Origin of the sequence: Streptomyces sp. NPDC052016 (assembly GCF_044548445.1) — a bacterium.
GTDB lineage: Bacteria > Actinomycetota > Actinomycetes > Streptomycetales > Streptomycetaceae > Streptomyces.
In genome coordinates this window covers 57672-115342 of the sequence record NZ_JBIUBX010000002.1, presented here as the reverse complement: position 1 = coordinate 115342, position 57671 = coordinate 57672, and the positions used below count along the sequence as shown (strand labels likewise).

The 57671-nt window shown below is 71.2% G+C and carries 46 protein-coding genes, 2 tRNA genes and 1 pseudogene (1 of these 49 only partly in view); 10 read left to right on the top strand and 39 right to left on the bottom strand.

Annotated features, from left to right (window positions below; translation table 11 throughout):
* Window positions 1–650: the 5' portion of a heat-inducible transcriptional repressor HrcA gene (gene hrcA, locus ACIHAR_RS03625; RefSeq protein WP_365454211.1), read on the bottom strand. Its footprint begins 367 nt before the window's first position; the window shows 650 of its 1017 coding nt (coding positions 1–650); it begins with the start codon at window positions 648–650; its stop codon lies off the left edge, out of view.
* Window positions 651–814: 164 nt separating this feature from the next.
* Between hrcA and ACIHAR_RS03620 the strand changes: the two genes are divergently transcribed.
* Both ACIHAR_RS03620 and ACIHAR_RS03615 read left to right on the top strand, forming a co-directional pair.
* Window positions 815–1549 carry an MBL fold metallo-hydrolase gene (locus ACIHAR_RS03620; protein WP_400016578.1) on the top strand — a complete coding sequence of 245 codons (735 nt, stop codon included), beginning with the start codon at window positions 815–817 and terminating at the stop codon, window positions 1547–1549.
* Window positions 1550–1580: 31 nt separating this feature from the next.
* The gene (locus ACIHAR_RS03615; protein ID WP_400016575.1) at window positions 1581–2390 is read left to right on the top strand and encodes a DUF3097 domain-containing protein; all 810 of its coding nucleotides are present in this window, start codon (window positions 1581–1583) and stop codon (window positions 2388–2390) included.
* Here the strand turns inward: ACIHAR_RS03615 and ACIHAR_RS03610 are convergent.
* From ACIHAR_RS03610 to ACIHAR_RS03600, 3 genes are all read right to left on the bottom strand, one after another.
* Window positions 2374–2946, bottom strand: coding sequence for a Uma2 family endonuclease (locus ACIHAR_RS03610; RefSeq protein ID WP_400016573.1), 573 nt, complete (start codon window positions 2944–2946; stop codon window positions 2374–2376). The two genes, ACIHAR_RS03615 and ACIHAR_RS03610, sit on opposite strands and share 17 nt — an antisense overlap.
* Before the next feature lie 100 nt (window positions 2947–3046).
* A complete protein-coding gene (gene hemW / locus ACIHAR_RS03605; RefSeq protein ID WP_400016569.1) occupies window positions 3047–4279 on the bottom strand; it encodes a radical SAM family heme chaperone HemW in 1233 nt (410 codons plus the stop codon).
* Between the two features lie 154 nt (window positions 4280–4433).
* Window positions 4434–6371: a SpoIIE family protein phosphatase gene (locus tag ACIHAR_RS03600; RefSeq protein ID WP_400016566.1), complete on the bottom strand. Its 1938-nt coding sequence runs from the start codon at window positions 6369–6371 to the stop codon at window positions 4434–4436.
* Window positions 6372–6559: 188 nt separating this feature from the next.
* On the opposite strand from ACIHAR_RS03600, the gene ACIHAR_RS03595 reads away from it, so the two are divergent.
* Entirely contained in the window at window positions 6560–6796 is a 237-nt protein-coding gene (locus ACIHAR_RS03595; protein ID WP_400016564.1) for a hypothetical protein, read from the top strand.
* A gap of 431 nt (window positions 6797–7227) precedes the next feature.
* Here the strand turns inward: ACIHAR_RS03595 and ACIHAR_RS03590 are convergent, their stop codons facing one another.
* Both ACIHAR_RS03590 and lepA read right to left on the bottom strand, forming a co-directional pair.
* Complete coding sequence (locus tag ACIHAR_RS03590) at window positions 7228–9111, bottom strand: AMP-dependent synthetase/ligase (RefSeq protein WP_400016562.1); 1884 nt, start codon at window positions 9109–9111, stop codon at window positions 7228–7230.
* Window positions 9112–9312: 201 nt separating this feature from the next.
* The gene (gene lepA, locus ACIHAR_RS03585) at window positions 9313–11181 is read right to left on the bottom strand and encodes a translation elongation factor 4 (RefSeq protein ID WP_388750282.1); all 1869 of its coding nucleotides are present in this window, start codon (window positions 11179–11181) and stop codon (window positions 9313–9315) included.
* A 221-nt stretch (window positions 11182–11402) separates the two neighbouring features.
* On the opposite strand from lepA, the gene rpsT reads away from it, so the two are divergent.
* Complete coding sequence (gene rpsT, locus ACIHAR_RS03580; protein ID WP_360340939.1) at window positions 11403–11669, top strand: 30S ribosomal protein S20; 267 nt, start codon at window positions 11403–11405, stop codon at window positions 11667–11669.
* A gap of 403 nt (window positions 11670–12072) precedes the next feature.
* Here the strand turns inward: rpsT and ACIHAR_RS03575 are convergent, their stop codons facing one another.
* The 9 genes from ACIHAR_RS03575 to leuS form a co-directional block, all read right to left on the bottom strand.
* Window positions 12073–12471, bottom strand: coding sequence for a nuclear transport factor 2 family protein (locus ACIHAR_RS03575; RefSeq protein ID WP_400016556.1), 399 nt, complete (start codon window positions 12469–12471; stop codon window positions 12073–12075).
* Window positions 12472–12549: 78 nt separating this feature from the next.
* Complete coding sequence (gene holA / locus ACIHAR_RS03570) at window positions 12550–13536, bottom strand: DNA polymerase III subunit delta (RefSeq protein ID WP_365454184.1); 987 nt, start codon at window positions 13534–13536, stop codon at window positions 12550–12552.
* A 167-nt stretch (window positions 13537–13703) separates the two neighbouring features.
* Window positions 13704–13949, bottom strand: a complete 246-nt coding sequence (locus ACIHAR_RS03565) for a hypothetical protein (RefSeq protein ID WP_400016554.1) — start codon at window positions 13947–13949, stop codon at window positions 13704–13706.
* Between the two features lie 131 nt (window positions 13950–14080).
* On the bottom strand, window positions 14081–14971 hold the full coding sequence (locus ACIHAR_RS03560; RefSeq protein WP_400016552.1) for an arylamine N-acetyltransferase: 891 nt from the start codon (window positions 14969–14971) through the stop codon (window positions 14081–14083).
* 4 nt (window positions 14972–14975) lie between these two features.
* The gene (locus tag ACIHAR_RS03555) at window positions 14976–17669 is read right to left on the bottom strand and encodes a ComEC/Rec2 family competence protein (protein WP_400016550.1); all 2694 of its coding nucleotides are present in this window, start codon (window positions 17667–17669) and stop codon (window positions 14976–14978) included.
* The gene (locus tag ACIHAR_RS03550) at window positions 17666–18595 is read right to left on the bottom strand and encodes a helix-hairpin-helix domain-containing protein (RefSeq protein ID WP_400016949.1); all 930 of its coding nucleotides are present in this window, start codon (window positions 18593–18595) and stop codon (window positions 17666–17668) included. The genes ACIHAR_RS03555 and ACIHAR_RS03550 overlap by 4 nt, the downstream gene beginning before the upstream one ends.
* 617 nt (window positions 18596–19212) lie before the next feature.
* Window positions 19213–20058: a DegV family protein gene (locus tag ACIHAR_RS03545; protein WP_365454172.1), complete on the bottom strand. Its 846-nt coding sequence runs from the start codon at window positions 20056–20058 to the stop codon at window positions 19213–19215.
* A gap of 83 nt (window positions 20059–20141) precedes the next feature.
* Window positions 20142–20885 carry a hypothetical protein gene (locus tag ACIHAR_RS03540; protein WP_400016548.1) on the bottom strand — a complete coding sequence of 248 codons (744 nt, stop codon included), beginning with the start codon at window positions 20883–20885 and terminating at the stop codon, window positions 20142–20144.
* A gap of 143 nt (window positions 20886–21028) precedes the next feature.
* Entirely contained in the window at window positions 21029–23902 is a 2874-nt protein-coding gene (leuS, locus tag ACIHAR_RS03535; protein WP_365454166.1) for a leucine--tRNA ligase, read from the bottom strand.
* A 437-nt stretch (window positions 23903–24339) separates the two neighbouring features.
* Here leuS and ACIHAR_RS03530 point away from each other — a divergent pair, with 437 nt between their 5' ends.
* Window positions 24340–25647: a cytochrome b/b6 domain-containing protein gene (locus tag ACIHAR_RS03530; protein WP_400016543.1), complete on the top strand. Its 1308-nt coding sequence runs from the start codon at window positions 24340–24342 to the stop codon at window positions 25645–25647.
* On the top strand, window positions 25644–27254 hold the full coding sequence (locus ACIHAR_RS03525) for an NADH-ubiquinone oxidoreductase-F iron-sulfur binding region domain-containing protein (RefSeq protein WP_400016541.1): 1611 nt from the start codon (window positions 25644–25646) through the stop codon (window positions 27252–27254). Before ACIHAR_RS03530 ends, ACIHAR_RS03525 begins: the two co-directional genes overlap by 4 nt.
* Window positions 27255–27399: 145 nt before the next feature.
* Here the strand turns inward: ACIHAR_RS03525 and ACIHAR_RS03520 are convergent.
* From ACIHAR_RS03520 to ACIHAR_RS03475, 10 genes and pseudogenes are all read right to left on the bottom strand, one after another.
* Window positions 27400–27472, bottom strand: a tRNA-Ala gene (locus tag ACIHAR_RS03520).
* 109 nt (window positions 27473–27581) lie between these two features.
* Window positions 27582–27815 (bottom strand): hypothetical protein, encoded by a 234-nt coding sequence (locus ACIHAR_RS03515; RefSeq protein WP_003976229.1) that lies wholly within the window; start codon window positions 27813–27815, stop codon window positions 27582–27584.
* Window positions 27816–28061: 246 nt separating this feature from the next.
* Window positions 28062–28595 (bottom strand): annotated as a pseudogene (locus ACIHAR_RS03510) (MFS transporter); the annotation flags it as partial.
* Window positions 28596–28732: 137 nt separating this feature from the next.
* Window positions 28733–28805, bottom strand: a tRNA-Ala gene (locus ACIHAR_RS03505).
* A 129-nt stretch (window positions 28806–28934) separates the two neighbouring features.
* Window positions 28935–29609: a histidine phosphatase family protein gene (locus tag ACIHAR_RS03500; RefSeq protein ID WP_365454156.1), complete on the bottom strand. Its 675-nt coding sequence runs from the start codon at window positions 29607–29609 to the stop codon at window positions 28935–28937.
* The gene (rsfS, locus tag ACIHAR_RS03495; protein ID WP_384655804.1) at window positions 29606–30049 is read right to left on the bottom strand and encodes a ribosome silencing factor; all 444 of its coding nucleotides are present in this window, start codon (window positions 30047–30049) and stop codon (window positions 29606–29608) included. Before rsfS ends, ACIHAR_RS03500 begins: the two co-directional genes overlap by 4 nt.
* A 109-nt stretch (window positions 30050–30158) precedes the next feature.
* Window positions 30159–31874: an LCP family protein gene (locus tag ACIHAR_RS03490; protein ID WP_400016534.1), complete on the bottom strand. Its 1716-nt coding sequence runs from the start codon at window positions 31872–31874 to the stop codon at window positions 30159–30161.
* Window positions 31875–31890: 16 nt separating this feature from the next.
* Window positions 31891–32517, bottom strand: coding sequence for a nicotinate-nucleotide adenylyltransferase (gene nadD, locus ACIHAR_RS03485; RefSeq protein WP_365454147.1), 627 nt, complete (start codon window positions 32515–32517; stop codon window positions 31891–31893).
* 79 nt (window positions 32518–32596) lie between these two features.
* Window positions 32597–32761 carry a hypothetical protein gene (locus tag ACIHAR_RS03480; RefSeq protein ID WP_365454144.1) on the bottom strand — a complete coding sequence of 55 codons (165 nt, stop codon included), beginning with the start codon at window positions 32759–32761 and terminating at the stop codon, window positions 32597–32599.
* Window positions 32762–32934: 173 nt separating this feature from the next.
* The gene (locus ACIHAR_RS03475; protein WP_384655812.1) at window positions 32935–33096 is read right to left on the bottom strand and encodes a hypothetical protein; all 162 of its coding nucleotides are present in this window, start codon (window positions 33094–33096) and stop codon (window positions 32935–32937) included.
* Window positions 33097–33236: 140 nt separating this feature from the next.
* On the opposite strand from ACIHAR_RS03475, the gene ACIHAR_RS03470 reads away from it, so the two are divergent.
* A complete protein-coding gene (locus ACIHAR_RS03470) occupies window positions 33237–34331 on the top strand; it encodes a M48 family metallopeptidase (protein WP_400016531.1) in 1095 nt (364 codons plus the stop codon).
* 187 nt (window positions 34332–34518) lie between these two features.
* On the opposite strand, the gene ACIHAR_RS03465 is transcribed toward ACIHAR_RS03470, so the two are convergent.
* The 5 genes from ACIHAR_RS03465 to proB all read right to left on the bottom strand — a co-directional run bounded on the left by ACIHAR_RS03465 (window position 34519) and on the right by proB (window position 39723).
* Window positions 34519–35589: a hypothetical protein gene (locus ACIHAR_RS03465; protein ID WP_365454135.1), complete on the bottom strand. Its 1071-nt coding sequence runs from the start codon at window positions 35587–35589 to the stop codon at window positions 34519–34521.
* Window positions 35590–35699: 110 nt separating this feature from the next.
* On the bottom strand, window positions 35700–36311 hold the full coding sequence (locus ACIHAR_RS03460; RefSeq protein ID WP_365454132.1) for a hypothetical protein: 612 nt from the start codon (window positions 36309–36311) through the stop codon (window positions 35700–35702).
* Window positions 36312–36532: 221 nt separating this feature from the next.
* A complete protein-coding gene (locus ACIHAR_RS03455; RefSeq protein ID WP_365454129.1) occupies window positions 36533–37819 on the bottom strand; it encodes a glutamate-5-semialdehyde dehydrogenase in 1287 nt (428 codons plus the stop codon).
* An 85-nt stretch (window positions 37820–37904) separates the two neighbouring features.
* Entirely contained in the window at window positions 37905–38450 is a 546-nt protein-coding gene (locus ACIHAR_RS03450) for a hypothetical protein (protein WP_365454126.1), read from the bottom strand.
* A gap of 145 nt (window positions 38451–38595) precedes the next feature.
* A complete protein-coding gene (proB, locus tag ACIHAR_RS03445) occupies window positions 38596–39723 on the bottom strand; it encodes a glutamate 5-kinase (protein WP_400016526.1) in 1128 nt (375 codons plus the stop codon).
* A 215-nt stretch (window positions 39724–39938) separates the two neighbouring features.
* On the opposite strand from proB, the gene ACIHAR_RS03440 reads away from it, so the two are divergent.
* Entirely contained in the window at window positions 39939–41336 is a 1398-nt protein-coding gene (locus ACIHAR_RS03440; RefSeq protein WP_365454120.1) for a polysaccharide pyruvyl transferase family protein, read from the top strand.
* Between the two features lie 156 nt (window positions 41337–41492).
* Here the strand turns inward: ACIHAR_RS03440 and ACIHAR_RS03435 are convergent, their stop codons facing one another.
* The 7 genes from ACIHAR_RS03435 to rplU all read right to left on the bottom strand — a co-directional run bounded on the left by ACIHAR_RS03435 (window position 41493) and on the right by rplU (window position 50472).
* Window positions 41493–42713, bottom strand: a complete 1221-nt coding sequence (locus ACIHAR_RS03435) for a glycosyltransferase family 2 protein (RefSeq protein ID WP_400016522.1) — start codon at window positions 42711–42713, stop codon at window positions 41493–41495.
* Window positions 42714–42922: 209 nt separating this feature from the next.
* The gene (locus ACIHAR_RS03430; RefSeq protein WP_400016947.1) at window positions 42923–44959 is read right to left on the bottom strand and encodes a hypothetical protein; all 2037 of its coding nucleotides are present in this window, start codon (window positions 44957–44959) and stop codon (window positions 42923–42925) included.
* A gap of 190 nt (window positions 44960–45149) precedes the next feature.
* Complete coding sequence (locus ACIHAR_RS03425) at window positions 45150–46649, bottom strand: bifunctional cytidylyltransferase/SDR family oxidoreductase (protein WP_365454114.1); 1500 nt, start codon at window positions 46647–46649, stop codon at window positions 45150–45152.
* Window positions 46650–46874: 225 nt separating this feature from the next.
* Complete coding sequence (locus ACIHAR_RS03420) at window positions 46875–48131, bottom strand: hypothetical protein (RefSeq protein ID WP_400016520.1); 1257 nt, start codon at window positions 48129–48131, stop codon at window positions 46875–46877.
* A 164-nt stretch (window positions 48132–48295) separates the two neighbouring features.
* The gene (obgE, locus tag ACIHAR_RS03415; protein ID WP_400016519.1) at window positions 48296–49741 is read right to left on the bottom strand and encodes a GTPase ObgE; all 1446 of its coding nucleotides are present in this window, start codon (window positions 49739–49741) and stop codon (window positions 48296–48298) included.
* A gap of 141 nt (window positions 49742–49882) precedes the next feature.
* Window positions 49883–50137, bottom strand: a complete 255-nt coding sequence (gene rpmA / locus ACIHAR_RS03410) for a 50S ribosomal protein L27 (RefSeq protein ID WP_189937709.1) — start codon at window positions 50135–50137, stop codon at window positions 49883–49885.
* 14 nt (window positions 50138–50151) lie between these two features.
* Window positions 50152–50472: a 50S ribosomal protein L21 gene (rplU, locus tag ACIHAR_RS03405; RefSeq protein WP_004931419.1), complete on the bottom strand. Its 321-nt coding sequence runs from the start codon at window positions 50470–50472 to the stop codon at window positions 50152–50154.
* Between the two features lie 669 nt (window positions 50473–51141).
* Between rplU and ACIHAR_RS03400 the strand changes: the two genes are divergently transcribed.
* Both ACIHAR_RS03400 and ACIHAR_RS03395 read left to right on the top strand, forming a co-directional pair.
* Window positions 51142–52902, top strand: coding sequence for a D-glucuronyl C5-epimerase family protein (locus ACIHAR_RS03400; protein WP_400016516.1), 1761 nt, complete (start codon window positions 51142–51144; stop codon window positions 52900–52902).
* 171 nt (window positions 52903–53073) lie between these two features.
* Entirely contained in the window at window positions 53074–53676 is a 603-nt protein-coding gene (locus ACIHAR_RS03395; RefSeq protein ID WP_365454101.1) for an acyltransferase, read from the top strand.
* Window positions 53677–53746: 70 nt separating this feature from the next.
* Here the strand turns inward: ACIHAR_RS03395 and ACIHAR_RS03390 are convergent, their stop codons facing one another.
* Window positions 53747–55891: a glycosyltransferase gene (locus ACIHAR_RS03390; protein ID WP_400016513.1), complete on the bottom strand. Its 2145-nt coding sequence runs from the start codon at window positions 55889–55891 to the stop codon at window positions 53747–53749.
* Between the two features lie 132 nt (window positions 55892–56023).
* Window positions 56024–57613, bottom strand: a complete 1590-nt coding sequence (locus ACIHAR_RS03385) for a glycosyltransferase family 4 protein (RefSeq protein ID WP_365455127.1) — start codon at window positions 57611–57613, stop codon at window positions 56024–56026.
* Window positions 57614–57671 lie beyond the last annotated feature (58 nt).

The window sequence follows — 57671 nt, the reverse complement described above, 5'->3', positions numbered from 1 at the left end:
GTGGAGAGCACCGTCGAGACCGTGCCGCGGTCCTCCGCCTCGAAGGCGTCCGGCAGATCCTCCACCAGGCGCGGCACGTCCGTGAACCGGCGGCCGGCGACCCGGCTGTTCAGCCGCGCCCGCAGGTCCGCCAGCGAGGTCTCGCCGAACGGCGCCGGGCAGTCCACCATCCGCTGCTCGACCCGGCCGGTGTCCGTGATCAGCACGAGCATCAGCCGGGCGGGGGCGAGGGACAGCAGCTCCACGTGCCGCACGGTGGACCGGGTCAGGGACGGGTACTGCACGACGGCGACCTGCCGCGTGAGCTGCGCGAGCAGCCGTACCGTCCGCGCCACGACGTCGTCGAGGTCGACGGCGCCGTCGAGGAAGTTCTGGATGGCCCGCCGCTCGGGGGCCGTCATCGGCTTGACGCCGGCCAGCTTGTCGACGAACAGGCGGTAGCCCTTGTCGGTGGGGATGCGCCCGGCACTGGTGTGCGGCTGGGCGATGTACCCCTCGTCCTCCAGGGCCGCCATGTCGTTGCGGACCGTCGCCGGGGAGACGCCGAGGTTGTGCCGTTCGGTGAGCGCCTTGGAGCCCACCGGCTCCTCGGTGCCCACGTAGTCCTGGACGATGGCGCGCAGCACCTGGAGCCGTCGTTCACTCAGCATTCGCGCACACCTCCAGAAAGTCGTCCCCTTGGCGCCTTGCCTGGCACTCTTCACTTCCGAGTGCCAGCGTTCCCCGGCCCAGTGTACGGCGGTGGGGTACACCGGGGGCAAGGTCGGTCCGGTGCCGCCCTGCCGGGAACGGCTGCCCCCGATAGCGTCGCGGTATGACGGTGACTTGGGAAGAGCTGGGGTGGGAGCGGATCGCCACCGGGGTCGGCCGGTGCCGCCTGCCGCGCTGGGACTGCACGGCGGGGCTGGTCGTCGGGGCGGGCGCGGCCCTGGTGATCGACGCCGGATCGAGCCTCGCGGAGGGGGCGCGGCTGCGGATGCGGGCGGAGGAACTCGCCGGTCACCGTGTGACCCATCTCGCGCTCACCCACCCCCACTTCGATCACGTCCTCGGTGCGGCGGCGTTCGCGGGCGCGGAGGTGTTCGCGGCGGTGGGCGCGGAGTCGCTGCTCGCCCGCAGGAGCCGCGGAGCCGAGGAACTGCGTGCGGACGCGGTGCGCCACGGCCTGGACGAGGCGGCGGCCACGGAGGCCGTGGACACGCTGGTGCGCCCCCGCCATCCGGTCTCCGGCGAGTGGACCCTCGACCTGGGCGGCGGCCGGCAGGTCCTGGTGGCGAACGTGGGACCCGGCCACACCGCCCACGACCTGGCGGTCCTGGTGCCGGGCTCGCCGGAGGTGGTGTTCTGCGGCGACCTGGTGGAGGAGTCGGGCGAACCGCAGGCCGGCCCCGACGCCGTGCCGACCCACTGGCCGGACGCCCTGGACCGGCTCCTCGGCCTCGGCGGTGAGGACGCGCTGTACGTGCCCGGTCACGGGGCGGTGGTGGACGCGGCGTTCGTCCGGGCGCAGCGCGACGCGCTGGCGGTGCGTTTCGGCGTGTCGCCGTGATCGGGTGCGGGCTTCTCCTATCGTCATCCGAATGCGCCAGTACTCCGCCGATCTGACCCCTCCCTGGAAGAAGCCGCAGCCCGTCCCGGAGGTACCGGCGGAGCCCGGCCTGGTGGTGGAGGAGTCCGGCACCGGCTTCTGCGGCGCGGTGATCCGCTGCGAGGCGGGCACGGTCACCCTGGAGGACCGCTTCGGCAAGCACCGGGTGTTCCCGCTGGAGCCGCGGGGCTTCCTGCTGGAGGGCCGGGCGGTGACGCTGGTCCGGCCGTCGCCGGGTGGTCCGGTACGGCCCAGCCGTACCGCCTCCGGTTCGGTCGCCGTTCCCGGCGCCCGCGCCCGCGTGGCCCGCGCCGGCCGCATCTACGTGGAGGGCCGCCACGACGCCGAGCTGGTGGAGAAGGTCTGGGGCGACGACCTGCGCGTCGAGGGCGTGGTCGTGGAGTACCTGGAGGGCGTGGACGACCTCCCGTCGATCGTGGCGGACTTCGCCCCGGGCCCGGACGCGAGGCTCGGCGTCCTGGTGGACCACCTCGTGCCCGGCACGAAGGAGTGGCGTATCGCGCAGTCGGTGACGAGCGAGCACGCGCTGGTGGTGGGCCACCCGTACATCGACATCTGGGAGGCGGTGAAGCCGTCGTCCCTGGGCATCGAGGCGTGGCCGCGCGTGCCGAAGGGGCAGGACTGGAAGACGGGGGTGTGCCGGGCGCTGGGGTGGCCGTCGGACAACACCGGGGCGGTGTGGCAGGCGATCCTGGCGCGGGTGGGGTCCTACAAGGACCTGGAGCCGGCGCTGCTGGGGAGGGTGGAGGAGTTGATCGACTTCGTCACGGCACAGCCGTAAGCGGTGGCAGCGTGCCGAACCTGCTCGTGTCCCATTCGATCCCCACCCATGGCAGCGGCACCGGGTCCCCGAACTTCCGAGTGCGCTTCGACTGGTAGTCCGCCGTCAGACCGCTCCCGGCGGGTTCCGACAGCACCAGGCACTTGCCCTCGAAGGGGTCGATGATCAGGTAAACCGGTACGCCGCCGGCGGCGTAGATCGACCGTTTCTCCACGTAGTCGCGGTGGGCGCTGGTCCTGGAAACGACCTCCACCAGCATCGTCACGGCGGGGGCGGGTACGAGCCGCCCCGGGCTGTCGTCGGCACCGATCTCCAGAACGACGAGATCCGGCTGGGGCTCGCTGTCCTCACCGGGGAAAGCCACGTCCTGCGTCTGCAGCCGCTCCCACCGGTCGGAGGGGATCTGATCCTGAACGGCCTGCACGATGCGGTTGTGGACCTTGTCAGGGCCCGCCATCATCACGATTTCCCCCCGGATGAGTTCAGCCTTGAAGCCCTCGGGAACCTCGAGGTTCTCGAATGCCTCATGCACCCGGCGATCATCCACAGCGGTCATCTCCGTGGCCCTCCGCATCCGCCGCGTACTGTCGGCGGCAGCCTACGAACCAGGGTAGGGAGCGAGTCGGCGTTCCGCACCGATTCACCCACCTGTGTGATCAGTCCACGAGATCCCGCACCACCGCGTCCGCCAGCAGCCGCCCGCGCAGGGTGAGCACGGCCCGGCCCGCGCCGTACGGCTCCTCCTGGAGCAGGCCGTCCGCCAGCGCCCGGCGAGAAGCCGCCAGCCCCTCCTCCCGCAGCAGCGACAGGGGCACCCCCTCCCGCAGCCGCAGCTCCAGCAGGATCCGCTCGACGCGCCGGTCCTCCCCCGAGAGCAGCTCCCTCCCGGCCCCCGGCGACCTGCCCGCCGCCAGCGCCGCCGCGTACGCGCCCGGATGCTTCACGTTCCACCAGCGCACCCCGCCGAGGTGCGAGTGGGCGCCCGGCCCCGCGCCCCACCAGTCGGCACCGCGCCAGTACAGCTCGTTGTGCAGGCAGCGGCCGGCCTCGGAGGTGGCCCAGTTCGACACCTCGTACCAGTCGAAGCCCGCCGCCGAGAAGGTCTCCTCGGCGATCAGGTACCGGTCCGCGTGGACGTCGTCGTCCGTCATCGGGACCTCGCCCCGGCGGATGCGGCGGGCGAGCTGGGTGCCCTCCTCGACGATCAGGGCGTAGGCGCTGATGTGGTCGGGGCCGGCGCCAAGGGCCGCGTCCAGCGAGGCGCGCCAGTCGTCGTCCGACTCACCCGGTGTGCCGTAGATCAGGTCGAGGTTGACGTGCTCGAAGCCGGCCGCCCGCGCTTCGGCCACACAGGCCTCGGGGCGGCCGGGGGTGTGGGTGCGGTCCAGGATCTTCAGCACGTGCTGCCTGGCGCTCTGCATGCCGAAGGAGATCCGGTTGAAGCCGCCTTCGCGGAGGGTGGCCAGGTAGGCCGGGTCGACCGACTCGGGGTTCGCCTCCGTCGTGACCTCCGCGTCCGCCGCCAGCCCGAACTCGTCGCGGATCGCGCCCAGCATCCGCACCAGGTCACCGGCGGCCAGCAGGGTCGGCGTACCGCCTCCGACGAACACCGTGCGGACCTCGCGCGGGTCGTCGCCGAGGACCTTGCGGGCGAGTCGGATCTCGTCGATCAGGGTGTCGGCGTAGTTGTCGCGGGAGGCGAGGACACCGCCGGTGCCGCGCAGTTCGGTGGCGGTGTAGGTGTTGAAGTCGCAGTAGCCGCAGCGGGTCGCGCAGTAGGGGACGTGCAGGTAGAACCCGAGGGGCCGGCCGGCGGCCCCGGCGAGCGCGGACGCGGGCAGCGCGCCGTCGGCGGGGACGGGCTCGCCGTCGGGGAGTGCGGAAGGCATGTCTCCCATTGTCCCGTACGTCCGCGCGGTCCCCGGGCGGCCCAGCCCGACCGCACCCCGGGGCCCAGCCCCGCCGCATCCTGGGGCCCAGCCCGGCCCCGTCCTGGGGCGCAGCCCGACCGCACCTCCAGGGCCCAGCCTGATGGGGCCGGCCCTACTCCGCCTGGAGCACCAGCAGCGCCAGGTCGTCCTCGGGCGGCTCGCCGCCGAACTCGTGGACGAGCCGCCGGATGCGTTCGGCGATCAGGTCCGCGTTCAGGCCCGCGCAGCCGGCCAGTGCGGCGGCGAGGCCGTCGCCGTCGTCGAACTGGCGGGAGCCCGAGCGCCGCTCCGTGACGCCGTCGGTGACGCACAGCAGGCTGTCGCCGGGGCGCAGGTCCAGGGTCTCGCTGGTGTACGTGGCGTCCTCGACGACGCCGAGGAGGGTCTGCGGCTGCGCGGCCGTGGTCACGCTGCCGTCGGAGCCGAGCAGCAGCGGCAGGGGATGGCCGGCGGAGGCGAGGGTGCAGCGGACGCCGCCCTCGAAGGGGGCCAGCTCGCCGTAGAGGAGGGAGAGGAAGCGGGTCTGCGGGCCCTCACCCGGCCCTGCGGGTCCGACGAAGGCGCGGGCGGCGGCGTCGGCGGCTTCGGTGGCGTCGTCGAGGAGGAGCTGGTTGAGACGGTCGAGGACGTCGGCGACGCCGTACCCCTCGCGGGCCAGCAGCCGCAGCCAGGGGCGGGCCAGACCGATGACGACGGCCGCCTCGGGGCCCTTGCCCTGCACATCGCCCACCGCGAAGCACCAGCGGCCGTCGCCCGCGGGGAACAGGTCGTAGAAGTCGCCGCTCGGCCCGCCCTGCTCGCGCGGTTCGTACACCAGGGCGCTGCGCAGTCCGGGGATCTCGGCCACCGCGCCGGGCAGCAGTCCGCGCTGGAGGACGGAACTGATGGTGACCTGGCGGGCGTACTGGCGGGCCGCGCCGATGGCGAGCGCCACCCGGCGGCCGAGGTCCTCCACGAGCCCGGTCACCTCGTCGGGGAAGCGCAGCAGCCCGGCCCGTCCGATGACGAGCGTGCCGAGCGGGCGGCCTCCGGCGATCAGCCGGTAGGCGAGGGCCGCGCCGTGCGGGCCGAGCGCGGTGGCGGGCCAGGGGTGCGCGGCGGGCCCGGGCTGGACCGCGGGCCCGGAACGCGGGTGGTCGAGCGGGTGCGGCGGGTCCTTCTCCAGGGCGCGGCGCAGGTCCTCGATCTGGTTCTCGCTGACGTGCCAGACGCGCGCCAGCCGCGGCCCCGGACCGCCCGCCTCCCAGCCCCCGCCGCTCCCGGCTCCACCCGAGCGGGGCGACCCCCAGCGTCCGCTGAACTCGTCCTCCAGCCACACCGCGCACCAGTCCGCGAGACGCGGCACGAGGAGCTGGCCGGTGAGCGCGGCCACCAGGTCCTCGTCGAGCTGCCCAGCGAGCAGGTCGGAGGCCTCGGCGAGGAAGGAGAGGGCGCCGCGGCCCAGCCAGTCGCCGTCGCGGGCGGAGGGGCGGGGGTCGGGGGCGAGGGCCTCGGCGAAGACGAGGGAGGCGGCGGGAGTGCCGTCGGCCGCCGTGCGGGGCTCCCCGGGTTGCCCCTCGTCGTGCGCCCCGCCGGACAGCAGGCGCGCCCACACCGTCTTCGTGCCCCGGCGGTACGTCACTCCCCAGGCGTCGGCCAGCGCGGCGACCAGACGCAGGCCGCGGCCGTACTCGGGGATCTCGTACGCGGATTCGGGGATGCCGTCGCGAGGGGCGCGGGAGGGGTGGTGGTCGGTGACCTCCACGACGAGTGCGCAGGTCTCGGGCTCCGGCGGCTGCTCCAGCCGGCAGACCAGGTCGACGTCGGTGCCGGCGTGCACGACGGCGTTGGTGACCAGCTCGCTGACGACGAGTATGGCGGCCTCGCCGAGGTCCTCGGCGAGGTTGAGGCCGGCCCACTCCGTCAGCGCGGCGCGGACGAGGTCGCGGGCGGCTCCGGGCGCGTGGGAACCGCCGGTCAGGGTCGCGCGCGTCTGCGGGTCCCCGTCCGCGTGCGCGGGCGCACCACCGGGCCGGGACACGGTCTCCCGTTGCGTCGGAATGGCCCCCATGGGCAGCTCCCCGGACGGTCTGACGATTGGGCCCCGGACTTCCTGATCCGGGTCTCCGGACGATGGTGTCCGTGTCGGCCGACCGACTCCTCCGCCGACAGCGACAGCGACAGCGTGACAGACCGAACCCGCTCATAAGCGCCGAGTTATCGAAGTGGACCGTCAAGAGTGAGAACAGCGCTTCACATGTGCTCGAAAAGGGACGTTTCCCGACCAGGATCGGATCATCCGAGCGGTGCCCGCGGCTCGCCCGCGCGACGACGGCCGCCCGCGACAACCACCATCCGCGACTGCGGCTGCGGCTGCTGCTGCCGCTATGGCTATGGCTGCGGCTACGGCTGCGCGGCGCCTGCGACGGCGGCTGCGCCTGCGGGGCGGGCGGCCGCGACGACGGCTGCGCCTGCAACGGACGGCCGCGACGGTGACTGCGCCTGCGACGGACGGCCGCGACGGCGGCTGCGCCTGCGGGGCGGGCGGCGGGCGGCGGCTTATGGCCGGCCCCGGCGGCCAGGGCACCGGGACCATGATATGGACGGCGTGGACCAGTTCCCGGACACCTGATGGCCCGGCGGCCGACGCGACAGGCGTGCTGGACGCGGTGACAGGAGGCGGGGGCCGAGGCGGTCCCACCCCGCGGGCAGGTCCGCACAACGGCGCCCGGCCCGCCGTCGCACGGCGATCAGCGGCGGCTCGGGCCGGGCGTGAAGGAGATACGTGAACGAGAAAAGGGAGGCGCCGAGGCCGGCTCAGAGCTGCCGGCCGGCTCAGAGGCACCGGGTCGTGCCGGGCCGCGGCTTCGCCGCGTGGGCGGGGCGGCCGCGACGACACCGCCACCGCCCGCGCCCCCGGGCACTCCTTACGCCTCCCGCGTCCCCGCGTACATCTCGTCGAGCAGATGCTTGTACTCCCGCTCGACCACCGGTCGCTTCAGCTTCAGACTCGGTGTGATCTCCCCGTGCTCCACGTCCAGGTCCCGGGGCAGCAGACGGAACTTCTTGATGGTCTGCCACTTCTGCAGCCCCTGGTTGAGCTGCTGGACGTAGCCGTCGACGAGCGCGACCGTCTCGGGCGCGGCCACGACCTCCGCGTACGTCCTGCCCCCGAGGCCGTTCTCCTCGGCCCACCCCAGGATGGACACCTCGTCGAGGGCGATCAGCGCGGTGCAGAAGTTCCGGTCGGCCCCGTGCACCAGGATGTTCGACACGTACGGGCACACCGCCTTGAACTGTCCCTCGACCTCGGTGGGCGCGATGTACTTGCCGCCGGAGGTCTTGAAGAGGTCCTTCTTGCGGTCGGTGATGCGCAGGTAGCCGTCGGGGGAGAGCTCCCCGATGTCGCCGGTGTGGAACCAACCGTCCGGCTCCAGGACCTCGGCGGTCTTCTCGGGCAGCCCGTGGTAGCCCTCCATGATCCCGGGGCCGCGCAGCAGGATCTCGCCGTCCTCGGCGATGCGGACCTCGGTGCCGGGCAGCGGCTTGCCGACCGTGCCGGTGCGGTACGCCTCACCGGGGTTGACGAAGGAGGCCGCGGAGGACTCCGTCAGGCCGTAGCCCTCCAGGATGTGGATGCCGGCGCCGGAGAAGAAGAAGCCGATCTCGGGGGCGAGCGCCACGGACCCGGAGACGCACGCCCGCAGGTTGCCGCCGAACGCCTCACGGATCTTCGCGTACACGAGCGTGTCGGCGACCTTGTGCTTGGCGCCGAGTCCGAACGGCACGGAAGCCGTGCCGGTGCGCCGGAAGTTGTCCTGGGAGACCTTGGCGTACTCGCGGGCGACGCCCGCCGCCCACTGGAAGATCTTGTACTTGGCGCCGCCGCCCGCCCGGGCCTTGTTCGCGATGCCGTTGTAGACCTTCTCGAAGATGCGCGGCACGGCCGCCATGTACGTCGGCTGCACCACCGGCAGGTTCTCGATGATCTTGTCGACGCGGCCGTCGACGGCGGTGACGTGCCCGACCTCGATCTGGCCGGAGATCAGCACCTTGCCGAAGACGTGCGCGAGCGGCAGCCACAGGTACTGCACGTCCTCGCCGCTGACCAGCCCGGTCGCGGCGATCGCCTTCGCCATGTACGACCAGTTGTCGTGCGGCAGGCGCACGCCCTTGGGGCGGCCGGTGGTGCCGGAGGTGTAGATGAGGGTGGCGAGCTGGTCCTTGGTGAGGGCCGCGACCCGCCCCTTGATCAGCTCCGGGTCGCTCTCCAGACGGGCGGCGCCGCGCTTCTCCAGCTCGTCGAGGGTGAGGATCCAGTCGCCGGTCTCCACACTCTCCAGGCCCGCCGGGTCGATGACGACCACATGGGTGAGGTCGGTAAGCTCCGCGCGCTTCTCCACCGCCTTGGCGAGCTGGGTCGCGTCCTCGGCGATCAGCACCCGGCTCTCGGAGTCGGAGAGGATGTACGCCGACTCGTCGGCGTTGGTCTGCGGATAGACGGTCGTGGTGGCCGCCCCCGCGCACATGATGCCGAGGTCCGCGAGGATCCACTCGATGCGGGTGGACGAGGCGAGCGCCACCCGCTGCTCGGGCTGCACCCCGAGCTCGATCAGACCGGCCGCGACGGCGTACACCCGCTCGGCGGCCTGTGCCCAGCTCAGCGACTTCCAGTCGTCCGGGCCCTGACCGGACGCCGCCGGCACCGGGTAGCGGTACGCCTCCGCGTCCGGCGTGGCCGCAACGCGCTCCAGGAAGAGGCCCGCGACGGACGGCGGACGGTTCTCGATCAGTGTCTGTGTGTCGCTCACGACATCCTCCGGGGCCCGCGACGATGCGGCTGGCTCAGTGCGGCTGTTGTTTAACTCGCGAGTAACTATCGAGCAGGGATCAGAGTAGAGGGCGACCGCCCGGCACGTAAGGGGTCACGTACTGTCACTTCCTACAGACCACAGGCACGGGGCCCGCCGCGCAACAGCGCGACGGGCCCCGTGCACCCCGTATCGTCCGCTTTACTTCTTCCCCTTGCCCGCCCCCGCGCTGTCGTCGCTGGACAGGACCGCGATGAAGGCCTCCTGCGGAACCTCCACCGAACCCACCATCTTCATCCGCTTCTTGCCTTCCTTCTGCTTCTCCAGCAGCTTCCGCTTACGGGAGATGTCACCGCCGTAGCACTTGGCGAGGACGTCCTTGCGGATGGCGCGGATGGTCTCGCGGGCGATGACCCGCGAGCCGATGGCGGCCTGGACCGGCACCTCGAAGTTCTGCCGCGGGATCAGCTCCTTGAGCTTGGCGACGAGCCGCACACCGTACGCGTACGCCTGGTCTTTGTGGGTGATCGCCGAGAAGGCGTCCACCTTGTCGCCGTGCAGCAGGATGTCGACCTTGACGAGGCTCGAGGACTGCTCCCCGGTGGGCTCGTAGTCGAGCGAGGCGTACCCGCGGGTCTTCGACTTCAGCTGGTCGAAGAAGTCGAAGACGATCTCCGCGAGCGGCAGCGTGTAGCGGATCTCGACGCGGTCCTCGGAGAGGTAGTCCATGCCGAGCAGGGTGCCGCGCCGGGTCTGGCACAGCTCCATGATCGCGCCGATGAACTCGGTGGGCGCGAGGATCGTCGCCCGTACGACCGGCTCGTAGACCTCGGCGATCTTCCCCTCGGGGAACTCGCTCGGATTGGTGACGACGACCTCCTCGCCGTCCTCCATGATCACGCGGTACACCACGTTGGGCGCGGTGGCGATCAGGTCGAGGCCGAACTCGCGCTCCAGCCGCTCCCGGATCACGTCCAGGTGCAGCAGGCCGAGGAAACCGACGCGGAAGCCGAAGCCGAGGGCGGCGGAGGTCTCCGGCTCGTAGACCAGCGCGGCGTCGTTCAGCTGGAGCTTGTCCAAAGCCTCACGCAGCTCGGGGTAGTCGGAGCCGTCCAGCGGATACAGACCCGAGAAGACCATGGGCTTCGGGTCCTTGTAGCCGCCGAGCGCCTCGGTGGCGCCCTTGTGCTGGCTGGTGACGGTGTCACCGACCTTGGACTGGCGGACGTCCTTCACACCGGTGATCAGGTAACCCACCTCACCGACGCCCAGGCCGTCGGCCGGGAGCATCTCGGGCGAGTTCGTGCCGATCTCCAGCAGCTCGTGCGTCGCGCCCGTCGACATCATCCTGATCCGCTCACGCTTGTTGAGCTGACCGTCGATGACTCGGACGTACGTCACCACACCCCGGTACGAGTCGTACACGGAGTCGAAGATCATCGCGCGGGCGGGCGCGTCGGCGACCCCGACCGGCGCCGGAACCTCCCGCACGACCTTGTCGAGCAGCGCGTCGACGCCGACACCGGTCTTGGCCGAGACGCGCAGCACGTCGTCCGGCTCACACCCGACGAGGTTCGCCAGCTCCTCGGCGAACTTCTCCGGCTGGGCGGCCGGCAGGTCGATCTTGTTCAGCACGGGGATGATCGTGAGGTCGTTCTCCATCGCCAGGTAGAGGTTGGCGAGGGTCTGGGCCTCGATGCCCTGGGCGGCGTCGACGAGGAGGATGGTCCCCTCACAGGCGGCGAGCGACCGCGAGACCTCGTAGGTGAAGTCGACGTGCCCCGGGGTGTCGATCATGTTGAGGATGTGCGTGTTGCCCGGGTCCTGGGTGGGCGCCCAGGGCAGACGCACGGCCTGGGACTTGATCGTGATACCGCGCTCACGCTCGATGTCCATGCGGTCGAGGTACTGAGCACGCATCTGCCGCTGCTCGACCACACCGGTCAGCTGGAGCATCCGGTCGGCGAGCGTGGACTTGCCGTGGTCGATGTGCGCGATGATGCAGAAATTGCGGATCAGAGCCGGGTCGGTACGGCTCGGCTCGGGCACATTGTTAGGGGTCGCGGGCACGCAGGGTCCTGTCTCTTGAGGCGCCTTATGCCTCGGGTCGGATCGATACGTAGCTTCCATGGTCCCACGCGCGGCGACCGGGGACCGGTTTGGGCCGCTCTCGGGCCCACTGGTACTCTGGGTGGCTGTGCCTCATGCCCTCTCAGCGCGAGGCACCTCTCAAGAAATCACCTGGTACGGGACCCGTGCGGCCCCGTGCCTGAACCTGAAAAGGCTCATTCGTGGCGAACATCAAGTCCCAGATCAAGCGGATCAAGACCAACGAGAAGGCTCGGCTGCGCAACAAGGCCGTCAAGTCCTCCCTGAAGACCGCGATCCGCAAGGCCCGTGAGGCCGCTGCCGCGGGTGACGTCGAGAAGGCCACCGAGCTGCAGCGCGCTGCCGCGCGTCAGCTCGACAAGGCCGTCTCCAAGGGCGTCATCCACAAGAACCAGGCCGCCAACAAGAAGTCGGCGCTTGCTTCCAAGGTCGCGTCCCTCAAGGGCTGAACCTCCTTCTTGATCTGACCGGTCCCGGGACGTCTCCGGGGACCGAACCGCCGGAAGGACCCAGAGCGGGCCCTCTCTCATCCGCTCCCGACCGGCACCCCGAGCTCATACGCGGCCTGCGTTCGCCACGCGGGTATGAGCTCACACGCTTGATCCGAAGGCCCCGGCGCCCCGCCCTTCCCCAGGGCGGCAGCCGGGGCCTTCGGCATGGCCGCGGCCGCTCCTAAATCCGCCTCGCGAACACGGGTATCGGCAGAAGTACCGGGTGCGGCGAGAGGTACCGGGTGCGAGCAGAAGCGGCGCGACCACAGGCGCCAGTCGCTACCAGCGACGAAAGAGACTGATCGCGCACCAGAAGCGGCCAGAGATGCCGGTCACTACCGGAAGCGGTCAAAGGCACAGATCACGACCAGAAGTCGTCGGCCTGGTCGATGTCCTCGACACACTCGTCGAGGTCGGTGATCTTCTCTCCGACGATCCGGAAGACGATGCCTCCCGTCTGGTCCAAGTGCCTGCCGCCCCTGTCTGCGGTGATGCGGTGCACGGTGATGGCGTGCCCACGGCCGTCGACGAGGACGGTGCGCAGCTCGACCCGCAGGGAACCGGCCGTCTCCGAGAAGAGCCGGTCGTAGTACCCCTCGATGATCGAGTCGATGCCTTTGTAGTGTCCCGAGAGGCTGTGCGAACCGGGCACGTGATGCGTACAGTCCCCGGTCATCAAGCCGCGCAGGGTTTCCATGTCCCCGCGCTGGAAGGCTTCGTATCCCCGGCGGACGAGCGCTGCGTGCGGGTGTCCAGCCATGGCGATCGCCACCTTTCCTGGTCCGGTTCCGCCCCGACGACGGACGGCTGACAGGCACGATTCTCCTCCCGCGCGCGGCTAACGTCCTCTGGACCGGGCCGCCCTCGCGATCGCCACCACCGCCTTCTCCAAGGCGTACTCGGGGTCGTCCCCGCCGCCCTTCACCCCCGCGTCCGCCTCGGCCACCGCGCGCAACGCGACGGCCACCCCGTCCGGCGTCCAGCCCCGCATCTGCTGGCGCACCCGGTCGATCTTCCACGGCGGCATGCCGAGCTCACGAGCGAGATCGGCCGGCCGACCCCCGCGCGCGGAGGACAGCTTGCCGATCGCCCTGACGCCCTGCGCCAACGCACTGGTGATCATCACAGGCGCGACACCGGTCGCCAGCGACCACCGCAACGCCTCGAGCGCCTCGGCGGCCCGCCCCTCCACGGCCCGGTCGGCGACGGTGAAGCTCGACGCCTCGGCCCGCCCCGTGTAATACCGACCGACGACGGCATCGTCGATGGTGCCCTCGACATCCGCGACCAGCTGCGACACCGCGGACGCCAACTCCCGCAGGTCGCTGCCGATGGCGTCGACCAGCGCCTGGCAGGCCTCGGGCGTGGCGGACCGCCCGGTCGCCCGGAACTCCTGCCGCACGAAGGCCAGCCGGTCCGCCGGCTTGGTCATCTTCGGACAGGCGACCTCCCGCGCCCCGGCCTTGCGCGCGGCATCCAGCAGCCCCTTGCCCTTGGCCCCGCCCGCGTGCAGCAGCACGAGCGTGATCTCCTCGGCGGGCGCCCCGAGATACGCCTTCACGTCCTTGATCGTGTCGGCGGACAGGTCCTGCGCATTGCGGACGACCACGACCTTGCGCTCCGCGAAGAGCGAGGGGCTGGTCAGCTCGGCGAGCGTCCCGGGCTGCAGCTGGTCCGGGGTCAGGTCCCGTACGTCCGTGTCGGCGTCGGCGGCCCTCGCGGCGGCCACCACCTCCTGCACGGCACGGTCGAGCAGGAGGTCCTCCTGCCCCACGGCAAGCGTCACGGGGGCGAGGGGGTCGTCATGGGCGGTCTTCTTGGCCATCCCTGAAAGGATCCCACGAGCCACTGACATCGCCGCCCCTCGCCATCGCCAGCCGGCTGCCGGCTGCCGGCGGGCGGCGGACGACGGGCGGCTGCCGGCAGCTGGCAGCTGGCAGTCGGCAGTCGGCAGCCGACGCCCCTCGGACACCCGCTGCCCCTGCGGAGCGCCTACGGCTCCTCCCGCCACCCCTCCCACTCCCCCGCGAAGGCGTCCAGCTCCGACGCGTCGAACCGCCCCTCCTCGTCCCGCAGCACCACCAGCCACTGCGCGTCCTCCGCGTCGTCCTCCCCGGCCAGCGCCTCCCGGACGACCTGAGGCTCCTCCCACACCCCGAACCGCTCCGCGAGCGCCTCGACGACCTCCTCGGCTGCATCACGATCGGGCAGCACCAGCACATGTCTCACATCACTCACGCGGCCATTCTCCGGGACGGGTTGGGGTGGGTGGGGCCTGGCCCGGGGGACTGCGCGTGGGAGATGTCCTCGGGGATCTCTCCTTGGGGGGCTCCCCCTCCCCCTCCCCCCTCCCGCCCGCCCCGCCCCCTCTACAAGCCCGCCCCCGCCCCCCGCACCACCGGCACCCTCTCCAGCTCGATCCCGAACCGCTCCCGGTACACCGCCAGTACCTCCGCGTCCTCCGTCAAGTCCCGCTCCTCACGCGCTCCGTCGGCAGCCGTCACCTTCAAGCGGCGCCCGCTGAGCGTGATCCTCCCGCCGTCCTCCGTGATCCGCGAACAGACCAGCGACCGGGTGAAGTGCGAGTCCGGCGAGGTCCGGTGCCACCAGGCCCCCGCCAGGAAGTCACGGAGCGCCCTGGGCCGCACCTCCAGCCGGTACTCCGGGGTGCCGTTCCGCAGGACGTCCATGTCGGCGGGCCCTGCTGTCCGCCCCGTCGCGGGGTGCCGTCCCGCACCGCCCTTGACGCCGGCCGCGTCCGGTCCGGCCTCCACGATCCGGAACAGGCCCCCGGGGTCCTCCTGGTCGCCCCGCCGCTCCCACCGGAGCGGGTAGTGGCTGTGCGCCCCGAACCCCACGTCGGCCAGCCATTCGCCCGCGTCCACCGTCCGTACGAGCAGCGCGAGATGGTCGAACGGGATCCCGAGCCGGCCCCCCTCCCCGTACACCCGCCCCGCGAGCAGCGTGACATCGAACCCGAGCGCCCGCAGCAGCGCCCCGAAGGCCCCGTTCAGTTCGTAGCAGAAGCCGCCTCGCCCCGACTGGACCACCTTCTCGACCAGTCGCTTCTCCTCCAGCACGATCTCCTCGCCGAGGTGGATCGACAGGTTCTCGAAGGGGACGGTCTGCAGGTGCCGCAAGTGCAGCTCCCGCAGCACGTCGACGGTCGGCCACGCCGGACAGGCGACCCCGAGGCGGTGCAGATAGGCGTCCAGCAGACGGGCGTCGAGCGGCGAGGTGTCCACCTGTGCGGCATCCATGCCCTCAGTCTCCCGCCACCCGCAGCTCCGCGCCCGTACCTGCGACCGCCAGTGCCCCGTCCAGGTCGGTCCGCATCACCACCGCGCCCGTGGCCCGCAGGGCCGCCACCGTGCCGGGTGCGGGATGCCCGTACGGGTTGTCCTCGCCGCACGAGATGAGCGCCAGCCGCGGTGCGACCCGCCGTATCAGATCGGGGTCCTGGTAGGCCGACCCGTGGTGGGCCACCTTCAGCACGTCCACCCCGCCCAGCAGCGCGGCCGCCGGCGACCGCGCCAGCGCCCGTTGCGCCGGGGGCTCCAGGTCCCCGAGCAGCAGCATCCGCAGTCCGCCCGACCGCACGAGCAGGGTCACGCTCGCGTCGTTCGGCCCTTCCGGCTCGGGCACCGGCGGCGCCGGCGGTACCGTCCCGCCCGAGCGAACCCGGGAGCTCGGTGGAGGCCACAGCACCTCCCAGTCGAGCCCACCGAGACGCCTGCGCTCCCCCGCCACGGCCCGCACGAGCGGAACCCGCCGCTCCTGCGCCTCGTTCCGTACGAACTCCACCTGGTCCACCGGTTCCTCGAACCCGGTCGTCTCGATCGCGCCCACCGCCCGTCCCCGCAGCACCCCCGGCAGTCCCGCGACGTGGTCGGCGTGGAAGTGGGTCAGCACGACGAGGGGGATCCTCGTGATGCCGAGCGTGCGCAGGCACCGGTCGGCCAGGGCGGGATCGGGTCCGGCGTCCACCACCACGCCGGTGCCCTCGCCCGCCGCGAGCACCGTCGCGTCGCCCTGCCCCACGTCGCACATCGCGAGTCTCCAGCCGGGCGGCGGCCATCCTGTGATGACCCTGGTCAACGGCGGCGGCTGCACCACGACGAGGAGGAGCAGTGCCCCGCAGGCCGCGCACAGCACCGGATGCCGCAGCATCCGCCGCCCGAGCAGCACCGCACCGGCCGTGGCGAGGGCGAGCAGCGACGCCCCGCCCCAACCGCCGGGCCAGTCGACCCCCGCCCCGGGCAGCGCCGCGCCCGTCCGGGCGACGCCCGCGATCCATCCGGCGGGCCAACTCGCGCCCCATGCCAGCGCCTCCGCCACCGGCATGGCCACCGGCGCCGTGGCCAGCGCCGCGAATCCGAGCACCGTGGCCGGCGCCACCGCGAACTCCACGAGGAGGTTGCACGGCACCGCCACCAGGCTCACCCGGGCCGACAGCACCGCCACGACCGGCGCGCACAGGGCCTGCGCGGCGCCCGCGGCGGCCAGCGCCTCCGCGAGCCGGGGCGGAACCCGGCGCCGCCGCAGCGCGGCACTCCAGCGTGGCGCCAGCGTCAACAGCGCTCCCGTGGCGAGGACCGACAGCAGGAACCCGTAGCTCCGGGCGAGCCAGGGGTCGTAGAGCACCAGCAGCAGGACCGCCGTCGCCAGCGCCGGGATGAGGGATCTGCGGCGGCCGGTCGCGAGGGCGAGCAGGACGACGGCTCCGCAGGCCGCCGCCCGCAGCACACTGGGGTCGGGCCGGCACACGACGACGAACGCGAGCGTGAGCACCCCGCCGAGCAGCGCGGTCGTCCGCAGGGGGATGCCGATCCGGGGCGCCAGGCCACGGCGCTCGACGTGCTGGGCCAGGCCGGGTGGCCCGAGGAGCAGTGCGAGCATGATCGTGAGGTTGCTGCCGGACACGGCCAGTGTGTGGGCGAGGTCGGTTTCCTTGAAGGCCTCGTCCAGTTCGGGCGTGATCCGTGACGTGTCCCCGACGACCAGCCCGGGCAGCAGCGCCCGTGCGTCGGCGGGCAGCCCGTCGGTGGCCTCCCGCAGCCCGGCCCGCAGCCGGCCGGCGAACCGCTGTACCGCCGACGGTTCGCGCACGACCGTCGGTCCGGCCCGGTCCCGCACCCGCAGTACGGCCGCGATCCGGTCCCCTCTCGTCAGCGCCGGTGCCAGTCGTCCGGTCACGCGCAGCCGGGTGGACGGCAGCAGCCCCAGCCACTCCGCCTCGGCGGGACGGCGAGCCGCGTCCTGGGGTTTCCCGCCCGTTCTCGGGTCCTCGCCGACATCCACGACAAGCAGTACCGGTGTCCGCGTGGCCACCGCCGTCCCGCCCCGGACCTCGACGCCTCGCACCTCCGCCTCGATCAGCACGGAGTCCGGGGCCATGTGATCCCCTCGCACCCTTGGCCGAGTGAGCCGCGGATCGGAGGTGAGCCGCACGTCGGCGGTGACGGTGGCGTACTCCCGTGCCAGCCCTGGCACGGGCCCCCGGCGCAGGTCGGCACCGTGCAGTCCGGCCGAAGCGGCGGCCGCGGCCGCGCACAGCAGCACCGCGGCGACGGTCGCCCGCCCCCAACTGCTCCGCGATCCTGTCGGGTTCTCCTCCGGCCCTCGTGATGACGACCGCCCACGCCTCGCTCCGTGCCATCCGACGGCGAGAAGAGTCCCGGTCGCGATCACACACGCCACCGCAACGCCGATCACCACGTCCGGTGACGCGTCCAGGGTGTACGCCGCCGTCGCCCAGGCCGCCAGCGCCGGCGGCACGAGCCGCAGGTCCACCGGACCTTCCTGGCGCGGGTGCGCGGCCCCCAGCCGCTTCCCGGACGCGATGTGCACGGCTTGGCGTGAGAGGCGGCGGTTCCCACCGTCGACCCTGCCGGTACCGCTGGCATTACCGCTGCCAGTTCCGGTGGACCCCGGCGAGGCGTTGTCGTCGTCCCTCATGGCCGCACCAGGTTCCGCAGGTCGGCAAAGCGCCGCTCGCCGATGCCGTTCACCTCACGCAGCTCGTCCACCGAGCGGAAACCGCCGTGCTGCGTCCGGTAGTCCACGATGTGTTGCGCCAGCACCGGCCCGACGCCCGGCAGCGAGTCGAGTTGCTCCACCGTGGCCGTGTTCAGCAGGACCGGGCCTGCCGGCGCCGCTCCGACCGCACCGCCTGCGGGACCCGCCGCCGCACCCGCCCCCGTGGCTCCGCCCACCGCGGGCGCGCCGACGACGACCTGTTCGCCGTCCACGAGGAACCGGGCCCGATTGAGGCCGTCGGTGTTCGTCCCCGGGCGCACCCCGCCGGCCGCGCTCAGTGCGTCGACCACGCGTGAACCAGCGGGAAGCCGATGGATGCCGGGGTTGCGCACCTTGCCGCTGACATCCACGACGATCTCTGCCGCTGGTCCGCCCGCGGTGCCACCCGTGGCCCCGGTGCCCGGCGAGGTCGCGGAGGTTGCGGAGGTTGCGGGCTCGGACGCCCCGCTGCGCTCCTCCACTCCGTAGGGAGCCGCCGCCCGCACCACCTCCGGTGGCTGTACGGACTGGGTCCGGCCGGCCCAGAAGTGCTGCACGGCGAAAGCCGCCACGGCAACGACCACCACGGCCAACGCGAGCACGTTCCTGCGTTCGAGGCCACAGCGCGTCTGCACCCACACGGGCATCCGCTCCCGCAGAGCGAGCCCGGCGCGATTCCACCGGTCTCCCGCGGCGCGCGGGGACCGCGCACCGCCGACGCCGACGCCGACGCCGACGTCATCGTCCCCAGCGACAGGCGACTCACCGACGTCAGCAGGCAGCCCACCGACACCGGCACCCGACTCGCCTACCTCGTCCGGCGGCTCACCACCCCCACCAGGCGGCTCACCTCCCCCGCCATGCAGCTCACGGCCCCCGGCACGCGGCGCATACGCCTCGGCGACCTGAGTCCCGTGCCCATGCTCGCCCCAGTGGCCCTGTTCCTGTTCGCGCCGGCCAGGAACCGCGCGCCCGCCTGCATCCCCGTGCCCGCCCGGACCCCCGCGCCCGCCTGCATCCCCGTGCCCGCCTTGCCCCTCCTGCTCGCCCTCATACGCATGCCCACCCCCATACGCATGCAGGTGGCCGTCCTCGTCTCCGGCCCCAGCCCCGGCCCCGGCCCCGACCCCGGCTCCGGCCCCGGCCTCACCGCCATCCCGCGGCGGCCCCATCCCCAACTCCCCCCGCTGTCCACCCCTTTCGCCGAAGAGCACCTCCGCCCGCAGGCGCAGTTCCTCGGCCGGGGCATGACGGTTCCTCAACCGGTCCCGCGCAGGTGGCCGTCGGTGTCGGACGCGCCCGTCGGAGCCGGGTCCCCGCCCGGGTCCGCTGGTCGGATTCGTCGTACGTGAGCGTGATACAAGTGCCATGCGTCGAGGATCGGCCACTTCGCCCAAGCGCGATGATCTTGCTCGTTTTTCGGGGACAACGGCCCGGTTGTGGACAACTTCGCCACCCACACGGGTGCGGGCCGATCAGGCGCTCAGCGTGTGGAGACCACGGCCCCCAGCAGTCCGGGCCCGGTGTGGGCGCCGATCACCGCGCCCACCTCGCTCACATGGAGTTCGCCCAGCCCCGGCAGACGTCCCCGCAGACGCTCCGCGAGGGCGGACGCCCGGTCCGGCGCGGCGAGATGGTGGACGGCGATGTCGACCGGCGCGCCGCCGGCGCGCTCGGCGACCAGTTCCTCGAGGCGGGCGATCGCCTTCGAGGCCGTCCGCACCTTCTCCAGGGGCTCGATGCGCCCCCCACCGAGCTGGAGCAGGGGCTTGACGGCGAGTGCGGAGCCCAACAGGGCCTGTGCGGCGCCGATGCGGCCTCCACGGCGGAGGTAGTCGAGTGTGTCGACGTAGAAGAAGGCGGAGGTGCCGGAGGCCCGCTTCTCCGCGGCCGTGACGGCCTCGTCCACCGTGCCGCCGGACTCCGCGACCGCGGCCGCCGCGAGGGCGCAGAAGCCGAGGGCCATCGCGACCATGCCGGTGTCCACCACCCGCACCGGTACGGGCGCCTGGCGTGCCGCGACGACCGCCGCGTCGTAGGTGCCGGACAACTCGGCGGAGAGGTGCAGGGAGACGATGTCGGTGGCGCCGGACTCGGCGACTTTGCGGTAGGTCTCCGCGAAGAGCTGGGGGCTGGGGCGGGAGGTGGTGACGGAGCGTCGTTTCTGCAGTGCCTGGGCGAGGGAGCGGGTGGAGATCTCGGTGCCCTCGTCGAGTGCCTGGTCGCCGAGGACGACGGTCAGGGGCACCGCGGTGATGCCGTGGCGCTCCATCGTCCGCTGCGGCAGGTAGGCCGTTGAATCCGTGACGATCGCGACATGGCGGGACATGAGCTGGAGGTTACCTGGCGTAGCGTCCGTGCGGCAGCCCGGCCCCTCCTCGGCCACCCGGCCGAACGGGATCGAGCGCGGCGTCAGGTGGTGCTCTCGGGCCGCGGCTTCTTCTGCCAGGGGTAGGTGGGGCGCGGTCCGGGCGGGGTGATGGCGGGCCGGGTCGGCTGCTCCGCCGTGTTCTCAGCCGTGCGTGAGTCGGACTTCTCCGACCAGATCTGCTGTCCTGTCGCGCTGTCGGCGGCCGGTGCCTCGGGCCACGGCGGCGTCGGTCCGGGCTCCGGGGTGGTCCAGTGACGCAGGGCACCGGCCTCGACGTCGATCTGGGCGCTGAGGGTGTCCAGGTCCTCGTCCGCGAAGCGGCGGGCGCGGTCCCGGGCCGCCCAGCGCAGCGAGTCCGCCGACGCCGTGATGCGCTCGGTCCGCTCGCGCAGCGACGGCAGCCGCTCGGCGAGTGTGGCCCGGTCGGGTTCGGACTCCAGGCGCTTGAGTTCGCCGTCCAGCTCGTGTCCGTGCGCGCTGAGGCGCTGGAAGAGGCCGAGGGACTCCTTGAGGGACTCGTCCTCGGCCACGCCCGCGTGCAGCGCGTCCTGGGTGGCGCGCATCGAGGTGCGCAGCTTCAGGCGGAGCTGGGCGATCTCGCCGGCCGGTCCGAGCTGCGCGAAGGACTTGGCGCGCAGCGTGTGGTCCTCGACCGTGCGGCGGGCGCTGGTGATGGTGCGGTCCACGCTGCGCTTGGCGGCGCCGACCGCCTTCACCGTGGCGTAGGCGCCGAGCGCCACGAAGAGCACGAAAAGCAGGGCGAGGACTGCGATCACTGCTTCCACGAGCTCCTCCTCCGGAACCGGTTCCGGCACACCACGCGCCGCTCTTCAACGGTAAACGCAACGGGCAGGTCCAAGGTTCCAGAAGAACCCCGAACCTGCCCGTAGGGGACTACCCGGACCAGCCCGGCAGCGGGCGGGAGGCGTTACGCCGGGACGATGTTCACCAGCTTGGGCGCCCGCACGATCACCTTGCGGATCCCTGCTCCGCCCAGCGCGTTGACGACGTTCTCGTCGGCCAGCGCCACCTTCTCCAGCTCCTCGTCGGAGATGGCCGGCGACACCTCCAGCCGCGCCTTGACCTTGCCCTTGATCTGGACGACGCAGGTCACGGTCTCGTCGACGACGTACGCCGGGTCGGCGACCGGGAAGTCCCGGTGGACGACGGAGTCGCTGTGGCCCAGCCTGCGCCACAGCTCCTCGGCGATGTGCGGGGCCAGCGGGGCGACCAGCAGGACCAGCGACTCGGCGACCGGCCGCGGCACCGGGCCGCCCGCCTTGGTCAGGTGGTTGTTCAGCTCGGTGATCTTGGCGATGGCGGTGTTGAACCGCATGCCCTCCAGGTCCCCGCGCACGCCGTCGATGGCCTTGTGCAGCGCCCGCAGCGTGTCCTCGTCGGGTTCGGCGTCGACGACGGTGACCTCGCCGGTGTTCTCGTCGACGACGTTGCGCCACAGCCGCTGCAGCAGGCGGAACTGGCCCACCACCGCGCGCGTGTCCCACGGGCGGGAGACGTCCAGCGGGCCCATGGCCATTTCGTACAGGCGCAGGGTGTCGGCGCCGTACTCGGCGCAGATCTCGTCGGGGGTGACCGCGTTCTTCAGGGACTTGCCCATCTTGCCCAGCAGCCGGGAGACCTTCTCGCCCTGGTAGTGGTAGGCGCCGTCGCGCTCCTCCACCTCGGCGGCCGGCACGGCGATGCCGCGGCTGTCGCGGTAGACGTAGGCCTGGATCATGCCCTGGTTGAACAGCTTGTGGAACGGCTCCGCGGAGGAGACGTGCCCCAGGTCGTACAGGACCTTGGACCAGAAGCGGGCGTACAGCAGGTGCAGTACGGCGTGCTCGGCGCCGCCGACGTACAGGTCGACGCCGCCGTGCGGCATGCCCTCGCGCGGGCCCATCCAGTACTGCTCGATGGCCGGGTCGACCAGCTGCTCGCTGTTGTGGGGGTCCAGGTAGCGCAGCTCGTACCAGCAGGAGCCGGCCCAGTTGGGCATGGTGTTGGTCTCGCGGCGGTACTTCTTCGGCCCGTCGCCCAGGTCCAGGGTGACGTTGACCCATTCCTCGTTGCGCGACAGGGGCGTCTCGGGCTGGGTGTTCGCGTCGTCCGGGTCGAAGGTGCGCGGGGAGTAGTCCTCGACCTCGGGCAGCTCCAGCGGCAGCATCGACTCGGGCAGGGCGTGGGCGATGCCGTCCTCGTCGTAGACGATGGGGAAGGGCTCGCCCCAGTAGCGCTGGCGGCTGAACAGCCAGTCACGCAGGCGGAAGTTGACGGTGCCCTCGCCGATGCCCTTGCGCTGCAGCCACTCGGTGATGCGCGCCTTGGCCTCGACGACTCCCAGGCCGTCCAGGGAGACCTCGGCGTTGGAGGAGTTGATGATCTTCGCGTCGTAGGAGGCGAAGGCGTCCTCCCACGTCGAGGTGTCGGTGCCCCGGCCGTCGGTCGGCTCGACGATGCAGTGGATCGGCAGCTCGAAGGCGCGCGCGAACTCGAAGTCGCGCTGGTCGCCCGCCGGGACGGCCATGATCGCGCCGGTGCCGTAGCCCATCAGGACGTAGTCGGCGATGAAGACGGGGATCCGGTCGCCGTTGACGGGGTTGGTGGCGTACGCGCCGATGAAGACGCCGGTCTTGTCCTTGGCCTCGGCCTGCCGCTCGACGTCGGACTTGGAGGCGGCCTGCGCGCGGTAGGCGGCGACGGCCTCGGCCGGGGTGGCATAACCGCCGGTCCACACCTCGTGGGTGCCCTCGGGCCAGGCGTCCGGGGTGAACTTCTCGACCAGCGGGTGCTCGGGCGCCAGCACCATGTAGGTCGCGCCGAACAGGGTGTCCGGGCGGGTGGTGAAGACGGTGATGCGTTCGCCGTCGATCGGGAAGTCGACGCGGGCGCCCTCGGAGCGGCCGATCCAGTTGCGCTGCTGCAGCTTGATGGCCTCGGGCCAGTCCAGCGCGTCCAGGTCCTCCAGCAGCCGGTCGGCGTAGGCGGTGATGCGCATGTTCCACTGGCGCAGCTTGGCCTTGAAGACCGGGTAGTTGCCGCGCTCGGAGCGGCCGTCGGCGGTGACCTCCTCGTTGGCCAGGACCGTGCCCAGCCCGGGGCACCAGTTGACCGGCGCGTCGGAGGCGTAGGCCAGGCGGTACTCGCCCAGGACGTCGGCGCGCTCGGTGGCGTTCAGCTCGCTCCACGCGCGCGTGTGCCCGGGTACGGGCCGCTCACCGGACTCGAACTGCGCGATCAGCTCGGAGATCGGGCGGGCCGTGCGGGCCTCGTCGTCGTACCAGGAGTTGAAGATCTGCAGGAAGATCCACTGGGTCCACTTGTAGTAGTCCGGGTCGATCGTGGCGAACGACCGGCGCTTGTCGTGGCCCAGGCCCAGCCGGCGCAGCTGGGCCTTCATGTTCTCGATGTTGGCCTCGGTGGACACGCGCGGGTGCGTGCCGGTCTGCACGGCGTACTGCTCGGCGGGCAGGCCGAAGGCGTCGAAGCCCAGGGTGTGCAGGACGTTGTGGCCGGTCATGCGCTGGAAGCGCGCGAAGACGTCGGTGGCGATGTAGCCCAGGGGGTGGCCGACGTGCAGGCCCGCACCCGAGGGGTACGGGAACATGTCCATGATGAACTTCTTGGGCCGTGCGACCTGCTCGGGGTCGCCCGCCAGGTCGCCCTTGGGGTTGGGCGCCGCGTAGGTGCCTTCGGCGTCCCAGACGTCCTGCCAGCGTGCCTCGATCTCGGCTGCCATGGCGGCCGTGTAGCGGTGCGGCGCGGCCACCTCGGCGGTGGCAGCGGGGTTCGTCTCGCTCATGATCCTCAAAGCTCCATCGATCGTCTCTGCCAGCGGCTGTCACACTCAGGAAACGAAAAATCCCCTCGCACAGGAGGGGACGCCGCGCCGATTCCGAACCGTCCGGTCCACCGGCGGTCGGGACTGATCAGCGCGGCTCGCTAAGCAGAAGGCGTACGGCACGCATGGGCTCAGGGTACCGCAGCCCTTGAGCACGCCGCGACGCGCTTCCGTATGCCTGGGGGACACGGCGCCGCCGGCGCCGGCACGACCGGAACCGAGCCCTAGCTTGAACTCAAGTCAAAGATTACTTCGCGTAACAGCCACTAAAGGACAGTGAACGAGTCGCATTGTCCTTTGATAACAACGCAATAACTCAAACCTCGTACCCGTCGGTATGGCGCCCACTTAGAGTTCGGCAGCGGGACCGCTTTCCCGAACTGCTCGGAGTTGCCCCCATGAACCCTCGTCGTAGTAACAGCTCGCTGCCCCAGCCCGGCCGGTCGGCCTATGGGGTGGCGTCCGCTGTCGTCCTGATCCTCATACCCGTGGTCGTGCTGGTGGGAGGCGACCAGTTCCGCGAGTTCCTGAACTTCGGCGCGGGCGTGCTGTCCCTCGTCTCGCTCAGCTGCTCGGTGATCTGGGGCCTGGTCGCCCAGGACCGGATCTTCCTCAACACGCGCCAGCGGCTCATCGGCCAGGCCGTGCACCGGACGACGGCGGTCGCCTCGATCGCGTTCCTGCTGCTGCACATCACCACGAAGATCGCGCTGGAGCACACCCAGTTCATCGCCGCGATCATCCCGTTCTCGCTCGGCGTCACCGGAACCGCCGGGCTGATCGGCCTCGGCTCCCTGGCCGGCCTGCTGATGATCTTCGTAGGCATCACCGGCGCGCTGCGCAGCAGGTTCGCCTCCCCGGCGCCGGTCGCGGCCCGCTGGCGGGCCATGCACATGCTGGCCTACCCGGCCTGGTGCGCCGCGCTGATCCACGGACTCTACGCGGGTCGCCAGGCGAAGCCGGTCTTCGTGTTCCTCTACGGCCTGTGCCTGGTGGGCGTCATGGCGGCCCTCGCGCTGCGCGCCGCGCCGCGCCCGGTCAAGCGCCAGGTGGCCGACCGGATCGCCGCGGTCCTGGGCAGCGACGAGCCGACGGGCCGTGACGCGCTGGACGCGAGCCGCGCGCGCATGGCCGAAGCCACCTCGGCGCTCCCGGGCTACGAGAGCCGCTCCGGCCGGTCGTCCACGGCCGACACGACGAGCTCCCCGCGCAGGGCACCGCAGTCGTCGTCGCCCCTGTACGGCACGCCCGCCACGCCCGAGCCGGCGAACGGCTTCGCGGCCGCCTACCGCGCCGTCTCCACGCCCCCGCGCGGGCAGCAGCCGTTCGCGGCCGACCAGACGACGCGCATGGACCTGCCGTTCGACACGCAGGCGACGGAGGCGATCCCGCGGGTCGACAGCGGCGGCAGCACGTCGGGCAACTGGCCGATACCGTCCCCGCCGCCGGTCGGCGAGGCTCCCCCCTCCGCCTACGACCCGCTTCAGGACACGGGCTTCAACATCCCGGTCTACGGCAATTCGGGCACCGGCGGCTACGGCGGGAGTGATGTGTACGACACCGGTGAGACGAACACCCTCTACGGCACGTACAACTCGAACGACACGTACAACAGCGGTCCCGCCGATGAACCATCGCCCGGGGCGTCCTTCGACGCACCGGGTTCGGGCGAACCTTGGAACACGCCTTCCGGAGGCTATAGGTGAACGAGGCCCTGCCCGACGTCCCAGAAGTCCGCGTGGTCGGCCTTCCGCAGCTCACGTCGGGCTTCGACCTTGTCGAGAGACTCGATCTGCCCATGCACCTGAAGGTGCACGGGCCGCTTGAACCCATGGGCGGAGAGAAGCTCGCGCAGCTCTCCGAACGCATCAACCTCAAGGGCCGCGGCGGCGCGGGCTTCCCCTTCCACAAGAAGCTGCGCTCGGTCGCCGACGCGGCGATCAAGCGCGGCGTACGGCCGGTCGTCGTCGTCAACGGCAGTGAGGACGAACCGGCCTGCCGCAAGGACACGGTGATGATCAACCGTGCCCCGCACCTCATCCTGGACGGCGCGCTGCTGGTCGCCGAGGCGCTGGGTGCCCGCACGCTCGTGGTGGGGGTCACCCGCGAATCGACACAGCGCTCCATGGAGGCCGCCCTCGCCGAGCGCGGCCTCAGCAACGGCCGCCGTTCGGCGCTGAAGGCGTTCGTCCAGCGCAACCCGATCCGCATGGTCACCGGCGCCGCCGCGTCGCTGATCCGCTCCATCGACGGCGGCCCGGCGATCCCGCCCGGCCGCAAGGTCAGCGCCTCGCAGAACGGCGTCGGCGGCGCACCGACCCTGCTGTCCAACGCCGAGACCTTCGCCCAACTGGCCATCGCCGCCCGCATCGGCCCGGAGCGCTACGGCAACACCGGCCTGTACGACGAGCCCGGCACCGTCATGCTGACGGTCTCCGGCGCGGTCGCCCGCCCCATGGTGATCGAGGTCCCCACGGGCGTCCCGCTGCGCTACGTCCTCCAGCTCGCCGGCGCCCCGCCGGTCCCCCAGGGCGTGCTGACCGGCGGCTACCACGGCAAGTGGATCGACGCCGCGACGGTCAACGAGGCGGTCGTCTCGCGCAACTCCCTGGACGCGGTGGGCGGTTCGCTCGGCGCCGGCGCGATCCTGCCGATCAGCCAGGAGACCTGCCCGCTGGGCGAGTCGCTGCGCGTGGCCCAGTGGCTGGCGGAGGAGAGCGCGGGCCAGTGCGGCCCCTGCTACCTGGGACTGCCGGCCGCGGCGCGCGGCATGGAGGACATCCTCAACGGCGGCGGCCCGGCCGCCCTGGAGGCGCTGAAGCAGGTCGCCAAGAACGTCAAGCGGCGCGGCGCCTGCTCCCACCCGGACGGCTCCGCCATGTTCCTGGAGTCGACCATCAAGGCGTTCACCGACGACCTGGCGGCGCACGTCCTCGGGAACGGCTGCGGACGGCCCGTGGAGGGCGTTCTGCCGCTCTTCGAGGGAGGCAGCGCCCCGACGGGCATCGCGGGCGGCGGAGAGCCCGCGGACACCGGCGACAGCCGCCAGAAGATCTTCGTGGACTGGACGCTGTGCCGCGGCCACGGCCTGTGCGCGGACATCCTGCCGGAGGTCTTCCAGCTCGGCGCCGACGGCTTCCCGACCGTGGCGCAGGCGAGGGTCCCGCGCTACGCGGAGGCGAAGGCGCTGCGCGCGGTGCGCCGCTGCCCGGCGCTGGCTCTGCGCATCGAGGAGGACACGCGCGCGCAGGTGCCCTCCCGCAACCTCCCGGTCCTCTCACAGGGCCGCGGCCGCCGCGCGCTCGGCCGCTGAGCCCGTACGACGACGGAGCCGCCTGGAAACAGGCGGCCCCTTGTGCGTTCGCGGTTCCCCGGCCTTACGCGATTTCCCGATGCCCGACCATGTGCGCACACGCAAAAGATCCCGCCGGATCATTCCGATCCGGCGGGATCTGCTGTGGAGCTAAGGAGAATTGAACTCCTGACCTCCTGCATGCCATGCAGGCGCTCTACCAACTGAGCTATAGCCCCTTGCGGCGTTCCGTCGGGTTTCCCCGGCGGCGACGCCAACATTACACGGTCCAGGGGGTGGACCACCAAATCGTTTCCGTTCTGTCCGCTTTGGGGGCGGAAAGTCAGGTCAGGCCGTCACGAACGAGTAGAACCGCTTGAGCGTGCAGTGCTCCTCCAGGAGCCGGCCGTAGATCGGCTCGCCCTCCAGTTCGCGGTACGTCTCGATCGGGTCGCCCTTTATGATCAGCGCCCGCGCGCATTCCTCGCACCAGTACTGGTAGTCGGGGTTGACCGGTTCCATGTCGCGGACGATCGGGGTGCCGCTGCCGCACCAGTCGCACTTTCGCCTGTGTGCACCCATCGATCAGCTCCAGCTGTGGCCGCAGGCCGTGCACACGTAGGAGATCCCGCCGTTGTCCCCGAGGACTTGGGCCACGAAAGCGGAACCGCAGGAAGGGCAGCTGAGCCGGGTGGCCGTTTCCCGTGTCAACGCTGCTTCGGAGAGGTGGCCGACCTCTCCGAGGATGCTCGCAGGCATCGCTACTCCCTCCCGTCGGGCCGCGCCCCCTTCCGGCCGTTTGATTCTGCCACGGCCGGGCCGATACGGTCAGCGACGCCTCAGTACCAGTCCGGACACGGCACCCGGCGCGGCTGTCGCAGCGAGCGCGAACATGCATGTGAGAAGCGCTTCCGAAGAGGTATACGCCTGCGGGGCGCCAAGTGACTCAAGCCGGTTCAAGAACAGTGTGCCGAAGACCGCCACGCCGATCGGCTGCCCGAGCTGGGTGACCGTGGCCAGCAGCCCGCCGGCGTCCGCCGCGTCCTCGGGCCGCACCCCGGCCGGCGCCCGGGTCAGTGTCGGGCTGAAGGCGAGCGCGAGCCAGACGCCCACGCCGGCGTACGCGCCGTAGAGCCGGGCTCCGCCCTGGTCGCCGTCCTTGAAGGCCAGGCCCACCGCGGCCACGAACAAAGCGGTGAGCGCGAACCCGGCCGGTGTCAGCGCCCGCTGCCAGGCGGCGGGCCATCTGCGCCAGGTCAGGCCGACCGCGTTGAAGACGACCGCCGTCGGCGCGAAGGTGAGCCCGGCGCGCAGCGCGCTGTAGCCCAGGCCGCCCTGGACGTGCAGGGTGAGCACGAACATGATCGTCGTCTACACGCCGGAGGACGAGGAGACGGCACGCCGTGCGGCGCTGCTGCGGAGGCAATGAAAAAGATCCCGCCCCCTGAGGAACGGGATCTTCTCTCCGATCTTTGACAACTCCACAGAGTGTCGACCAGTGGAGCTAAGGAGAATTGAACTCCTGACCTCCTGCATGCCATGCAGGCGCTCTACCAACTGAGCTATAGCCCCTGGTGTTCTTCCCGCTCGGCGGGGCGAACAAGAAGAACTTTAGCCTGTGACCTGCCGGAAAGTGAAATCCGGATCTCCGGCGGCTCGACGACGCCCGATCGGCGCCCGGGGCCGCCGCCGGCCCCGCGCTCAGTCGTCGTCGCCGAGCACCGGCTCCGGCAGGGTGCCGGCGTTGTGCTCGAGGAGGCGCCAGCCGCGGGCGCCCTCGCCGAGGACGGACCAGCAGCAGTTCGAGAGGCCGCCGAGGCTCTCCCAGTTGTGGGCCTCCAGGCCGAGGAGACGGCCGATGGTGGTGCGGATCGTGCCGCCGTGGCTGACGACGACGAGGGTGCCGTCCTCCGGGAGCTTCTCGGCGTGCCGCAGCACGACGGGGGCGGCACGGTCGGCGACCTCGGTCTCCAGTTCGCCGCCGCCGCGGCGGACCGGCTCGCCGCGCTTCCACGCCGCGTACTCCTCGCCGTGCCGGGCGACGATCTCCTCGTGCGTCAGCCCCTGCCACACGCCCGCGTACGTCTCGCGCAGGCCCTCGTCGTGGGTGACCTCCAGGCCGGTGAGCGCGGCCAGCTCGGCGGCCGTGCTCGCGGCGCGCGAGAGGTCCGAGGCGACGATCGCGTCGGGCTTGAGGGAGGCGAGCAGCCGGGCTGCGCGGCGGGCCTGGGCGACACCGGTCTCCGTCAGCCGGACGTCCGTGGTGCCCTGGAAGCGGCGCTCCACGTTCCAGGAGGTCTGGCCGTGCCGCCAGAGGATGACACGGCGGCCGCGGCGCGGCGTGCGGCCCGCGGCGGCCTGGGAGGAGGCGCTCACCGCAGATCCCCGAAGCCGGTGATGTCCTCCTCGGCCTGCAGCTTGGCGTGCTCGGCGGCCTTGCCCCGGGTCGCCTTGGCGTCGTCGGGCAGGTCGAGCTCGGGGCAGTCCTTCCACAGCCGCTCCAGCGCGTAGAAGACGCGCTCCTCGCTGTGCTGGACGTGCACGACGATGTCGACGTAGTCGAGCAGGACCCAGCGGGCCTCGCGGTCGCCCTCCCGGCGCACCGGCTTGGCGCCGAGTTCCTTCAGAAGGCGCTCCTCGATCTCGTCGACGATCGACTTGACCTGGCGGTCGCTGGGGGCGGAGGCCAGCAGGAAGGCGTCCGTGATCGACAGGACGTCGCTGACGTCGTAGGCGATGATGTCGTGCGCGAGCTTGTCGGCGGCCGCCTGCGCGGCGGTGGTGATGAGCTCGAGAGAGCGGTCGGTGGCGGTCACTACATGGCTTTCCGTCGGCGGTCGTTTGACCTCAAGGGTCTCACGGACCGCCGACGGCACCCCATGTCATCAAGGGATCACTCCCTGATGGCGGCTTCCGCCGGGCCGCCTAGGACGACGACGGTTCGTAGTCGTCGCCCAGGACGACGGCGACGTCCGCGTTGGCGGCGACGGTGCCCTTCTTCACGGCGCTGGTGGGCAGGCCCAGGGTCTTGGCGACCTCGGTGGCGTTCTCCTTCTGGGCGGCGTCCGCGTACAGCACCTTCGACGCGGACTGCGTGCCGGACGGCGTACCGCCCTCCAGGAAGGTGAAGCCGCCGTTGAGGAGCACCACGCGCGCGTCCTCGGTGTTGGCCTCGGTGCCGCTGGCGTTCTGCACGGAGACGCTGACGGCCGCGTCCTTGTCGGGGCTCTTCGCGGTGCCGCCGAGGACGTCCTTGACCACGCTCTCACTGGCCTGGGCGCTGAGCGTGCCGTCGGCCTCGACGGGCAGCAGGGCGGTCTTGTAGTCGCCGCCCTTGGCGAGGTCGGCAAGCTTGGCGAGGAAGGCGCCGAGGTCCTTGTCGGTGAGCGAGGGGTCGAGGATCTGGGCCAGCGTCTGGACGGTGACCGTGGCGCCCTGCGCGTCGGAGGACACCTTGCGCAGCACGCCCTGCATGACCTGGCCGAACCGCTCCAGCTGGGCGTTCTGCGCCTCGCCCTCGGCGCGGTAGGTGGCGTAGGCGACGGCCATCTTGCCGCTGAGGGTCTGGTCCTCGCCCTTGTTGACCAGAGGGGCCTGGCCCTTCTTCTTGGCGTCCGGGTCCGGCACGGCGGTGTCGGTGTCGACCTCGATGTTGCCGACGAGGTCGACGAGGTTCTGCAGGTAGGGGGTGTCCAGCCGCCAGGTGCCCTCGATGTCGGTGCCGAGGACGGTGTCCAGCGCCTCGCGGGTGCCGGCGGAGCCGTCCTCGTCGACGGACTTGGCGAGGGTGGTCGTGGTGCCGTCGTCGGTGGTGACGACGAGGGAGTTCGGCAGCAGGACGGAGGTTCCCCGCTTGGTGGTGGTGTTGTCGACGAGCAGCACCGTGGAGGTGCCGCCCTGGGCGGTGTCGTGAAGGTGGACGACGATCACGTCGCGCTTCTGGGCGGCGCCGGCGGTCGTGGTGCCGGTCGACTTGGAGTCCGACGAGGACAGACCGGGCAGCTTCCCGGCGTACCAGAGGTAGCCGACGCCGCCGACCGCGACCAGGGCGAGGACGACGGCCAGGGCGACGAGGCGGCTACGGGCGCGGCGCTTGGCCTCCTCGCGGCGCTCGGTGCGGTTCTCGGTGAAGTTCAGCCAGTCGATGACGTCCTCGGAGTCCGCGTCGGGCTCCTCGACGAACGCGAACTGCTCGGTGTGGTAGTCGCGTTCGGGCCGGGTGGTGGGGTCGTCCCGGTCGGCCGTCGCCGCCGTCTCCGGCGCGGCCGGTCCGGCCTGCTGGGGGATGTAGGCGGTCTGCTCCGCGACCCGGGGCTGCTGCCCGCTGGTCGCGGTCTGCCCGTAGGGGTCGTAGGAGGGAGAGGTCTGGGCACCGCCCTGTGGGGCGTAGGCGCCGGTGTCGTAGGGATCGTGGACCGGCGCCTGCCGGCCGGTGTCGTACGGGTCGTACACGGGCGTCTGCTGCTGCCCGGGCGTGCTGTACGGGTCGTAGCCGTAGCCCTGCTGTTGCCCGTACGGGTCGTAGGCCTGTTGCGGGACCTGCTGGGGCGGCACCTGCCGGTACACCGGCTGCCCGTACTCGTCGTAGCCGACGAGCTCGTACGGGGTTTCCCCGTAGCCCGCGTCGTATCGGTCGTTCACCGGTACCCCTCTCGGCTCACTCGCCGCGGTACAGCTCGCGCTTGTCGATGTAGCGCACGACTCCGTCCGGCACCAGATACCAGATGGGGTCGCCCTTGGCGACTCTCGCGCGGCAGTCCGTGGACGAGATGGCCAGGGCGGGGACCTCGACGAGGGAGACGCCGCCCTCCGGGAGTCCGGGGTCGTTGAGGTGGTGTCCCGGCCGGGTGACCCCGATGAAGTGCGCGAGGGAGAACAGTTCCTCGCTGTCCCGCCAGGTCAGGATCTGGGCGAGGGCGTCGGCGCCGGTGATGAAGAACAGGTCGGTGTCGGGGTTGAGGGCCCGCAGGTCGCGCAGGGTGTCCACGGTGTAGGTGGGGCCGCCGCGGTCGATGTCGATGCGGCTGACCGAGAACTGGGGGTTCTCGGCGGTCGCGATGACCGTCATCAGGTAGCGGTCCTCGGCCGGGGAGACCCTGCGGTGGCTCTTCTGCCAGGGCTCACCGGTCGGGACGAAGACGACCTCGTCCAGGTGGAACTGCGCGGCGACCTCACTGGCCGCCACGAGGTGCCCGTGGTGGATCGGATCGAACGTTCCACCCATGACGCCGAGGCGGCGCTTGCCCGGGTTCGACGGGCCGGTAGGCATGTCCTGCTCTCCCATGCGTGCAGACCCTACCGGCCTCGTCCGAGGGCACCGGCCGACGGATGTCCGAAGCACCCCGGTATGGGCATGGTCCGCCTCAGCGGTCGCGGTTGAAGCGGGTGGTGACCCACAACAGGAGCATCAGGATCACGAAGGCACCACCGCCGGTCACCAGGGGGTTCAGGCTCTCGTGGTTGCCACCGTGCTGCTCGCCCTCGGCGGCGAGGGTGACCAACTGGGCAGCGGCGCTGTGGAAGCTCATCTCGGCAGGACCTATCCGGTGTGGGCGGGATAAAGATGTCGGCCCATGGTAAGCGGGCGCCTCACCGGCCATCACGCCGACTCCGCGGTTGGGGAGTCCGCGTCCCGGCGGCGGAAGGGGCGTGGCGGAGGTACGGGCGGCGCGGCGCAGGCCCGGGGAACCTTCCCGCCCCGTCAGTCGTCCTTCCGCTTGTAGCCTCGCAGCAGGAACCAGGCGGTCAGCACGCAGCCCAGGACCATCACGACAAGGACGATCCGGAGCAGGTTCCCCGCCCCTTGCTGCTGCGCGGCATCGGCTGCCTGGGCGATCCAGGGGGCTGCGGGGTTGTGCTCCATGGCTCGGGACTCCTTCGGTGTGGTGCCCGTCCACCGTAACTCCGCCTAGGCTGGGCCCCGCTCGGGGGGCGCAAAGGGCTGCACAAAGGTCCGCAAAGGACCAGACATACGAGGGCCACACAGACGCAGTGGGGGAAGACATGTCCGAAGACGGCCACGAGCAGACGGGCCACGAGAACGTGCCGAGCAGACAGCGCAAGCGTTTCCCCGGAATCTCCTCGCGTGCGTACGAGCACCCGGCCGACCGTTCCGCGCTGGTCGCGCTGCGCAAGCTGAGCGGCTTCGACACGGTCTTCAAGGCGCTCAGCGGGCTGCTGCCCGAGCGGAGCCTGAGACTGCTGTTCCTGTCCGACTCGGTCCGCGTCTCCGACCAGCAGTTCGCCCACCTGAACGACATGCTGCGGGACGCCTGCTACATCCTGGACCTGGAGAAGGTCCCGCCGATGTACGTCAACCAGGACCCGCAGCCCAACGCGATGTGCATCGGCCTGGACGAGCCGATCATCGTCGTGACCACGGGCCTCGTCGAGCTGCTCGACGAGGAGGAGATGCGGGCGGTCGTCGGCCACGAGGTGGGCCACGCCCTGTCCGGCCACGCCGTCTACCGGACCATCCTGCTGTTCCTGACCAACCTCGCCCTCCGGGTCGCCTGGATCCCCCTGGGCAATCTCGCGATCATGGCGATCGTGACCGCCCTGCGCGAGTGGTTCCGCAAGTCGGAGCTGTCCGCCGACCGTGCCGGGCTGCTCGTCGGCCAGGACCTCAAGGCCTCGATGCGCGGCCTGATGAAGATCGCCGGCGGCAACCACCTGCACGAGATGAACGTGGACGCGTTCCTGCGGCAGGCCGAGGAGTACGAGGCGGGCGGCGACCTGCGCGACTCCGTGCTGAAGATCCTCAACGTGCTGCCGCGCTCCCACCCGTTCACCACCGTGCGGGCGGCCGAGCTGAAGAAGTGGTCGGAGTCCCGGGACTACCAGCGGATCCTGGACGGCCACTACCCGCGGCGCACCGAGGACAAGGAAACCTCGGTCGCGGACTCCTTCCGGGAGTCGGCCTCGCACTACGCCGACCACGTCAAGAGCTCCAAGGACCCGCTGATGAAGCTCGTCACCGACATAGCGGGCGGCGCGGGCAACCTGGGCGGCCGGGTCCGGCGCGGCTTCGACGGCTTCACCAGCTCGGCGCCCCCGAAGGACCACCCGGCGGACGCCCCCCCGCGCGGGGACGACTGACCCGGCGTTTCGACCATCACGGTCCGATGCGTTCGGCACCGTTGGTTCTGCGGCGGACCGGCCGGTGTGCCTTCTGGAGCCGGCCGGCGGCCCGGGGCACCTCACCGGGTTGCCCCCCGGCCGGCCCGACCGCCAGGGAGGGCGGCCCGGAGCGACCACCGGCTCCCGGCTGGGCGCCGTCACCGGTTCACACCTTCGGCTGGGCGCTCCCCGCGAGCGCTCCGCACAGCGCCGGCGCCCCGCCCGTCGCGTACGGGTCCGTGCCGGCCGGGCCGCCCTCCTTGGCGGTCTGGCCGGCCAGCAGGGGCCGCAGATGGTTCGTGGAGTCCTCGGAGCAGGACAGCGGCCCGGCCTGGACGTAGGAGACGATCAGCTGGGTCTGGCGCAGCCGCAGGTCGTCGCGGTCGAAGCGGAACTGCAGCTCGCGGCGGACGGTGAACAGCGAGGCCGGCGCCTTCGCGTCGGAACCGGCCGGCCGCAGGGCGTACACGAAGGTGTGGTCGGCGGTGACCTCGAGGGTGGAGGCGTCGGTCTCGGCGGCCTGCAGCGTGCCGTGGACACGGATCCGGCGGTCGGCCAGCTCGGCCCGGGAGGGGTCGAAGCGGACCAGCCATCCGGTCGGCGCGTGCCGTCCGTCCGCCGCCGGGTGGGAGAAGCTCTCGTCGAACTGGTCGAGCTGGTCGGGGCCGATCAGCACCCGCACGGTCCGCACCTGCTGCCCGGTGAGCACCTCCGGGTCGAGGGAGGAGCGCACGATGTAGTCCCTGGCGGTGATCAGGGCGGTGACGACCTGGCTGTCGGAGAAGTGCGCGGTGCGCCGGGAAGCGGGCAGCGGGATGCCCGCCGCGCCGACGCGGTAGTGGGCGGCGGGGCTGTGCCCGTACAGGTACTCGGGGTCGGCCGTGCCGGGCACGGCGCCCTGCGGGGCGAGCGGAATCACGGTCATCCGCAGGGGTTCGACGGGCCGGCGGGCGGCCGGGTTCTGGTACGGGTGGCGGACGCCCATGTAGATCGCGGTGCCGAAGGCGAGGGCGATCAGGACGACCAGGACGAGCGCCTGCCGGGACAGGCCCCGGCGCAGGGGCGGGCGGCGGCGGACGGCGGGCGCGTGGTCGGCGATGCGCTCCTCGGCGGAGTACTCCTGAAGGCGGGCAGCGCGCACGAACGATTCGTCGAAGACGACGGATCGGTACTCGTCCTCTCCTCCACCGGGAGCTCCCTCGGGTGTCCCCTCCGGTGGGTCTCCGGGCCCGCCCATACTTTCAGAGTAGGTCGTGGGGAGCGCGGGTAAACGCCCTGCTCCGTGACAAGTTCTGACAGCTTCTCATCGACGGGAAGCCCTCTGCCCGGTCCTCCCGCAGGCTCAGGTCAGGGCGCGGGCGGGACCGCGGAGACGGGTGGCTGGGAGTGGTCGGCCGACGCCGACGGGGCGAGTCCGCTTCCCTGCTCGAGCCCGGTCGAGGCGGGCGGCGGCACCTGCTCCCGGCTGCCGGAGGAGGCGCCCCGGTAGACCGCCGCGAAGGCCAGCGCGACCATGCCGATACCCATCACGAGGGCGAGCACCCAGGCGACGGGACGGTGCCAGCGGACCTGTTTGCCATAGGGCCCGAAGGCGCCGTAGCGGCGGTCCCAGGCGTCGGGATCGTCGCCGTCGTCCAGGTCGTCGTAGTCCGGATCATGACCGAAATCGCCGGGGCCGTCGGGGCCGTACGGGTCGTCGTAGCGGTCGCCCCGGGCGCGGGCGCGGCGGGCTTCGGCCTCGGAGGCCTCGGCTCTCGCCTTCGCGGCGGCCAGGAGACGCTCGACGGCGGTCGGCTCGTGCACCACGGCCGCCTGCACGAAGGCCTCGTCGAAGACCACGGAGGCGAACTCTTCGTCCGACACCCCGCGGTCGTGGTCGTCGTCGGGCTCCCAGCCGTCAGGGAACGGCGTGCCCCCCACGTCCTCCGGCACGAATCCAGAGTAGACCTGGGGGGTCAATTTGGGCAGACGGTATGGAAATTCATCCGCCTGATGAGACACGGTGCACGGCCTCTCGCACGCCCCCTTCCGAGCCGTGCGCCCCGTTCCCGGCCGTACGCCCCCTTGCGGAGCCGTCCGGTCCGTTGCGGGGCCGTGCGTTCCGGCCGGGGCCGTGCGTTCCGGCCGGGGCCGTGCGCCCCGTCAGCGTCGTGCGTGCCGCGGGGCGCCGGATCCGCCGGTCAGCGCCGCACGTGCCCGTCGCCCGTGACGATGTACTTGGTGCTGGTCAGCTCCGGCAGGCCCATGGGGCCCCGGGCGTGCAGCTTCTGGGTGGAGATGCCGATCTCCGCGCCGAAGCCGAACTGGCCGCCGTCCGTGAAGCGGGTGGAGGCGTTCACCGCGACCGTGGTGGAGTCGACCAACTGGGTGAAGCGGCGGGCGGCCTGCTGGGAGGTGGTGACGATGGCCTCGGTGTGGCCGGAGGTCCACAGCCGGATGTGCTCGACGGCCTTGTCCAGGGAGTCGACGACCGCGGCCGCGATGTCGTACGACAGGTACTCCGTCTCCCAGTCCTCCGGCGTCGCCTCGACGACGGTCGCCTTGGAGTCCTTGGCGTACGCCAGCACGCGCTCGTCGGCGTGGACGGTGACCCCGGCCTCGGCGAGGGCGTCGAGGGCGCGGGGCAGGAACTCGGCGGCGATGTCCCGGTGGACCAGCAGGGTCTCGGCGGCGTTGCAGACGCTGACCCGCTGGGCCTTGGAGTTGATCAGGATCTCGACGGCCATGTCGAGGTCGGCCTGGGCGTCGACGTAGACGTGGCAGTTGCCCGTGCCGGTCTCGATCACCGGAACGGTGGACTCGGAGACGACGGTCCGGATGAGCGAGGCGCCGCCGCGCGGGATCAGCACGTCGACGAGACCGCGGGCGCGCATCAGCTCGCGCACGCTCTCCCGGCTCTCCCCCGGCACGAGCTGGACGGCGTCGGCGGGCAGACCGGCGCCGCCGACGGCGTCACGGATCACCCGGACGAGGGCGGTGTTCGACGCGTAGGCGGAGGCGGAGCCGCGCAGCAGGACCGCGTTGCCGGACTTCAGGCAGAGCGCGGCCGCGTCCACCGTCACGTTCGGGCGGGCCTCGTAGATGATGCCGACGACGCCGAGCGGGACGCGGACCTGGCGCAGGTCGATGCCGTTGGGCAGGGTCGAGCCGCGCACGACCTCACCGACGGGGTCGGGCAGCGCGACGACGTCCCGTACGTCGGAGGCGATGGCCCGGACCCGCTCCGGGGTGAGGGTGAGCCGGTCGACGATGGCCTCGCTGGTGCCGGCCTCACGGGCCTTGGCGATGTCCTGGGCGTTGGCCTCGACGATCTCGCTCGTACGGACCTCCAGCGCGTCCGCGATGGCGAGCAGCGCGTCGTCCTTGGCGGCCCGGGGAAGCGGCGCGAGGTCGGCGGCGGCCGCCTTGGCGCGGTAGGCGGCCTGGGTGACCGGGGAGAGGGCGTCGTACGGCGAGAGCGTGGTCATACGGGAAGGGTAGTGGGCCGGACCGAGCCGTTCACCGCTCGTTCCACACCGCGAGACACACCGCGGGACGCGTCATCGGGTGGGGTCAAAAGGGGTGAACTCCGACGGGGGCCGCCGGGGGCGGGCCGTAGCCCTCGGCGATGCGCTGGTGGTAGGTCTGGCGGTCGATGACCTCCAGGCCGACGATCTCCCAGGGCGGCAGTCCGGCGGTCTGGCGGTGCTCTCCCCACAGGCGCAGGGCGACCGCGGCCGCGTCGTGCAGGTCGCGGGCCTCCTCCCAGTAGCGGATTTCCGCGTGGTCGACGGCGTAGCGGCTGGTCAGGAGGAAGGGATGGTCGTGGGCGAGCTGTTCGAGGGCACGCCGCAGCTCGTGCAGGTCGGCCTCCTCGCCGGAGACGCTGAGGGTGACGTGCCACAGGCGGGGCAGATCCTCGGGCCGGGTGCCCTCCGGTCCGTCGCCCTCCGGCTCCCGGTACCGGTCCCCGGCCGCCACGCTGGTCAGGGCGCGCTCCTCACCGGCCGCACGCGAGGCCGGCTTCCCGGCGGAGGACGGCTTCGCGGCCGAGGACGCCTTGCCGGTCCCGCCGGTACTCCCACGGGTCGCTGCCACCCCAGGGCGCACTCGTCTCACGACGGCCTCCTTTTCGCAGCGCTCGTGCGGGATGTGTCCCAGAGACAAAGTGGAGCAGGCCGCAAGGCTTCATGGGGCGGTTTCACGGAACGTCCCCCACCGGCACGGCGTTCGAGCACGTCCGGCAGGAGGCGTGGGACTCCTCCTACGGGTGGAGGATCACCAGATCGTCCCGGTGGACGACCTCCCGCTCGTACTCGGCGCCCAGCTCGCGCGCCAGCTCGCGGGTGGACCGCCCGAGGAGCTGGGGGATCTCCTTGGCGTCGAAGTTGACGAGACCGCGGGCCACCGCGCGCCCCCGGCCGTCGCGCAGCTCGACCGGATCGCCCGCGTTGAACTCGCCCTCGACTCCGGCGATCCCGGCCGGCAGCAGCGACTTGCGCCGCTCGACGACCGCGCGCACGGCCCCGTCGTCAAGGGTCAGCGAGCCCTGCGGGGTGGAGGCGTGCTGGAGCCACAGCAGCCGGTCGGCCGAGCGCCGGCCGGTGGGGTGGAAGTAGGTGCCGGTGTCCCCGCCGGAGAGGGCGTCGGCCGCGTGGACGGCGCTGGTGAGGACCACGGGGATGCCGGCCGCGGCCGCGATCCGGGCGGCCTCGACCTTGGTGACCATGCCGCCGGTGCCGACGCCCGCCTTGCCGGCGCTGCCGATCTCGACGTGGGCGAGGTCCTCCGGCCCGCGCACCTGCGCGATCCGGGAGGTCCCCGGCTTGCTGGGGTCGCCGTCGTAGACACCGTCCACGTCGGACAGCAGCACGAGCAGGTCGGCGTGGACGAGGTGGGCGACGAGGGCGGCGAGGCGGTCGTTGTCGCCGAAGCGGATCTCGTCGGTGGCGACGGTGTCGTTCTCGTTGACGATCGGGAAGGCGCCCATCGCCAGCAGCTTGTCGAGGGTGCGGGAGGCGTTGCGGTGGTGGGCGCGGCGGCTCATGTCGTCGGACGTCAGGAGCACCTGGCCGACCCGGACGCCGTAGCGGGCGAAGGAGGCGGTGTAGCGGGCGACGAGCAGGCCCTGGCCGACGCTGGCGGCGGCCTGCTGGCGGGCGAGGTCCTTGGGGCGGCGGCGCAGGCCCAGCGGCGCGAGGCCGGCGGCGATGGCGCCGGAGGAGACGAGGACGATCTCCTTCTCCCCCCCGCTGCGGCTCTTGGCGAGGACGTCGACGAGCGCGTCGACCCGGTCCGCGTCCAGCCCGCCCGAGGCGGTGGTCAGCGACGAGGAGCCCACCTTGACGACGATCCTGCGGGCCTCGTGTACGGCCTGCCTTGCCCCTGCCACCTTGCTCCTCGTCCCCTCGCCTAGGTCACGGCTCCCCACCAGGCAATCTACGCGAACGCGGGTGAGGCCGCTCCTGAGTTCCAGTCTCCGGACAGTCACGGATCTCGGCCGTTCGCTCACTGTTTGCGCACGGCAAAGTGGTTGTATGGGTTTCACATGGCAGTTGAAGAGGCCAGAAATTTATTTTGAAGGTTGGGTCACTTAAAGTTCGCACTGTGAAGCGCATACTCCTGCGATCGGGGAAGAGCCCCTTCGACGTCCTCCCCGTCGAGGAAGCTCTCCACCGCGACGTGATCGCCACCAACTCCGGCAACCTGATCTTCAGCGATGCCGCCCACAAGATCCTCACCACGCCGAACGTCGAGGTCTTCTCGAACGGCATGCGGACCGACGCCACCGCCGCCGGGAAGATCAACGACGAGTACGACGCCTTCGTCGTGCCGCTGGCCAACGCCTTCCGGCCGACGTTCGAGCCCGCGCTGCAGCGGCTGACCCGGCTGATCGGCAAGCTGAAGATCCCGGTCGTCGTCCTGGGTGTCGGCGCGCAGTTCGGTGTGACCTACGACCCGACACGGCTGAAGGCCATGGAGCCCAGCGTGCGCGCCTTCTGCGCCGCGGTGCTCGAGCACAGCGCGTCCATCGGCGTGCGCGGCGAGTTCACCGAGAAGTACCTCAACGACATGGGCTTCAAGGACGTCGAGGTCATCGGCTGCCCGTCCATGTTCATGTTCGGCGAACGGCTCACCGTCGAGAAGCGGGCGGCGACGCTGACCACGGACGCGCGGGTGGCGGTCAACGGCTCGCACACCGCGGTGCGCGGCGGGGGCCTGCACAAGATCATCAACCGGGCGCACGCGCGGTACCCGAACCTCCTGTACATCGGCCAGAACCTCACCGACGCCCGGCAGCTGCACTGGCGCGACCTGAACTCCCCGGCCGGCCGCATGACCGAGATGCCGACCCATCCCGACCACCCGATGTACCAGGAGGGCAAGGTCCGGGTGTACGTGGACCCGGCCACCTGGATCGGCGACCTGCGGGACTACGACTACTCGTTCGGCTCGCGCATCCACGGCAACATCGCGGCGCTGCTGGCGGGCACGCCGGCGACCGTGCTGGCCTTCGACTCGCGCACGCTGGAGCTGTGCCGCTACTTCGAGATCCCGCACCGGCTGCTGAGCGAGGTGCCTCCGGACCTGGACCCGGCCGAGTTGTACGAGGAGGCGGACTTCGGCCCGCTCACCGGCAACCACAAGGAGCGCTTCGACCGCTTCACGGCCTTCCTGGACAAGAACGGTCTGGAGAACACCTTCACGCACGGCGACGGCGGCAAGGCCTTCGAGAAGAAGCTGCGGTCCCTGCCCTTCCCGCCGGGCGTGCGCCCGTGGACCGACGTCGACCTGGACTCCCTGACCAGCCGGTTCGGGTGGCTGCACCAGCGCATCACCGAGCTGGACAACCACAACGCCCAGTTGAAGCGCGAGCTGGCCAGGTCCAAGGTCGTCGCCAAGGCCGCGGCGGCCAGGGCGGCGCTTCCGACGCCCTCGATCTACCGCCGGGCGCGGCGTGTGGTGGGCGGGCCGCTGCGGCGGGCGCTGAAGCAGACGAAGTAACTGCGTGGGGGAAGGGCGCGGGTGACGCCGGAGCGGTCGCCTCCCTTGGCCGGGTGGGACCGCGGTGGCCGGACACGCCCGTGCGGCTCAGCCGCGCCGGACACGCCCGCGCGGCTCAGCCGCGGAGCGGTCCGGCCCCTCCCCACGCGGGGTCACTCACGCCGTCGTCACGCTCCGCGGCGTCACCCGTCGCCGGGACACCACACGCCGTAGCTTCCGCGTCGCCCGCCGCAGGAAGGACTCGGTCGGGCCCTGCCGCCAGCCGGGGTAGGCCTTGGCCTCGCGAGGTTCGGCGAGGTAGACGCGATCCGGTATGCCGGCCGCCGCGGAACGGAAGTGGGGATAGGCGAGGTACAGCCGGGTGCCGCGCCGCTCCAGGACGGGCGAGGGTTCCCGCTTGTCCCTGATGAACTCGATCACGTCCGCGAGGAGGTCGGGGCGCTGCAGGGCCACCAGGTGCAGGCGCAGCCGTTCGTGGACCCTCAGGCGGTGGGCGACGCCCTCGTTCCAGTAGGCGTCCATCAGCGGTCTGGCCAGCTCCAGCTTGGTGCGCCGGGTCTCCTCGTCGTCGCGCAGGAACACCGGCCCGAACTGCGGCAGGACCGTGACGAGGAAGGGGCGGACCATGAGGACGTCCCGTTTGGCGCCGGGCGGGAGCATCCGCTCGAGCAGTCCCATCAGGGCGCGCGCGGAGTCGAAGCGCAGGGTGTAACTCCCGCTCTTCGTCACGTGTTTGCCGTCGGTGCGGCCCACCAGGTAGTAGCAGGTGTAGTCGGCGAGCACGGAGACGCCGTCGGCCCGCAGATAGGCCTCCATCGTGAACAGCGCGTCCTCGCCGGTCCACAGGGACTCGTCGAAGCGCATGCCGTGCCGGTCCAACAGCGCGCGGCGGAACAGCTTCTGCGCGCTGAGCGTGAACTTGATGTTGGAAGAGAAGACGTCGGTGCGGTCGAGGGTCGTCCCCCACATCGACCGGGGCGCCTTGCGGTTGATGCCCTCGACGCGGCCCAGGACCACGTCGGTGCCGTTCTTGTCGGCCATGGCGACCATACGTTCCAGGGCCTCGGGGCCGAGCCGGTCGTCGGCGTCGAGGAAGAAGACGTAGCGGCCGGTGGCCTTGGCAAGACCGACGTTGCGCGGGCCGCTGGGACCACCGGAGTTCTCCTGGTGGATGACGGTGACCGCCATGGGAGCGCGGGCGGCGAACTCGTCGAGGCAGTCCCCGGTGCCGTCGCGCGAGCCGTCGTCGACCGCGATGACCTCGATGCGCGCCGGGTCCATCGACTGCGCCTCGACCGATGCCAGGCACTCGACCAGGTACGGCATGGCTTCGTAGGCGCCGATGATCACGGTGACATCGGGCTCCGCCTGGGTCACTTCTCCCCCTCGTAACGCAACATGTCCGCCTCGTCAATAGTTCGGCAATCCGATAGACGGGAGATGTCGGAAGGGGGTTGCTTCTGTTACCTCCACCCCTGAATGTGTGCCGCGTCACCACGCGCGGAAACGGCTCGGCCCCCGGAGATCACTCTCCGGGGGCCGAGCCGTCGGTGTCGGAACCGTGCCGGGACCGCGCCCGGCGGGGCTCACGCCGTCGTCAGACCGTCCGCCAGTTCCGCCCCGCCGACCGCCGTGCCGGCCCGGGACTCCTGACTGACGTTGCGCGCCTCGGCCTTCAACGCGAGGTTGGCCACAGCGGTGTTGAACTGCTCGATGGAGGTCGGCTCGTCGGGACCGAGCAGGTACTCCTTGAGCTCCTTGCGGTCCTCGGCCAGCGCATCGGCGGCCGGATCGCGCACGGCGTCCAGCAACTGATCCAGCTCGGCCGCACTGTTGGTGAGGAGCACGGCCGCGCGCACCGCGGTGTTCTGCCGCTTGAACTCCTCCGCGCCCACCTCGGCCGAGTCCGTGACCGCGTACGGCTTGCCGCTGGCGATGAAGTCGGAGACGACGCTGGAGATGTCGGAGACCATCGCCTCGGAGGCGTTGAAGCAGTCGTACAGGCGCGGTTCGGTGCCCGTGATGACGCGGTGCTCGAAGGAGGGGAAGGAGCGCCAGTAGGCGTCGTTCCACTCGGCGCGCAGCCGGGCGGCCTCCTCGTGCCTGCGCATGTCGACCAGGCCGTCACGGCTGGTCACGGCCTCGTCGGCCTTCTCGTCGAAGGCGAGGGACAGCGCGTCCAGACGGGTCTTGAGACGGGTGAGCTCGGCCTTGGCCCGGGCCTGGGCGGCCGGGTCCGCGGTGAAACGGGGGTCGGCGGCGCGCTCGGCCGCGGCCTTCTTCACCAGGGCGGTGATACGGCGGTGGGCGGCGCCGGCCTTGGCGCTGCGGGTGCCGGTGAACGGGTGCGGCTTGTACAGGACGCGGACCGGGGGCTCGGCCGAGACGAGCTTCTTCACGATGTTCTCGCCGGCCAGCAGCAGCGAGGTGTTGCCCGGGTTGTCGTCCCAGCCCTCCCAGGTGGGCGCGTACAGGATCGTCGGGATGCGGTCCTCCGGCGCGCCCCGCCACGGCTTGATCGGCGCGAGCTGCGGGCGACCGACCTCGACGATGTCCTCGTCGCGGATGCCGACGTCGGCGATGGCGTAGCGGTCGCGGCCCGCGCGTCCGGCGGTCCACACCTCGTCGTACACCTTGCTGAACGGGTTGACGCTGGCGGCCTTGTCGCTGTCGCCGTGGCCGATGAAGACGTGCTTCATGGTGGGCACGCGCAGCAGGTGGATGTTCTTGCCGACGTTCGCCGCGTACAGCGCGACCCGCACCGTGGACAGGTCCAGGTTCATCAGGTGCACCCCCCCGGGCACGCAGATGACGGGGACCGTCGTGGGCGCCATCTTCGCCAGGATCTCGCGCTCACGAAGGATGATCAGCGGACGGGAGTCCAGCTGCTCCATCGTCTCCAGCCACATGTTGACCTGGTAGGCGGAGTCGGGCGAGCCGGAGAAGTAGAGCACCGTCTCCGGCCGGTACTCGCGCAGCCAGGCGCTGATGCTCTTCAGCACCTTGTCCGCCTTCGGCGGGATGCGGCGGGCCCGCAGGTGGGGCACCAGCGCCAGGACGTACACCGCGCCCAGGCCCAGGGTGACGCCGACGCCGACGAAGCCGGCCTGCGTCACGTCCGTGAGGGCGTAGACGAGCAGGCCCACGACGGCCGCGAGGTCCAGGTGGAGCATCTTCACGCCGGCCCGGCGCAGCAGCAGGCGGGGCGGGGCGTCCGGGATGCGGATCCGCGAGACCATGTCGACGTTGCGGGTGACGACCGGCATCTGGCGGCGGTTGCCGATCAGGGTGACCAGCGCGCCGTGCGGGGCCTGCAGACCGAAGAAGATCGTGAAGCAGGCGATCGCCGCGTAGAAGACCGCCTCCTCGGAGAGGCCGAGTCTGGCCAGCAGCAGGATCAGCAGCAGCTCCCGGACCAGGAAGCGCGTCGACAGACCGGCTCTCACCTTGCCCAGGAGGCTGATGAGGTAACTGCCCTTGCGGTGGAGGTAGAGGTCCGCAAGGTAGGTCACGGCGGCCGCGGCGGCGAAGGCGGGAACGCTCGGGACGAGCGCGGCCAGCATGAGGCCGGGGTAGCCCAGCGTCATGAGGGCCGCCGCGGCCAGCTCGGCCGCGTTGCCCACCCGGGCGACGCGAATGGCGGTGGTTATCACGGAGGAACCTGCTCTGGGAGGGTTGCCGGTCATAGAATCATGAGAGTCCGGAAAATCCCCTGTGGTGTGGTTTCGGGAATTTTACGGATTCAGGCCCCTGTGAATTCTCCGTAAACCGGGAGCGACAGAGGCCTGAATTCCAATGGCTAATGGCGGTTGATTATGCCATGCCGTCCTGTCGGTCCAGCACGCCCGCCAGGGCCTGCTCGAAGCCGGAGGCGCGGCTGGCGTCGGCGGTCGGGTCCTGCTGGCGGACGTCGATGACGTGCCCGGTCAGCTCGGACAGCAGCACGTCGAGGGAGGTGCGGGCGACCGCCTCCGAGGACAGCAGGCTGCCCGCCGGCTCCTGGCCGAAGGCCTTGGTGCGCATCGGGGTGGCCGTGCGCTCCGGGTTGATGCAGTTGACGCGGATGCCGTCGCCGGCCCACTCGTCGGACAGGGCCTGAGTGAGGTTCACCATGGCGGCCTTGGTCGAGGAGTAGAGGCTGTACTCGGCGCGGCCGCGGGTGTAGCTGCTGGAGGTGTACAGCAGCAGCTGCCCCTTGGTCTCGGCGAGGTACTTGTAGGCCGAACGGGCGATCTGCACGGGGGCCAAATAGTTGACCTTGAGCGCTTCCTCGATGGTCGCGTTGTCGGTCTCGGCGAGCTTGCCGATGCGCAGCACACCGGCGGTGTTGACGACGTAGTCGATCCGGCCGGTCTCGGAGTACGCCTTGGACAGCGCGTCGTCGACCTCCTCCGGATTCTCCACGTGCGTGCCGGTGGTGGAGCGGCCCAGGGCGTAGACCGTCGCGCCGTAGGACTCGGCGAGTTCGGCGATGTCCTTGCCGATGCCGTACGAACCGCCGAAGACGACCAGGGTCTTACCGGTCAGCAGTTCGCGGTAGGCGTCCTCGCCGTTCTGCTCGGGCGCTGCGGTGGAGGCGAGCTGGAACAGCTTGTCGGCGATGAAGACGTCGACGGGCTGCGTCACCTTCATGTTGTACTCGTCGCCCGCGACCACGTGGATCGGCACGTCCGGCAGGTAGCGCAGGACGACCGTGCAGTCGTCGGTGGCCTGGAAGTTGGGGTCGCCCGCCGCGACCTCGTACGCCCGCCGGATCGTCGACAGCTTGAAGGCCTGCGGGGTCTGGCCGCGGCGCAGCCGGGAGCGGTCCGGGATCTCGGTGATGAACTCGCCGTCCTCGCCGTGCGTGCGCGTGACGATGATGGTGTCCGCGGAGGGGATGGCGACGTCGACCGCCTGGTAGCGCTCGAGCGCGGCCACGCAGTCGTCGATGACGCGCCGCGAGAGCAGGGGGCGCACGGCGTCGTGGAAGAGGACGTTGAGGTCCTCGCCGTCGGCCAGCCCCTCGCCGAGGGCCGCGATGGCGCGCTCGGTGGTCTCGTTCCGTGTGGCGCCGCCCTCGATGATGCGGGAGACCTTCCTGAACCCGGCCCTGGCCACGATCTTCTCGACGTCCGGCACATAGCCCGGCGCCATCAGCACGATGACGTCGTCGACGGAGTCGGCCTTCTCGAAGGTGGTCAGGGTGTGCTCGATGACGGCCTTGCCTGCGATCTTCAGCAACTGCTTGGGAATCGACAGACCCACCCGCTGACCGGTGCCACCGGCCAGGATCACTGCGGTGGTACGGGGCTTGGCTATGTGCTGGGACACAGGTGACCTACCTTGGGGCGACAGGGAACGGGGAAATGGTCCCACTTGCGGTAACCGCGATGCAAGGTGAGCGCCCTTCAGTGCATATGTGCGCGCCACCTGTCATTCACCTGGACGTGCCGGTGATTGACGAGACACGACCGCGCCTTCCTCGGATGCTCCCGCTAAATCCTGTGAGTAAGTGCACAGCCTATAGGGGATTGCCGAGAGTGACGGGAATGCGGCTCAGTGGCGCCGCAGCCGCTTCAGACAGCGCCGCCCCAGCACTTTGACGAGTTCCTTCGACGACGTCTGGTGCACCGGCCGCGCGGGCTGCCGCCCGGCCCCGCCGGCCACCGCCGCGAGCGCGCCGTACAGCGCCTGAGCGGCCACTTCGGGGGCGATGCGGGCCTCCTCGACGGGCTGTGCGCCGGCCTGCCCGGCGGGCTTCGGCAGGGCGGACAGCAGACCGGGATCGCCGAGCACGCGCACCCCCATCGCCTCGATACGCCCGGTCATCTCGGCGCCGATCGCGACGGCCGCCTCGACGGCCCAGGCCGGTGTGGAGATCTTCACGTCGCGGGACGTGGGGCTGCACGTGTTCTTCATATGCATGACCGCGCCGTTGCGAACCAGCTTGGAATAGAGCTCGTCGGGGAGGGCATTGTCACGGAATTCCTTATTGAGGTTCCGCAGCATTTCGGTCTCGGCGAGGGTGAGCGAACGATTCGCCGTGTCGGGAACGGGCCGCAGGAGCTGCGCGGGCAGTCCGAGCAGCCCCTCGAAGGTGCGCATCAGCCCCTCGCGGTCCCGGTCGTCGACCACGACGACGGTGACCCGTTCGGCCCCCACCACCCGCACCCACCGCTCGACCAGCCGGTCGTGCCGGTGCCGCCGCCAGAAACTCGGATTGGGCTTCTCGTACGGCGCCTTGCGGAGCATGTGCTCCAGCCACTCCTCGTAGCCCATGCGCAGCCCGTTCTGCACGTACTGCTGCCACTGCGAGGGCATGATCCGCACCAACGGCCGCAGCGTCACCAGAACGTGCACCCGGTCCCCGCCGAGCTGCTCGACGATCCGGGCGATGGTCGCGTCGTCGGGGGCGTCGGCGAAGAACTCGCTGCTGATCACCGAGGTGCTCCGCCCGGTGGCGTTCACCTGTTCGACGAGGCGGTTCCAGTGCCCCTCGGTGGGCCTGGTGTCACCGATCATCCCGGGGCGGGCGCAGGCGGCCAGCACCGCCTGCATGGGGTGCCTGCTGGTCGCGGGGAACTCGACGCCGTACGCCGGCATCCGCTCCTTCGCCGCGAACAGGGCGCCCTGGATGGCGGTGGTGCCGGTCTTGTGCGGGCCGATGTGCAGCAGGCGGGTGCCGGCGGGCAGGGGGGTGGGCGGGGTGAGCGGCCGGGAGCCGGCCGTGGTGAGGGACCGCGCGGCGGGGTGGCCGGCGGTCGCCCGGGGGTCGTTCACCCGGGCTTCGTTGTTCGTACAGTCCGTCTCCATGGTCAGAGGACGGTAAGAGCGTTTTCTGTGGCGACCATGAGAGGAGCCTTGGGCCCGGATGAGTCTCCATGACGGGCACGGACGCGGAGGCGCGACGGACGCGGATGCGAAGAGAGACCCGCCGCTGGTGTACCGCGGCGGGTCTCGGAAGGGATGGGGCCGGCTCAGAAGGGTTCGAAGCCCTCGAACTCCTGGACCGCCTCGTCGCGTTCGGCCTGGCGGTCGCGCCGGCGCTGGGCGGCGGGCCGCGGGGCCTCGAAGCGGTGGTCCTCGCCGCGGCGGCCGAGCATCTCGGCACCGGCGGTCACGGAGGGCTCCCAGTCGAAGACGACGGCGTTCTCCTCGGGCCCGATGGCGACACCGTCGCCGGAGCGGGCGCCCGCCTTCATCAACTCCTCCTCCACGCCGAGGCGGTTGAGCCGGTCGGCGAGGTAGCCGACGGCCTCGTCGTTGTTGAAGTCGGTCTGCCGCACCCAGCGTTCGGGCTTCTCGCCGCGGACGCGGAACAGCGGCTCGCCGCCGACCTCCTCGCGCGTGACGGTGAAGCCGGCGTCGTCCACGGCCTTGGGCCGGATGACGATCCGGGTCGCCTCCTCCTTGGGCTTGGCGGCCCGCGCCCTCGCCACCAGGTCGGCGAGCGCGAACGACAGCTCCTTCAGTCCCATGTGGGCGACGGCGGACACCTCGAAGACGCGGTAGCCGCGCGCCTCCAGATCGGGGCGGACCATCTCCGCCAGGTCCTTGCCGTCCGGTACGTCGATCTTGTTCAGGACGACGATGCGGGGGCGGTTGTCGAGCCCGCCGTACTGCTTGAGCTCCTCCTCGATGACGTCGAGGTCGGAGACGGGGTCACGCTCGGACTCGAGGGTGGCCGTGTCCAGCACGTGCACGAGCACGCTGCACCGCTCCACGTGCCGCAGGAACTCCAGGCCGAGGCCCTTGCCCTGGCTGGCGCCCGGGATGAGACCGGGGACGTCGGCGATGGTGTAGACGGTGGACCCGGCGGTCACGACGCCCAGGTTCGGGACGAGCGTGGTGAACGGGTAGTCGGCGATCTTCGGCTTGGCGGCGGACAGCACGGAGATCAGGGACGACTTCCCGGCACTCGGGTAGCCCACCAGCGCCACGTCGGCGACGGTCTTCAGCTCCAGGACGATGTCCCGCAGGTCCCCCGGCTCGCCGAGCAGCGCGAATCCGGGCGCCTTGCGGCGGGCGGAGGCCAGGGCGGCGTTGCCGAGCCCGCCGCGACCACCCTGGGCGGCGACGAAGGAGGTGCCGTGCCCGACGAGGTCGGCCAGCACGTTGCCCGCCTTGTCGAGGACGACGGTCCCGTCGGGCACGGTGAGGACGAGGTCCTGGCCGTCCTTGCCGGAACGGTTGCCGCCCTCGCCGGGCTTGCCGTTGGTGGCCTTGCGGTGCGGGGAGTGGTGGTACTCGAGAAGCGTGGTGATCGACTGGTCGACGGTGAGGATCACATCCCCACCGCGCCCGCCGTTGCCGCCGTCGGGCCCGCCGAGCGGCTTGAACTTCTCACGGTGGACGGAGGCACAGCCGTGGCCTCCGTTACCCGCGGCGACATGGAGTTCGACGCGGTCCACGAAGGTGGTCATGGTGGGTGCCTCCTGGGGGTCCCCCCGGCCGGGGCCGGGGGAGTGCGGAACTGTCTCTGACGTAACACGCGAAAGGCGGACCCGCCTTCCCGGAAGGGAAGTGAGGTCCGCCTCGCGAAAAGATCGAACGACTCGCTCGGGTCAGGCGACCGGAACGATGTTCACGACCTTGCGGCCACGGTGGGTACCGAACTCCACCGCACCGGCCTGCAGCGCGAACAGCGTGTCGTCGCCGCCGCGGCCGACGCCGGAGCCCGGGTGGAAGTGGGTGCCGCGCTGGCGGACCAGGATCTCACCCGCGTTGACGACCTGACCGCCGAAGCGCTTCACGCCGAGCCGCTGGGCGTTGGAGTCGCGACCGTTCCGGGTGGACGATGCGCCCTTCTTGTGTGCCATGTCTCCTCAGTCCCTTACTTCGCAGCCGCGGGGATCTCAGTGACCTTGATCGCCGTGTACTGCTGGCGGTGGCCCTGACGACGGCGGTAGCCGGTCTTGTTCTTGTAGCGCAGAATGTCGATCTTCTGGCCCTTGTGGTGGTCCACGACCTCGGCCTGGACCTTGATGCCGGCCAGCACCCACGGGTCGCTGGTCACAGCGTCGCCGTCGACAACGAGCAGGGTCGAGAGCTCGACCGTGTCGCCAACCTTGGCGGTGGAAATCTTGTCAACCTCAACGATGTCGCCGACAGCAACCTTGTGCTGGCGACCACCGCTGCGCACGATGGCGTACACGCGGATCTCACTCTCTCGCTCGGGAACGGCACCCCCGCAGTCCAGCCGCCCGGGAAGGACACGGACGGCCTCTCCCGACCACCGAGGTACCCGGGAGGAAGAGGTTTACGGGGATGTGGCGCGTCTATGGACATGCCGACGCTCAAGGTTACGGGGCCGGGCTTGAGGGGTCAAACCGGGCCGGGGCGACGACTCCGCCCGAAGGGGCATCCCTGGCCTCAGGCCGGTCGACCATGACGGTCACCACGACCCCCCAGCGATTACGGAGCGTGTCCGCGCCGGAAGGGAGCGTGTCTGCGCCGGAAGGCGGTATCGAAGCGATCCCACCGGACCCCATCGCGATCAGCGCCCACGGCCGGCCGGCTCCGCACCGCCCGCCTCCCCCGACCGTCAAGATCCCCCACCTTCGGACAGGCGATCGAACACCTTGGACCCTCTGCTCACCCTTGAGCACAAGTCCGACTTGACCTCATTCGATTGATCACAGTTCCATCACAGAAATCTCCCAACCCTGTCCAATTACCCGGCCTTATCACTGTCTGCCCCAATCGCGTGCACTGGTCGTTCAGTTGAACTTTTCCTTTGGTCCGCGTTTCGGGTCCGCGCGCCGCAACGCGCCGCGCCGCAACTCCGGACGGTCCGTCAACACCCGTGGGGGGTAGGCAAGTCATGGCTGGCAAGAGACGTGTCGAGGTAGGACGCAGACGGTTCATCCGGGTGGCGGGCGGCACCGTCGCCGGCGCCGCCGTCGTGGGTGGGGGGACCTTCACGGCGCTGGCGACCGGGGTGCTGGACAGCCCTTCGCCGCAAACGCTCGACGGAGTGCCGCGCTCCCTCGTGCTGAGCCTCCCCGACACCCCGCAGAGCGTGGAGCCGCTCCCGCCGATGCCGGACCAGCTCGCCGAGGGCGTCATGAGCCCGCCGGCCCCGGGGACCCGGATCCCCTTCACCGGCGGCACCGTCGACCCGCAGACCGTCGAGGACTCGATCCCCACGACGCTGCCGTTCGAGTTCAAGACGTCGGGCTACCGGATCGACACCGAACTGCCCGAGTACATGCGCCCCTGGCGCGACCGCCCGACCACCTGGTCCAACGTCACGCCCAACACCGAGAACGTCTACCTCGACGACGAGGGCGTCATCCAGTACCGGCCCGACTGGAACACGCCGGGCTACGACCAGCCCGTCACGCAGATCCAGTTCGCGCTCGGCTGCATCACCAGCTACCGCGTCGCCACCGACCCGGAGCGCAAGGCGCTCTTCCTGAAGCGGGCCAAGGCGCAGGCCAAGCGGCTCATCGACAAGCGCGTGGAGACGCGCGGCGCCTGGTACTTCCCGTACCCCTTCGACTGGTACCACCCCGAGCACAGCGGCGTCTCCTACAAGGCCCCCTGGTACTCCGGCATGGCGCAGGGCGAGGCGATCAGCCTCTTCATCCAGCTGTCGCAGCTGGACGGGGTCACGGAGGAGGAGCGGACGCTCTACAAGGCCGCGGCCGATGGTGCGTTCTCCTCGCTGCTGCGCGGCGACAACGCCAAGCCCTGGGTCGTCAACAAGGACGCCAACGGCTACTTCTGGATCCAGGAGTACCCGGGCGCCACCCCCGGCACCGGGGACTACACCTTCAACGGCATGATCTTCGCCACCTTCGGCCTGTGGGACTACTACGTCGCCACCGGCAACGAACTGGCCCTCAAGCTGTACGACGGCGCGGTCACCACCATGCGGGACCACTTCGGACGGCTGCGCCAGGCGAAGTGGCTGTCGTACTACTGCCACACCCACCGGGTCCCGACCAAGGGCTACCACCAGCACCACATCAACCTGTTCCGCCAGCTCCACTGGCAGACCGGCAGCCCCGTCCTCGCCCACCAGCAGGACACGCTGATCAACGACTACCCCAACGCCCTCCTCCTGCCGAAGGGCTCGGTCGCCGCGTTTGCCGCCGGCACGCACACCCTCTACAAGCTGAAGACGGCCGGCGCGCCCCTCTACGGCTGGTCCCCGTCGATGCACGACGCCCAGCTCGCGACGAAGAAGGTGACGTTCACCAAGGCCACCCAGGCTCCGGTCGACATCCGCCGCCGGATCGAGGGGCGGGGCATCTACTACCGCATCAGCGCGGGCGCCTACGCGGGCTACTGGGTCGGCGAGTACTACCCGAAGGTCTTCCTGCGCGGTGTGCACGTGTCCACCACGTACCGCCCGCAGCGCACCGCCACGTTCCCGCCGGACATCTCGATCACCTGCATCAAGTTCGGCAGCGACGGCCAGACCGGCACCACCAAGACGGTCAGGTTCGCCAAGAGCTCGAAGGCCCCGTTCGACCGCCGGGCCATCGTCAACGGCCGCCCCATGGTCCACATCACCGCGGGCGGACTGACCGGGTACTGGGCGCCGGCCGGTCCGGTCCTGACCGACGGGCATTAGTCCTCCGTAGGGGACCGGTGACCGTCCGGGCACCGATCCCCTTCCCTCCACCGGTCACCCCGGCATCACCGGTCCGTCGCATCCACCGGTCCCTACAGACACCGGTCCCCTCGCGGGCACCGGACGCGTATGCTCACAGGCCGTAGCAGTCCCCCCGGAAGCGAGAACGAAGTGAACTACAGGGTCCAGCCGAGCGCCCAGGTCGACGACACCGCCGAGATCGGCGCCGGCAGCAGCGTCTGGGACCTCGCGCAGATCCGCGAGGGCGCCCGTCTCGGCGAGGGCTGTGTGATCGGCCGGGGTGCCTACGTCGGCTCGGGCGTGCGCATGGGCGACAACTGCAAGCTGCAGAACTACGCCCTGGTCTACGAGCCGGCCGAGCTCGGTGACGGTGTCTTCATCGGCCCGGCCGTGGTCCTCACCAACGACCACAACCCGCGTTCCGTGGACCCCGACGGCAAGCAGAAGCGCGGCGGCGACTGGGAGGCCGTCGGTGTGAAGATCGCCGACGGGGCGTCGATCGGGGCGCGCTCGGTCTGCGTCGCACCGATCACCATCGGCCGCTGGGCCATGGTCGCCGCCGGCGCCGTCGTCACCAAGGACGTTCCGGACTTCGCCCTGGTCGTGGGCGTGCCCGCCCGCCAGGTCGGCTGGGTCGGCCGGGCCGGCGTCCGGCTGGTCGAGCGGGACGGGGAGACCGGGGTCTGGGAGTGCCCGAAGTCCGGCGAGCTCTACGACGAGAAGGACGGCGTCCTCGTGGAGCGGGCGGTCTGACGCCACGTACGACGGAGGGGGCCGGCAGCACACGCTGCCGGCCCCCTCTCGTGTGCGCGTCCGCCGCGCGCTACGCCTTCTCGCCCAGCAGCAGCCGGTCGAACTCCAGGCCCACCACGGACCAGTCCCACATCGCCAGCGCGTGCTTGGCCGCGGGCTCCGTGGCCGCGCGCCAGCTCTCCTCGGACTGCGTGAGCGCCAGGATGCGCTCCGCGGCCTCCTCCGGCGTGCCGACGACCCAGTCGGCGGGGAAGAGCGTCCGCGGCCCGTTCTCCAGCGACGCGAAGAACGGCCAGTCGCGGACCACCGGGAGCGCTCCGCTGACCGCGCCCTCGACCAGGCCGCAGTGGAAGCTCTCGCGCACCGAGCTGCTGAGGATGACGCCGACCTCGGTGAGCGCCGCCGGCACGTCGTCCGTCTGGCCCACGCGGTGCACGGCGCCGACCGCCTCGAGCTCCTCCAGCTCCGGCTGGAGCAGGTCGTCGTAGGCGCGGACCGCGGCGCCGGCCTTGCGGTTGAGGCCCTCGCCGATGATGACCAGGCGGTAGCGCTCGTCCTTCTCCCGCAGCTTCCGCAGCACCTGGAGGGCCCAGCGCGGGTCCTTGGCCACCGCGCTCACCCCGACCAGGCCGAGGTTGAAGCGCGCGTCGGCGCCGGACTTGTCGCGCTGGAAGGGCGCCAGGTCCATCGCGTTGGCTATGACGTGCGTGGTGGCGGTGTCGGGTCCGGCCAGCTGCGGCAGGACCTTCTCCGTGAGCTCCCGCAGGTGGTCGCTGACCAGGATCAGGTCGTCGACCCGCGTGAAGTCCACGACGTGCGGCCACCAGGCGAACACCTCGTAGCTGTGCAGCCGGACGATGACCCGCGTGGTGCCGGGGTCGACGGCGGTGAAGAGACCGGCCGCGTTGGTGCACCAGTCGACGAAGACGACGTCGGCCCAGTCCAGGTGGGGCCGCAGCGCCGCGTCGAGCTGGGTGCGGAACTCCGGCCGGCCGCCCAGCGCGTGCTCCATGATCCGCTTGAGGCCCTTGGCCAGCGGGCGGATCGTGTCGTCCTCGTTGACGTCGAGATAGCGGATCTCGACGTCGGGGTGGTTCTCGTAGCGCTCCCGGATCGCCCGCAGGAAGCTGGGGTTGGCGTACGTCGTGACCAGCAGCCGCAGCGGGCGGGTGCCGGTCGGCGCCGGCGCGGCGGGCAGGGCACGCCCGCGCGGCGCGGACAGCGCCTTGAACGCGACGCTCTTGCGGAAGGCGGCGAGGTATCCCTCGGGGTCCTGCGCCATCGGCGACGACACGCCGTCGAAGTGCAGGCCGCGGTGGAAGGCGAGGGAGAACGCGGTGGACAGGTGGTCGGCCGTGGCCGAGTAGTCCTGCTTCTTGAACCGCTGGTCAGCCAGCGCCAGCGCGGCCTCGATGGCCTTGTTGCGGACCTTGGGGTCGTCGTGGCCGCGTCCCAGGTCGGCGCGTGCGGCGTCGGCCAGCAGGGCCGCGCTGAGCTTGCGGTTGGCGATGCGGTCGGCGGCCTGGTTCAGCACGAGCGTGGCGCCCGTCTTGCGGCCGCCCTTGGCCATGCTCAGGCTGACCCGGCGGGCCAGCTTGGCGCGCATGCCGTCCGGCACCTTCGGCGCGACGACCGCGGTCCGCCAGGCCTTGGCGCCGATCGAGGTGCGCATCACGGCGGGCGACGAGGCCCGGCGCAGCACCGCGCCGGCGCCGTGCCGCACGGAACGCTTCGTCGTGCGCAGCGTCACGGTCGGGGACGGGACGGTACGGACCGCGTCGCGCAGGGCGTAGTGCATCCGGTGCTCGCCGCGCGCCTGCAGCGCCCGCAGCGCGGGGGCGACGCCGAACACCGCGTCGGCCCGCCGGTTGCGCTCGGCGAGCCGCCAGACGGTGTAGACGGCGTTGGCGTCCAGGGCGACGAGGACCTGCGCCTTGCGGGCGTTGCCTCGCACGAACGGGCTGCGTTCCGCGCTCGCCCAGGTCCGGCGGGACGGCGGGAGCTTCGCGACGCGCTTGGCGAAGGCGGTGCCGCGCTCCGCGGTCACCTCGGTCAGCGAGCACACGTCGGCGGCGTCGAGGACGCCGTCCACCGCTTCCCGGTCGAAGAGGCCGGCCAGCCGCACCGTCGCTCCCGCAGCCCTCAACTGCTCGACAGCGGCTTTCAGCATCGAGAGCGTCGGCGCCGAGCCGGCGATCAGGAGTACATGGGTCATGCGAGGAGGTCCTCCACCTGTTCTGCGTTCCGTTCCAGGGACGTGCTGTGGGCGTCGGCCCGGCGAGGGGGGCCGGGGGCGATTGCCCCGCCTGTCCTCGCCGGGCCGACGCGGGAGTTCACAGCCGTCCCGTCACACGGCGCTCTCGTACCCGGAGCCCTCCGGCTCCGTCGTCGGGGCCGGCCGGTTGCGGACCGGCGACGTGGCCGGCGCCTCGGTGCCGGGGAGCAGCCTGCTGTAGATCTCGTCCAGGACCACGGCCTGCGCCTCCCAGGTCCACTTCTCCAGCAGCTCCGGGTCCTCGTAGGCCTTCCGGTAGCGCTCCGGGTCGGCGAGGACGGCCTTGACGGCGCGGACGTAGTCCTCGACGTCCTGCGCCTTGAAGACCTCGCCCTGACCGGTCTTCTCGACCATCTCGGCCATGGTGCGGATGTCGCTGACCACGAGCGGCAGCTTGGCCTGCGAGTACTCGAAGAACTTGTTGCTCAGGGCCAGTTCGTGGTTGGGCAGGTGGTGCAGCGGGCTGACCGCCGCGTCGGCCGTGGACAGGAACTCGGGCACCTGCCAGTGCGGCACGAAGGGCAAGACGTGGACGCGGTCGCCGACTCCCAGCTCCTCGATCAACTGGATGATCTTGGCGGTGGCGGGGAAATGCTTGCCCGAGGGCGGCAGCGAGACCAGTGCGACGTGCACGTCGGGCATGTGCGTGAGGCCCTCGATCATGGTCTCGACGCCACGCACCGGGTTGATGCCGCCGCAGTAGGCCAGCAGCGGGGTGTCCTCGTCGATCCCGCACAGCTCGCGCAGGTTGGGGGTGGGGTCGACGTCGGCCACCTCGTCCGGCGCCGGGTTCTTCACCGGGGCGTTGAGGATGACGTAGGGCGTCTCCTTGAGCTTGTGCCCCTTCACCAGCAGCTCGGCCAGCGAGGGCGACACGGTGATCACCGCGTCGGCGAACACCGCGTGCTCCTTCTCCCAGGCCACGTGGCCCGGGAGCCAGCGCTCGTGGTGGGAGTGCAGGCCGGGGACGAACTCGTGCGCGTCCCAGACCAGCTTGACGGGGTGTCCGGCGCCCCGGAGGCGGACGGCCGCGCGGGCGCCGACGCCCAGCATGCGGAAGTCGTGCGCGTGGATCAGGTCGGGCTTGAGCTCGTCGATGTGCTTGGCGAAGGCCAGCTCGAAGTCCCACAGGTACGGCAGCAGGCGGCGCCAGGCGCGCTCGCCCATGGAGACCTGCCAGAACTTGATGAGCGCCTTGTCGAACGGGGTGTCGAACTTCATGCGCTTCCGCTTCGCCCGTCGCGTCGCGCGGGAACGCAGCGAGACCCACTTGCTGGTGGCCTTCGCGGCGGCCTTCGGCACGACCAGCCGGGCGGCCGAGCCGCCGGCGCTCGGCTTGCCGGGGCCGTCGGCCTTGGCGGCGGCCGCGCGGAAGCGCAGGTCCGCACGCCACGCCTTGACCTGCTGCTTGCGGTACGAGGCGATCTGGGGCGAACGGTAGGCGAGCGGGCTGCGGTAGCGCAGCCCCTTCAGGTCCGTCTTGCGGGGCCCGAGCGGGCTCGGCTTGGGCACGAGCCGGACCTCGGCGTCGCCGATGTTCCAGGTCTGCATCTCACGCGTGTTGGAGATGCCGAAGAGGATGACGTCCCATCCCGCCGCGGCGGCGGAGCGGGCCGACTTCTGGACGCGGGAGTCGTTCCTGACGCCGTTGTCCACGAGCATCACGATTCGGCCTCGGGTTCCCTTGGGCCGGCGCTGCCCGTCAGCGCTGTCGAGCTCC

What these genes read in the sequence shown, in the direction of transcription:
- nadD (WP_365454147.1), bottom strand. Translation starts at nt 32,517, where the DNA reads ATGGGAGAGCAGGACATGCCTACCGGCCCGTCGAACCCGGGCAAGCGC.
- ACIHAR_RS03515 (WP_003976229.1), bottom strand. Translation starts at nt 27,815, where the DNA reads ATGGGTGCACACAGGCGAAAGTGCGACTGGTGCGGCAGCGGCACCCCG.
- ACIHAR_RS03600 (WP_400016566.1), bottom strand. Translation starts at nt 6,371, where the DNA reads ATGGGGGCCATTCCGACGCAACGGGAGACCGTGTCCCGGCCCGGTGGT.
- ACIHAR_RS03480 (WP_365454144.1), bottom strand. Translation starts at nt 32,761, where the DNA reads ATGAGCTTCCACAGCGCCGCTGCCCAGTTGGTCACCCTCGCCGCCGAG.
- holA (WP_365454184.1), bottom strand. Translation starts at nt 13,536, where the DNA reads ATGGCCAAGAAGACCGCCCATGACGACCCCCTCGCCCCCGTGACGCTT.
- ACIHAR_RS03575 (WP_400016556.1), bottom strand. Translation starts at nt 12,471, where the DNA reads ATGGCTGGACACCCGCACGCAGCGCTCGTCCGCCGGGGATACGAAGCC.
- ACIHAR_RS03400 (WP_400016516.1), top strand. Translation starts at nt 51,142, where the DNA reads ATGGCTGGCAAGAGACGTGTCGAGGTAGGACGCAGACGGTTCATCCGG.
- ACIHAR_RS03465 (WP_365454135.1), bottom strand. Translation starts at nt 35,589, where the DNA reads ATGGGCGGGCCCGGAGACCCACCGGAGGGGACACCCGAGGGAGCTCCC.
- ACIHAR_RS03470 (WP_400016531.1), top strand. Translation starts at nt 33,237, where the DNA reads ATGTCCGAAGACGGCCACGAGCAGACGGGCCACGAGAACGTGCCGAGC.
- ACIHAR_RS03420 (WP_400016520.1), bottom strand. Translation starts at nt 48,131, where the DNA reads ATGGAGACGGACTGTACGAACAACGAAGCCCGGGTGAACGACCCCCGG.
- obgE (WP_400016519.1), bottom strand. Translation starts at nt 49,741, where the DNA reads ATGACCACCTTCGTGGACCGCGTCGAACTCCATGTCGCCGCGGGTAAC.
- ACIHAR_RS03555 (WP_400016550.1), bottom strand. Translation starts at nt 17,669, where the DNA reads ATGAGGGACGACGACAACGCCTCGCCGGGGTCCACCGGAACTGGCAGC.
- leuS (WP_365454166.1), bottom strand. Translation starts at nt 23,902, where the DNA reads ATGAGCGAGACGAACCCCGCTGCCACCGCCGAGGTGGCCGCGCCGCAC.
- hemW (WP_400016569.1), bottom strand. Translation starts at nt 4,279, where the DNA reads ATGCCTTCCGCACTCCCCGACGGCGAGCCCGTCCCCGCCGACGGCGCG.
- rpmA (WP_189937709.1), bottom strand. Translation starts at nt 50,137, where the DNA reads ATGGCACACAAGAAGGGCGCATCGTCCACCCGGAACGGTCGCGACTCC.
- ACIHAR_RS03530 (WP_400016543.1), top strand. Translation starts at nt 24,340, where the DNA reads ATGAACCCTCGTCGTAGTAACAGCTCGCTGCCCCAGCCCGGCCGGTCG.
- ACIHAR_RS03475 (WP_384655812.1), bottom strand. Translation starts at nt 33,096, where the DNA reads ATGGAGCACAACCCCGCAGCCCCCTGGATCGCCCAGGCAGCCGATGCC.
- ACIHAR_RS03455 (WP_365454129.1), bottom strand. Translation starts at nt 37,819, where the DNA reads ATGACCACGCTCTCGCCGTACGACGCCCTCTCCCCGGTCACCCAGGCC.
- ACIHAR_RS03385 (WP_365455127.1), bottom strand. Translation starts at nt 57,613, where the DNA reads ATGCTCGTGGACAACGGCGTCAGGAACGACTCCCGCGTCCAGAAGTCG.
- ACIHAR_RS03390 (WP_400016513.1), bottom strand. Translation starts at nt 55,891, where the DNA reads ATGACCCATGTACTCCTGATCGCCGGCTCGGCGCCGACGCTCTCGATG.
- ACIHAR_RS03545 (WP_365454172.1), bottom strand. Translation starts at nt 20,058, where the DNA reads ATGTCCCGCCATGTCGCGATCGTCACGGATTCAACGGCCTACCTGCCG.
- ACIHAR_RS03610 (WP_400016573.1), bottom strand. Translation starts at nt 2,946, where the DNA reads ATGACCGCTGTGGATGATCGCCGGGTGCATGAGGCATTCGAGAACCTC.
- ACIHAR_RS03620 (WP_400016578.1), top strand. Translation starts at nt 815, where the DNA reads ATGACGGTGACTTGGGAAGAGCTGGGGTGGGAGCGGATCGCCACCGGG.
- ACIHAR_RS03615 (WP_400016575.1), top strand. Translation starts at nt 1,581, where the DNA reads ATGCGCCAGTACTCCGCCGATCTGACCCCTCCCTGGAAGAAGCCGCAG.
- ACIHAR_RS03560 (WP_400016552.1), bottom strand. Translation starts at nt 14,971, where the DNA reads ATGGATGCCGCACAGGTGGACACCTCGCCGCTCGACGCCCGTCTGCTG.